The following is a 57671-nucleotide window of genomic DNA, read 5'->3' on the forward strand; positions in this document are numbered from 1 at the left end:
GCCGGAACGCATCCGCTGGTCATCCGCAATGAGACGTCGGGCTCGGCATGGGGCTTCAACGGCGACGCGTCGTCCGCGTTCATTCGCGTCAGGTATGCTCCCGGATCATCGACGCCGACGCTCTCTGCCGACGTCTCCGGCCGATACTCGCCGATGGACGCGGCCCGGTGCGAACCTCCGCTTGGTAAGTTCGTCGCTGCGATCAGCGGTGAATCCGTTCGCGAGCTGGCGTGTCGATCCGTGCTGACGTCCCCGACGTGGGAAGCGTTGGTACTCAAGAACGGATCGCAATACCTGATCCGCAACGGCTCGACGGATGGTGCCGTTCAGACGCTCCCGTCCAGCGGAACCGTGGGCTGGGTGACGCTCGCGAGCGGGCTGACGGGAACCAACACGCTCGAATTCCGAACGCCAGTCGCCGCGCCGCCGAAGGTGTACGCGTTCCGCACGGCGACTGCGGGACAAGCGGCGGCTCCGACCACGTCCCGCGTCAAGATCCTGTTCGTGGGCGACTCCATCACGCAGGCGATCTATGCCGGTGCGACCTACCCTGACTCGACGAAGGGGTGGGCGTACAAGCTCGAAAACGCTCTGCCGGCGAACGCAGCCAACATCGCCGTTCCCGGCTATCGGTCGGACCAAATCCTGACGGTGTTCAACGGCTACTGCACGGCCTACGGTGCGGGAACGATGAGGGCTCCTGAACTCATCGCCTTGTACATCGGGATGAACGACGTGTCGCAGGACAGTGAGGCGAACTATCCCGGCAGCGCGACGGTGACGCCGGCCGCTTACGCGGACTACATCGCCGATACCATCAGCCTGGCGCAGACGACTTTCCCCGGCGTTCCGCTCTTGTTTCTCACGATCGCTCGCGTGTCGTCCGCGACCGTGGCTGGCTACAACACGGCGTTGTCAGGTGCCGTTTCCGCAGCCGGTGGCGAAGAGGCCGGGATCTACCTGCTGGATATCGCTCCGCTGGCCGAGAACACGAGTTTGTTCGTCGACGGCATCCATCCGAACGATGCAGGGTGGACCGCGATTGCCGACATGGTGGAACCCGAGATCGAGTCGATTCTAGGGCCGGCTCCCGATCCGCTGTCCGTGGCTCTCGCGTCGTCGGCAATCACGTCGTCGTCGGCGACCGTGACCGCGACGCCGAGCGGCGGCAGCGGCGGCGAGACTTACGCCTGGACTCGCAACGGCTCGGCGGTCTCGGGAGTCACCGGGCCTGTCTTGAACCTGACGGGGTTGACGGCGTCGACGACGTACACGATCGACGTCACCGTCACTGACTCGGCTTCGGCGACGGCGTCTGACACGCTCAACGTCACAACGTCTGCGGCCGAAGGCTCTCCGCTCTCCGTGACGCTGGCGACGTCCGCGATTACGGCGACGTCCGCGACCGTCACCGCGACGCCGAGCGGCGGTGCCTCCGGCTCGAAAACCTACGCGTGGACGCGGAACGGTTCCGCTGTCTCTGGCGTCACTGGTGCCGTGCTGAACCTCACCGGGCTCACGGGGTCAACGTCTTACACGATCGCTGTGACCGTCACCGACTCGGCTTCGGCGACGGCGAATGCGTCGACGACGGTAACGACGTCGGCGGCTGGCGGCTCACCGCTGGCCGTGTCCCTGGAGAAGACCAGCGGCACAACCACGACGCTGGTGATTCAGGCGACGGCGACGGGGGGAACCGGCTCCAAGTCGTACGCGTGGACCGTCAACGGCGACGCGGTTTCGGGCACGGCGTCGAGCCTGTCACTGACCGGCCTAACGCCGTCGACGACGTACACGATCGCCGTCACTGTGACCGATGGCGCGTCGTCGACGGCGACCGACAGCATCGCGGCGACGACTTCCGACGTCGCGGGGCCGACGTACTACCGCGTTAACAACGGGATCTCTCGCATCACGGCCATGAAGTCGCTGGGGGAAACCGACATCACCGTGGCCAACCCCGCTAGGTTCGGGACACAGTTTCCCATCAAGCTGACGGTCTTCCGGCGATCCACCCTCGATCCTCTCGTGCCGTACGTGCCGCTGGCTATCTACGCGGTGACGGGGCGGCTTGGGAACGTCTTGCAGACGTCCGGAACCCTGGAGGGCACCAGCGACGTCAAGCTCATCGTCGGCGACGTCGCCGCTAACGTGCCTACGGCTGCCGGAGACGACTGAGATGCCGCAGAACCCATTCGGATCGCTATCCCCAGACGGTTCGCTAGTCGGGCCTCTGGGACCGGAAACGCTCGATGAACTCAGCATGCCCGGGTTCATCGGCATCGGTATAAACCCATACGGATCCCTGAAACCGTACGGGAGTTTCAGCGTGGCTTTCGGGCCTCGCGCGCTTCGGTCTGCGTTGCTCAATCTGCTGCTGTCGGTTCCCGATCTCGCCGAGTACGTCAATTCACGGATTGCGTACGCGGGCAGCCGGCAGACGGACCAGGAACCTCGCATCACCTACATCGTCGCGTCGAACTCCGGCGGCAGCGACCTGGACGGACCAGACGGAGTCAACACGGCTCGCGTCCGCGTTTCGGTGTGGTCCCGCGATTCCGTTGAAGCGGAAACGCTCGTGGATCTCATTCGATCATACGTCAATGGGTGGAACGGCTGGATAGGCAGCGTCTACGTCCGGTCATGTGATTGGGACGGCGACAACGATCTACCCGAAGACCTTCCCAACGGCGACGGAACCACGGTGTTTCAAATCGTCAGCGATTACTTAGTCGAATACGAAGGGGGAGGCGTCTGACATGGCGAACCGTTACAGATGCAAGGGCATGTCCGTCAGCGTCGACAAGCTCGGCACCGGCGTCACCTACACCAAGATTCCGCAGGTGCTTTCCATCGGCAAGCCTCCGAAGACGGTGGACGCCGTCGAAGACACCGATCTGGATTCGCTGGCGAAAGAGTTCTCTCCGGGGCTGACGGACAACGGCGAACTCACCATCGAAATGCGGTTCGATCCGCAGGACGTCACGCATCAGTACCTGGAGGATCTGGCCGACGACCCCGTCATCACCGGGTTCCAGATCCGGATTCCGACGCTCCCGGACGCGACCCTGTACACGTTCCAGGGGTTCCCAACCAACTTCGACAACCCGGCCGGCGGCAACAGCGATCCGCTCACGGCCAACCTCAACATGAAGGTTACGGGAGTCGTCACCAGGACGACGGAAGAAAGCTAAGACGTCACGGCGACGTCGACCGTTTCCCCGATGATTCATTTTTGAATCATCGGGGAAACGGCTGTCAGCACGAGTATTTGGCTGAATGAAGGGGCAAGCTATGGGCGTTTTGACTCGGGACGACTTCCTGAACTTCAGGCCGGAAGGGCCGAGCCGTGAACTCGTGTCGGTTCCGGCTCTCGGCGGCGACGTCTACGTGCGTCGCATCACCGCAGGCGAACGCGACGACTTCGAGCGCAGCATGCGGGGCTCAACGCGTCGCGTTCGCGCGTTCATCACGGCGCTCGTGTGCGTGGACGCGGACGGGAAGCCGCTGTTCACCGGCAAGGATATCGAGTGGCTGGCCGAGAAGCCGGCGTATGCTCTGGAGCCGATCATCGAGGCTCACGGCCGGCTCAACTCGATGACTCAGGACGATATCGAGTCGCTGGAAAAAAACTGAGAAAGCGGCCGGCGACCCGGTTCCCGTTTGAACTCGCCGAGACTCTGGGGATGTCGCTTGCCCAAGTGCGAGCGATGACGCCGCAAGAGTGGGACGCGTGGCGAACGTACTGGTGTTTCCGGCCGCGCTTCGATCCATGGTTCGCCATGTGTCGGATCTGCGGCGTCATCGTCGCCGTCATCACCGGAGCCGATACGACGACGGACAATTTCATGCCGCCAGCGCCGAAGCGAGTGCGAAGGCGACGGCGGAAGAATGAGGCCGAGATCGCCGATCGAGGCATCCGCCGCATGTTCGGCTTGTGATAGGGGGGCACGCTGATGGCCGTTTCCAAACGCAAGGCTGGTGGCGGCGTCAGCGTCCGTATCGACATATCCGGCGTTGAAGAGATCCGGGCCGCGCTTAAACGCGTGGGCGAAGGCACGCGGAAACGGGTGATACGTGAAGGCATGGCTGTAGGTATGGATCTGGTCACGAAGGCGGCTCGCGATCTCGCGCCGATCCGGTCCGGCCGATTGTTTAAAGCGATAAAGACATCGGTTCGTAAGCCAAAGTCGAAATGGAAATTCATCGTCCAGACCCGAGTGGGGAAACTCGGGCTTTACAAGGGAAAGACGTTTTATGGGGCGTTCCAGGAATTCGGCACCAAGTTCATGAGACCGCATCCGTTCCTTGGTCCGGCGAAGGATCGTGAGCAATTGCGGGCGGCGGCTACCGCCCGTGAGGCGATTCTACAGGGCGTCGAGAATGAAGTGATCGCTGCCGCATTCAAGAAAACGTCCCTTGGTAAGCTTCAGACGCGATGGAACCGGGTATCCCGAGCGTCGTCGAAGATCGCCAAGCGGTCGCAACGCGTGGTCCGAAAGACATCCAGGGTGACGAAGCGAGCGACGAAGACCGTCCGCAAGCGGTATCGCTCCGGCTCACGGGCTGTAACACGCCAGACGAAGTCAGTCCGACGATCGGCCTTGCGAACTGTCAAGACCGTGCGCAAGGCGACGGTCAAGCGAGTGAAGGCCGTCCGCAAGGCTACGGTGAAACAGGTGAAGGTCATCCGCAAGGCAACGACGAAACGAATCCGATCGACGACGAAGGCCGCAACCAAGCGCCAGCGGACGACAACGAAGGCAGTGCGTCGTCTGTACAAGGCCACGGCCAAGGCTAAGACGACTCTCCAGAAACGCGTTCGCAAGATCCTGAACCCTGGGCGTAAACGCCGGAGACGATGACGATGGCGACGATCGGCAATATCAACGTCGGAATGGTGCTAGACGCGTCCGGGTTCGCCCGTGGGCTGGGCGACGCAGGCGCTGAGGTCAAGGCGTTTCAGGGCAACGTCGTCAACCTGGGTTCGACGCTCAGGGGACTCGCCGTTGGATTTGGCGCGCTGAAGGTCGGAACGTTCCTGTTCGACGCATCGAAGCAAGCGGCTCACGCGCAAGAGGCGATCAACTCGCTCAGCATCGTGTTCGGCGACGAGGCCGGCAAGATGCAGATGTTCGCCAGCGACATGGCTAAGAGCTTCAACGTCGGAGTGAACTCGATGCTGGACGCTCAGAACCAGATCGGGAGCATATTTCAGGGGGCCGGGTTCAAGGGTGGCGACGTCAAGGATATGACCGAGGGCCTGACGAAGATCGCCATGGACATGGCGCGACTCAAGGATACGTCGTTCGAACTGAGCAAGGATAAATTCTTGTCTGGGCTGTCTGGAGAACAGGAGCCGTTGAAGGCGTTCGGCATCGTCTTTGACGAGGCCACGGTGAAGGCCAAGGGCCTTGAAATGGGGCTTGGTGGCCTCGGTCGCGAGATGACGGCTCAGGAGAAGGTTCTAGCGCGATACGCCATCTTCGTCGACAAGACCAAGTTCGCGATGGGGACGGCGGCTCGTGAGGCGACGGGGGCTGCGGCCCAATTCGAGTCATTGAACGGTGCTTGGGAGAATTTGTCCGTCACTATTGGCGAGACGTTCGCTCCGGCTCTGGGTAGGTTCCTGGGAGACCTGTCCACGGGCTTGATGACTGTCGACAAGTTGTGGAAGGACAACGAAGCTTCAGCGACGACGTGGCTGACCGGGCTGACGGCGAATCTGGGGGTGGCGACGACGGGTATGGGGGCGTTCGCCGAATCCATCGGCCTTGTCGGCGACTCGATCGAGGGTCTGGGCTCTGTGTTCAAGAGCCTGCAATCGAACGTAACGCGTGGGGTGGGAAAGGGTGCCGGCCTCCTTGGTGGGATCATAGGCGAGAACAGCGGCAAGCTTGGCGTCGGCGACTTCTTCAAGGTCTTCGGTGTGAACGGCGGGGTGGCGGCTGGCGGCAATCTTGTTCTCAACAAACTTGGAGTCGGCGACTTCTTCAAGGTCTTCGGTGAGGATCTCGATCGACTCTCCGACGAACAAGCCGGCAAGCTTGGAGAGGCTCTGATCGGGCCGAGCTTCTCAGAGAGGATCAAGAAGTCGTTCGACGAGATTCGGGCTGAAGCCGAGCGGACACGCCTGGCACTGGCTAACAAGCCGATCAAGATACCAACCGTCAAGCAGGCGGCTGGTCCTGGCACCCAGATGCAAACCAAGCGGGACATTCAGAACGTCGCCGCGATTCTCGGTAGCGGTGCGATGTTTGGGAATCCGCTGGGCGGTCTCACGGCTATCGTCGGAGCCGAGGCGCAGCGGGATGCACTGAAGCGAGGGCCGACAGCGACTGCATTCTCTGGAATCGCTCGCGGCGGTTCTCAGGACGCGGCATCGACGATCCTACGGGCTCGTTACGGCGGCTCGAAAGATCCTGTTGCGGCAAATACCAAGAAGGCGGCGGATGAGATCGCCGGACTCCGGAAAGACTTCAAGCAAGGATTCAAAATCAAGGAAGGTATGGCGGCTGGCGTCGAACTCTTTGAAATCAAGTAAAGGCAGGCACACATGGCAATCACTGGAATCCGGGACGTCCTCGACGGAGCATCTGGCGGCTGGTCTCTCGATGGCGGACGGAGGTTCGTCGCGCGCGTGTACGTTGACAGCGACGATCGCCGTGACGGGCCGCAGGCGGCAATCACGTCGCTGGGCTTGAACGTCGGCGACACCTACCGATATCCGTTAACGGGAACGCCTACGGAGACGAACGCACGCCTCTTCCTGAACTCGATCGACGTCGAAGAACAGGCCGCTGTTAGCAATGGCAAGAAGCGGTTTACGCTCGCCGTTGTGTTCTCGCCGATCGATCCGAACAAAGATCCCGGCGGACCTATGGGCGAGGACGGATACCGCGATCCGTTCGCCGCACCTCCGACGCTCCGCGCCTACGGCGACCCTGAAGAGGAAGCCGTGATGCACGACAAGGACGGAACGCCGATCCTAAACACGGCCGGCGACCCCTACGACCCAGGTCTCTCGCGGCCGAAATCGCTGCTCATCTTCGAGATTGGACGCGTGGAGCGTGAGTTCGATTACTCGCGAATCACGGATATCAAGGATCATCTGAACGACGCGGCGTGGATGGGGTTCCCGGCTCGATCGGTCATGTGCCTGGACATCCAACCCGAACGCGTCTGGAGTTCCGACGCCAACGGCTGGACCTGGCCAACGGTCTACAAGTTCGCGTATCGCGAGGATCTCACTGTCGATGACGGCGGTGACGACGTCGTCTTGTATCCGGGGTGGACGGCAAAGGTTCTCAACCAAGGTCTCCGTCAAAAGGTGTCTGGCGAACGCAAGCAAATCTTCATCGACAACGCGCCCGTGTCCGCACCCGTGTTGTTGAAGGACGACGGCACGGTGGCGGCTCCGACTGATGATCCTGTGTACAAATATTACGACTATCTGCCGGAGGCGGATTTCTCGGTTCTCGACTTTCCGAGCGATCTGTTTTCGGCAGGAACTCCGGAGATTCCGTAATGGCGACTCTGTTTGCATGCCTTGTCCTGCTCTGGCTGTCGGCGTTGAGCATGGCAAAAGACGATAGTCTTGTCGCTTTTCGACGGCGTGACGCACGCCGAATCAATCGAGCGGTTCTAGCATTCGAGGGCTCTGCCGATGGCCTAGCGTCTGGAGCCGGTGGGCGTCCATGGACGTTCGGCATCCAACGCGCCGTAGTGACGACGGCGATACCAACGGGATCCGTTGCGTCGCCGTCGTCGTCCGGTCGCGTGACGATCAAATTCAAGGACGCCTCTGGAGCGTGGGTGGACGGGCTCACGGGTCAGACGGTTTACAACGACAACGTGCTGGCGGCGTCATTGCCCGTGAATCGAGCGTGTAAGGTCGCGTGGATCGCTGGCGAATGGTGGTTGATCTCCGCAAGCTGTTCGTAAGGGGCTGGCCATGCTGTTCGATCCAGGGGCTTGCTGCGACTGTGGCTCGACGTCGACGATCTGCGTCGTCATGACCTGGCGATACTGCGACGGCACGCTCTCGACGCGGAATCTGCCGGCCGGGTACACGATTCGTGCCGTGCGAACGAGCGACGGCTTTGAACTCGCGAGCGGAGTCACGAACGCATCAGGGCAAGTGACGATCTGCGTTCCGACCGGCCAGACGTTCCAATTCATCTTGGACGGCGGCGCGTGGTTCGGAACGCAGACGCTCACGGGCGGGTACGTTACGCCGAGGACGGTCACGGTTCAGCCGCTACCGACGTTCGTCTGTGCGTACCCATCGATCCAGGCTGTGTGTCCGTCCGGGCCTTACTTCCACTACCGCTATCTCACGCTCACAGACGCCAACGGCTCCTACAGCGTGGACATCCTCAGCGGCGACCCGATTTTCAGCAGCAAGGCGCTCGGCACGATGACCGTCACCGATGGCTCTGGCCATTGCGTCGTCAGCGGCGGCACGCTGCGTTACTGGTACTACGTGCTGCGGACATCGGGCGGCTGGCGTGTGACACGGCATTGGGACGTCCGCACGTTGACAGGGCAACCAGCGAGCGGCTTATGCGCCGACACCTTCGGTACGGCGATAGCCGACATGACCAACGGCGCGTGCCCCGACGTCTACGTGAGCGGTACTCCGACGTCCCTGGACTATCCAGACCCCATCGGCGGAGGCGTGGTGGTGTCATCATGACCGACGCATTCCGGAGGATGCTCGAAAGCAAGCTCGACGACCCCGATCCCGTGGTTCGGGCTCACGCGAGGTTCCGGCTCTCCGTCGTGGATCCGGAGCCGGCCTATCCCCCGTTCGCTGTGCAGGCCGTGAGCGCGGTCAAGGCAGCGGCTCGGTTCGTCGCCAGCGGCTGCGAAACCGTGGATCAATCCGAGTTCGACCGTCGTAAGGCGATCTGCGAGGCATGCCCGAACTACCAGGCTGCGGACGATCGCTGCCTCTTGTGCGGCTGCATGTTGAGCATCAAGCCGTGGTCGGCCGTCGAGTCGTGTCCTGACGCCAGGTGGTGACGCGTAGGGCCTGGGGATTAAGGCGTAATCTATCGCCGTATCTACGGTACACACGTCCCCAAACTACGGTTTTTGGACGGTTTTTCAATATTAGGCAGTGACGCAAGACGTTCTGCTATTGTGTGTTACGACGAACTAGTGTACAGACAAACACGCCTTACAAGCAGGACGTCGGGGGTTCGAATCCCTCATCGCCCACTCAATCCGTGAAAGGACTTAGGTCGAAGGCGTCCCCGAGCGAACTGACCAGTCCCCCAAGCCGTTCCTCCACTCGGCTTGCAACGCTTGATGCGTCCAGTTCCGTGATAAGCGGATCAAGTTGCACGCCGACCGCGACGAGGCTCTCCGCCTCGATCGGATCGTCTTGAATCGCGGGTTTTGAGCCCCCCCCGAGGTTGACGCCTGAGGCCAGGGTTTATAAACGGTCGAGGCGTCGTAAGTCTTCATTTTACAGACTCTTAGGATCGCCGAGATTTCGGCGATTGGCCGTGTAAAGCGTCTGGTCTCGATCGGTCTGTCTGGGACGATGCCGTCCCCATGCTTGCCCGTGGCGGGGCGTCCCTGGACTTGCGGTCGGAATTTCCGTCGCCCCCTCGACGTCTCCCTTTGTCTTCGATTTCCCACCGGGCATTCAAAACACTCATCCTGCCTGTTGCTTTGATCGAACTTTGACTTGACGCGCCTCGGTTAATTCATAAAGATTGTTAATCTGCGGCGGCGATAGCCGCGGCTTCGGCGATTCAGCTCGATGAGCTTCCCGCCCCGAGATCTTTCATGCGGCGATCGACGGTTACAACCAGGATTCTGGTCGGGCTGCTGGTGCTTCGTGCGCTCGCCTGTCCCATCGCCGCGGGGCATGGCTCGCCCCTGGAAGGTCGCTTCATCGTTCGGGTCTGCGTTTGGCCGGCTCCCCGACCTGAGCGGAGTACGCTCGTCGTCGGAACGACGTCGTCGAACTCCTCTCCGAGCCATTCCCACGGCCGCCGTTCGATCCTTTCTCCGAGAGACGAGACTCTAGCGCTCAGCCCCTTTCAGAGCGGTGGCGGTGAGGGCGGTGAACTCGACTCGTGCCCGCGACAGCGCCCTCTGCGCTGTTGAACGCCGTTCGATTGCTCCAGATCGATTGAAACCGTCGACCGGTCCGCGGCCGCTCCTTTGAAGCGGAGTGTGACACCGTGCGGCGGCCGTCTCGGGATCCGACGGAGAGCTTTCGATGAACGGCTTGATACGAGCCTCGCTGCGCAACCCACACGCGGTCGTGGTCTTCTGTCTAACGCTGGTGATGCTGGGGACGGTGTCGCTCAACCTGATCCCGATCGACATCCTACCGGTCTTTCGAAGTCCGGCGGTGCAGGTGTTGACGTTCTACTCGGGCATGCCGGCGGCCGGAATCGAGAAGGACATCACCAACCGGATGGAACGCTGGGTCGGCCAGGCCAACGGCACGCGACGGCAGGATTCGCGATCGATCGTCGGCGCCAGCGTGGTACGCGACTATTTCCGGAGCGGCGTCGATCCTAACGGGGCCCTCACGCAGGTGAACTCGCTGGCAACTGCGGCCATCCCCGCCTTGCCCCCCGGGACTCTTCCGCCGGTCGTCCTGCCATTCGATCCCACAGGGACGACCCCGGTGGCGATCCTCGCCGTCGACAGCCCCGACGGCTCGCAGAACGAATCGATCCTCTACGACGTGGGTCGGTACGAAGTCCGAAACATGGTTATGAGCGTCAACGGCGCGATCGCCCCGGTCGTCTACGGGGGGAAGATCCGGGCCGTGATGGCGTACCTCGACCGTCAGAAGATGGAGGCCCGCCGCCTCTCGCCGCTCGACGTCATGAACGCGATGGACGACTACAACGTCTTCCTCCCGACCGGAGACGCCAAGCTCGGCGACACCGACTACGCCCTCGACTCGAACTCGATGTTCGATTACCCGTCGGACATGGGAGACATCCCACTGCATTCGGAGATCGGCAACGTCTCTTACCTGAGGGACGTCGCGACCCCCAAGGACGCCTCGTACATCCAGACGAACGTGGTGCGGATCGACGGCCGTCGCGAGGTCTACATCCCCATCTTCCGCCAACTCGGCTCCAGCACGCTGGCCGTCGTCAACGGGGTTCGCGACCGGCTCGACGAGTTTACCGCCCGCCTGACGCGCGGCGGCATTCAACTCAAGCTGGTCATGGATCAATCCGTCTTCGTCCGTCAGGCCATTTCCAGCCTGGTGCAGGAAGGCGTGCTGGGGGCCATCCTCTGCTCGATGACGATCCTGCTGTTCCTGGGCCAGTGGCGGATGACGGCGATCGCCGTCATGACGCTGCCGATCTCGGTCCTGTCGGCCTGCATCCTGCTGTATTACACGGGCCAGACGATCAACGTGATGACTCTCGCCGGCCTCACGCTGGCGATCGGGCCGATGATCGACAGCGCGATCATCTGCCTGGAGAACACCCACCGGCATCTCGGGCTGGGAGCGGGTTCGAAGGAGGCGGCGTATCTCGGCGCCAGCGAGGTCGCCCTGCCGGAACTTGTCTCAACCATCTGCACCTTTCTGGTCCTCGCCCCCCTCGCCCTGATGCCCGGCATGGGCGAGTTCCTCTTCATGCCGATGACGTTGGCCGTGGCATTCGCCATGTGCTCCTCTTACATCCTGTCGCGCACCCTCGTTCCCATGTGCAGCTCGGTCTGGCTGTCCGGCCACGGCCATGAACACGCAGCTCAACACGGCCCCGGCGAAACGGGTGAAGGCCCACGTCCTGGGTTGATCGCCCGCGGCTTCGCTCGCTGGGAGCGGGGCGTCGACGGCTTCTTCGAGGCGTATGCTCGACTGCTGCGCACCGTGCTGCAGTATCGAGGGACGGTGATCGTCGGGGCCTTCGGCCTCCTGGCCGCGACTCTCGTCCTGATGTGGCCGATCATGCGCCGGGAGTTCTACCCGGACGTCGACGGCGGCGCCTTCGAGATGTACATGCGGGCCCCCAGCGGGCTGAGGATCGAGCGGACCGAGGAGAAGGTCGCCCAGCTTGAGGAGTTGCTCAAGGAAACGATCCCGCACCACGACCTGGAGCAGATCGTGTCCGAAATCGGCGTGAACGCGGACTGGTCGGCGGCCTACACTCCCAACGCCGGCCCCATGGACGCCGTGCTCAAGGTGCAGTTGGCGGAGCATCGCTCGAAATCGGCCCAGGAGTACGTCCACCTCGTCCGGAAGGCCGCATCCCGGGACGTGCGGTTCCAGGGCTGCGACTTCGGCTTCGACGCCGGCGGCCTGGTCCGGGGGGCGATGAACGAGGGGAAGTCCACCCCCATCAACATCCGGGTGACCGGCAAGAATCAGAAGACCGCCCGCGCGATCGCCGAGCAGATCCGGGCCCGCTGCGTGAAGATCGACGGCGTCGTGGACGCTCGCATCATCCAGCGGCTCGACTACCCCGAGTACGTCATTGACGTCGACCGCGCCAAGGCGGCCGACCTGGGGCTGACGCAGTCCGACGTGATGAAGAACGTGGTGGCGGCGTTCAACTCGTCGATCCAGTTCAACAAGCGGAACTTCTGGATCGACCCCGTCGGCGGCAACCAGTACTTCGTCGGCGTGCAGTATCCCGAAGGGGACATCAAGTCGATCGAGACCCTTCTGCACATCCCGATCACCAGCAAGGACCAGAAGAAGGCGATCCCCCTGAGCAACCTGATCTCGCTGCGCCGGACGACGGTCCCGACCGAGGTCACCCACGACAACATCCAGCCGACGATCGACCTGGCGATGGGCGTGTACGGCCGGGACCTCGGACACGTCTCCGACGACGTCACGGCGGTCCTCGAAGATTTCGGCGTCCCGCAGCCGGACGGTTCGTGGGCGCCCTTCGACCCGGACGGGAAATCCAGGTCTCCGTTGAAGGGGTCGAAGATCGTCCTGAGCGGGGAATACTCGCGAATGCAGGAGACCTTCAAGAACCTCGGCTTCGGACTGATCGGGGCCTCGATCCTGATCTACTTCCTGATGGTCGGCCTCGACAAGTCGTGGGTCGTGCCGCTGACCGTCATGCTGATCGTGCCGCTCTGTCTCATCGGCATCCTGCCGGCGCTCTACCTGTCGGGGACCGCGGTCAACGTGCAGTCGCTGTTGGGGTTCATCTTCGTGGTCGGGATCAAGGTGGCCAACACGGTCTTGATGACGGACTTCGCGCAGGAACTTCGGCACGCGGAGGGGCTCACGCCGACGGAGGCCATCCTCAAATCGGCGTCGATCCGCGTGAAGCCCGTCACCATGACCGCCGTCGCGGCCTTCTTCGCCCTGATCCCCGGCGCCCTCGCCCTGGAACGGGGGAGTGAAGCCAACGCCCCCCTGGCGCGGGCGATCCTCGGCGGCCTGGCGGCCGGCGAGCCGGCAACGCTCTTCGTGCTCCCCTGTCTGTATTCGCTGATGGTGCGCGACCGCCCGGGTGATCACCATGGGGAGAACGACGAGGATTTCGGCGAGGGGCCGTCGGGCGGCTTCGTCGAGACGGACGAGCGAGTCGAGGATTCGACCAACCATCCCGACAGAGAGGAGGTTTGACGCCGTGTCGAACGCTGTGAGATCCGTCGAGACGAAAGAAAAGCCGCCGATATCGACCCGGTCGGGCGGATGGTTCAGACGCATCACGGCCCTCGTCGCGATCGGCCTCGTGGGCCTCGCTGTCGCGTGGTGGGGGCTGGTGGGACGGCGGGCCGAGGCGCGCAAGACCATCGCGGACTCGAACGCCGAAACGAAGTCGGCCGAGCCGATCACCGTCCGAGTGGTCCGGCCTTCCCCCGGCGGGATCCGCCGAACCAGCGCGCAGATCGGCTCGGTGCAGCCGTTCCAGGAGGCCGACCTCTTCGCCAAGGTGTCCGGCTACCTGTCGAAACTGTACGTCGACTACGGCGACCACGTGAAGGCCGGCCAGATCCTTGCCGAGATCGACGACCCCGAGGACGTCGAGGAGGCGAACCGAACCGCCGCCGACGTCGCCCAGGCGGAGGCGGTCGTCGTACAGGCTCAGGCCCTGGTCGACTCGGCGCAAGCGGATCGATCGGCTTTCGCCACGGCCGTCGAACAGGCGGAGGCCGAGGTCGAGCGGTACGCCTCGATGCGCAATTACCACGAGAAGAAATACGCGCGTTACCGCGACCTTGTAGCCCGGCAGGCGATCCCCCAGCAGATCGCCGATGAGGAGGAGGAAGGATACGAGTCGGCGATGGCCTCAGAGACGGCTTCACGGAAGGCCGTGCTCAACGCCAAGGCTCAGCTTGAGGCCGCGGTCGCCCGCGTGAAGAAGGCCGAGGCCGACGTCGTCGTGGCCAGGGCCGCCGTCCAGGTCGCCAGGGCGAAGCACGCCCGGGCCCAGACGTTCGTCGCTTACATGAAGATCTCTTCCCCTTACGACGGCGTCGTTACCCGCCGCAACTATTTCCCCGGCGCCTTTATACGCTCGGCGGCCGAGGGAGGGACGATCCCCCTGCTCACGGTTGCGCGAATCGACAAGGTCCGCGTGGTCACCCAGATCCCCGATCGCGACGTCCCTTACGCCGACGTCGGCGACGAGGCCGACGTGACGCTCGACGCGATCCCCGGGCGCGTCTTCAAGGGGGCGGTCTCCCGCTTCGCCAACTCCGAGGATCCAACCAGCCGCACCATGTACACGGAGATCGACCTGCCCAACCCCGACCTCGAGCTGCGTCCCGGCATGTACGGCGTGGCCACTGTCATCCTCGATCAGTCGACCAAAACGTTCACGATCCCGGCGTCGGCCCTCGTCGGCGAGTCGCATGGGGGAAAGGGCGACGTCTTCGCGATCAAGGACGGCGTGGCGAAGAAGACCCGCGTCGAGATCGGCGCCGACGACGGCTTACGGATCGAAATCCTCTCGGGGATCACGTCCGACGATCAGGTCATCCTCGACGTCGGCTCGGTCGCGGATGGAACACCCGTCCAACCAGCCCCTGAACAGTCTCGTCCCGCGAAGGAGACGCCGAAACCGGTCCATCATGAATAAGCCCGGCGAGCGTCGAGGGCATTTGATGGACGCGGACGACGTCATCGGCCGATCGAATCCACGTGGGGGCGCGTCTACTCGCCGCCCTGCCGATCAGGGTTCGTGACGTGGGAGAAGCCATGCGCCTTGAGAATCGCCGCTTCGCGCCTGGCGTTGAGAGCCTGGAGGGGAAACAACTGCTCAGCGCTGGACTGAGGATGTCGCGGTCGACCGCCACGACATCCTCGGTCGACGCCTCCGCGTTCAGCGGAGAAAGCACCCTTGAAGCCCTTCAGGGGTTCGTCGCCGCCTATCCCAGCATCTCCGGCGGCCCCCGCTACAACCCGGTGTACGACCTGAATCACAACGGCCAGATCGGCCAGGACGATGGCCGTATCCTACTTCGGCTCCTGCCGCCCGTCGGCCCCAGGATTCCGCTGAACGTCCAGCTCAAGATCGCGCCCGAGGATCAAGCCCGGGGAGCACTCCCGCAAAACAGCGGCGGCGTCACGATCAGCCGTCAGCCGACCGTGATCGGCCGCACCCAGCCTGGAGCCCTGATCTTCTCGGGGACCGGTACGACCGACCTGAAACTCCGCGGTCCCGCCGCCGTCGCCGACGAAAACGGGTACTTCGAGTTCACGCCGACCATGACCGACGGCATCAACCAGTTCGACATTCAGGTCGTCGACCGCTATGGCCGTCAGGTGCTTCGAGCTTTCCCCATCTTCTGGACGAACTTCGCCCAGTACGAGGCCGCCCACCCGCGGATGACCTGAACCGCCGGCGCCTCGACGAACGACCCGGGCCCGTCATTGGACGGGCCCGGGTCGTTCGTCTTTCGTCCCCAGTCGTGAGTCGTCTAATGTCCGTGCCCGAGGCCTAGGCCGGGTCCGGTCAACTCGGCGAGCGGCGGGAGGGGCGGAGATGCGATCGGCGGGGCCGTGGAAGGCTCCGCCGAGCCCGCGATCAGCGGCGGGGGCGAGCCCAACGAGACGAACAGCCGGAACTCAGCCTGGTTGTAGTCCGCCACCGCGCGGATGCGGGCGATCTGAGCCCCGTTGAGCAGTTGGAGGCTGTTCACGACCTCAAGCGGCCGGCCCACCGTGCTTCGGATGCGGTCCACGTCCTCGCGAAAACCCGCGCGGGCGCTCTCCAGCTCGAGGGCGGTGACGTCGAGCCTACGCCGCGAGGCGTTCACGGATGCGTAGGCCGATGCGACCTCGGCCCGGACCTGGGCAATCGCCCTCTGTCGTTCGCCCTCGGCCTGGCCCAATTCGCCCGCCCGTCTCCGGATTAAAGCGAGGTTGCCGCCGCCGAGGTTGCTGAGCGTCCAGAAGAGGCCGACGTCCAGATCGGTGCGGCTGCCGACGTTCGCGACCTGCGTGCCGAACAGGTTGCTGCCGCCGCCGAAGGCTCCGCCGCTGAAGCCGACCAGGATTGTCGGCAGCGCAGGGCGGAACTTCTCCTGATCCACACGATAGCCCGCCGCATCGACGGCGGCAGATCGAGCGCGGACCTCGGGGCGATAGGTCAGACCCGTCCGCAGGAGTTCAGGCAGCGGAATCGCCGGGTCGACGATCGTCGTCGTCTCGTCGGTAGGAGCGATCAGCCGAAGCTGGACGGCCTGATCGAGGTGAAGCCGACGCGCGAGCCGAACCCCGGCGACGGCGACCTCCTCCTCGGCCTTGCGCACCTCGACGCCAATCAGCCTGAGCTCGGTCGCGGCCCGCATTGCGTCGGCCTCGCGTCCTTCTCCGGCGTCGGCGTAGGCGCGAGTCAGGCGGGCGACTTCCCCACCCTTCTCAGCCATCTCCCGACGGGCGCCCAGGAAGCCCTCGGTGGCCATCAGTTCGAAGTAGAGTTGCGAGACGTCCATGAGGACGCTGTTGGCCGTGGCCGTGGCGTCGAACTTGGCCCGGTCGACCTCCTGACGCGCGGCGAGCGGCTCGAAGATCGCATCGGTCAAGGGGCTGATGATGCACACGGCCGGGATCTCGACCGTCCCCGCCGCGACGACGTCCGCACCGCCGCCGAAGTAAAGCGAGCGTTCTCTCAGGGCCAGGATTCGACCGGACGAACGCTGGAGATTCCCCAGATGGTCGTGGTAGTTGGCGCCCAGGTTGAGCGAGGGGAGTAGAAGAACCCGCGCTCCCTGGAGAACGGCGACCGCCTCTCCCACGCGCTGGCGGGCCTCGGCGATCTGCGGGTTCTCGACCTCAGCCAGGCGCAGGGCCGACGACAGATCGACGGCGTACTCCTGGGGTTTCGCCGGGATCGACGCCCCCTCGAACTCCGAGACCTCAGCCGCCGCGTCCGCCGATGCGGCGACGACCGACTCGTCCCGTCCCTTCGACTTCCAGGTCAGCGTCATGCACCCGGGAAGCAGCGGAGCCGCCAGGACCGAGGCCAACGCCAACCGGCGGCTGCGCGACCACGCCCCACGTCGGCGTCGCGATCGCTTCGTCTGTCCCGGCTCCGCCGGACTCGATAGCTCCATCGTTCCCCCAGTCGCAACGAGACCGCGATTCATCGTCCAGCCGGAGCGGCTTCGGCTGGAGGCTGTGCCGCAGCGCCGAGGTTTCCGCGATTGGTCGGTCCGACGCCGTCCACCGGGGCGGGACGGGCCAGGGTATCGGCCGGAGGCTGACCCAGGGCGACGTACAGTTCGAACTGCGCCCGGTCGTAATCGATGATTGCGTCCAGATAGGCGTTACGAGCCCGGGCCAGCAGCCGCAGGCTGTCGACGGTCTCGATGGCCGGAGCCACCGTGTTCTCGATCCGCAGCAGGTCCTCGGCGAATCCTTTGATTCCGCTCTCGACGGCTCGCTCGGACGTCTCGATGCGGGCGTAACGCGCGTGAGTTTTGGCGTAGGCCTCGGCCACCTCGGCGCGGACCTGGTCGAGGACGAAGATTTCCCGATACTTCGCGACCCCCAGCCTGGCCTTGGCCACGTTGATCAAGGACGCGTTTCCAACCCCTAGATTCTGAAGAGTCCAGAAGCCGACGACGTCCAGGTCCTGACGACCTCCGAATCCGCCGACGACCGGACGCACGAGATTGCTGCCACCGCCGAAACCGCCCGCGCTATAGCCGATCAAGACGGTCGGCGAGAACGGCAACGCCCGAGCACCGTCCAGAACCATCAGGGCCTCCTGGATCGACGCCCGCCACTCTTTCAATTCCGGCCGCTGGAGCAGCCCCAGAGCGATCAGCTCAGCGACAGGCGTTGGGTCGGGGACGATCGGGTGCGGAACGACGAAGGCGTCGGTCGGGTGGAGGCGCACCGAAGGGTCGATGTTCAGCACGAAGCAGAGCTGCGCCGAGGCCACGAGCACCGCCTCCTCGGCCTGCTGGATATCGTACTCGCGGGCCTGCAATTCGGTCAGGGCCCGGTGAGCGTCTGCGGCGCGGCCCTGGCCGGCGTTCGCGTAGGATGCGGTCAACTCAGCGACGCGCTTCGCCTCGTCGCGGACCTGCAGCGCGATGGACCGACGGCCCTCCGCTCGCAACAGTTCCGAATAGGCCAGCGTCGTCTGCAGAAACGCCTGATTGCGAACCGCCCAGGCCTCGAACCCCCGGGCGGCCTGGAACTGACGCGCCGCCAGATACCCGTAAACGGCGACCGCGGCGTTCCCCTCCAGAACGAGTCCCGGGATGCTCACGGTCCCCGCCGCCACCGCCCCGCTTCCCGCCCCCACGTACATCGCTGACCGGTTCACCGACAGGATGTTGCCGTTGGACTGCTGCAAATTGCCTGTGTGTAAGTCGTAGTTGCCGCCGAGGTTGAGCGAGGGAAGGAACTGGGCCGCGGCAAGTTGCCTTAGAGCCGTCGCCTCCACGACCCGTTGCCGCGCGATCAGAAGCTGGGGATTCTGGGCCCCTGCCAGACGCAGCGCCGTGTTCAGGTCGATCGGACGGACGTCGGGAGCCAGGAGAGTCGCTGGCGAGGACGGCGTCGTGATCGCGTCGACGACGCCTGGGGCCCGTCCGACCCCCATCCCGTCGCGAGGGAAGACCTCTGGAACTCGGTCGACTTCATCGACGGTCGAAGGTCTAGGAATAGGGATGGGCGTCTGCGCCCCGGCCCGTGGAGGCCGTCCGGCGTGGCAGAGCAACGCCGCGATCAAGACGATCGCGGTCCGTGCGTGAGCGACCATTTGCAGCCTCCATGCGACGATTGCGCCGGCTCTCCCTACCAGGGTCGGTACAGCTTTCCCCGTCGCCCAGCTTGGAACGCCGTTCGACCTTGAGGAAAGCTACGTTGATCCAGACCCGTTTGGGGTGCAGGTGATGCTCGCGAGTCGTCGAACCGGAGAAATTGCAACAACCAACGAGCAACAGCCGACGACGCTCCGTCGCCGATTCCGCCAGGAAGCCCAACCGTGGGGAAGGCTCTCCTTCGCCGCCCGTTCCGAGCGGATCATCACCGGATCAACCGGCGCGATCCAGTCTTACTCATCGACCACCGTCGCTGTTGAATTAACCCGCTTTTACGAAACCCTCGTCTCAGACCGGCCAACCCCCACTGAATGATCGGCGGATTCGAGCGAGGAGACGCGATCGACGGACGTGGAAGTTGATCAAGCCGGCGGCCGTCGAACGGCCGCCGGCTTGATGAAAGTGCCGTCTCAGCAAGACTTGTGGATAGACTCCGGCTCGGGCAGGTCAGGAACTCCGCGAAATCCAGGTCTCGGCGATCCGCCGGAGGTCCGGGTCCGGCTCGCCGTTCTGGTCGGAGAAGTAATGGCGTTCGAGCTGACTGATCGACCGGCCCAGTTCGCTGAACTGCGGCGCGGGTAGCCCGTTGTGGCGCTGGATCTCGTGGAGAAGGCCCAGGACCGAAAAGGGTGTGATCGGATCGGGCAGGGTGAAACGCGCCTCCTTGACGCTCCTGGGACGATTACGGAGGTAGGCGAGGAGTCCGCCGAGGGCCGCAAGCCCTGCGACGAGACCGCCGACAACCCACCAGAGCCAGCCGCGGGCGGCTTCGCCGTATCGCGATTCGAGAGCGACGACGGGCTCGACCTTGGCTAGATCGGCGTCGACGTACCGCTGGTAGACGAGGTTCGCGCCGTCAACCTTGGACGTGGGGAAGTGGAACGAGGACGCACGCTCGCCCTGGTCGGCGGAGCCCTGATACTTCACCAGCCACGTGCGCTCGGAATCGACGACGTTCTCCGGGCTGTCGGGATCGAATCGGGAGACGGCGAGCCCCTGGTCCTCGACGTCGGCGAGCTTGAAGCCTTCGGCCTTCAGGTCGAGCAGATTGTCGATCTCGGGGACCAGGCCGTGGGCCGTCGCCTTGACCTCGACGATCAACTTACCGTCGTCCGCCTGGCGCTCGTCCAGCGTCTGGGTGAGTTCGACATGCGTGAAGGGGCGAGCCGACGGAGCGTCAGTCGAAGCGTCGAGCGGCAGCGGCGGGGACTCCACGGGGAGGATGACATAGCCCGAGGTATCCATGAAGTCGAGGTCCAGCCGCAAGGGAGCGAGCTTGTCCACCTTGGGCCCTCGCGCCTTGAGCAACAGATAGGCGTATGGGGTGACGCGCCAGCCGTAGTCGTTCGTCGCCCGCGAGTTGACCTTCTCATCCTGGAACGTCACGGAGACGATTTCGAACTGGTCGTTGAGGGCCTGTTTGACGACCTCCTGGAACTTGTCCCGATAGTTCACCAGCGGTCGGCCGTAGTTGTAGTACATGAGGCCGCCGGAATTCTGGTTCTGGAGGTAGCGGCCGAAGCCGCCGGACTCGCGCTCGATCTCCTTCGTGTGGAGTAGGTTCACGAACACGCCGAACGGCTTGCCGTGGCCGACCGTATCCGGGCCGTCGATCTGGGAGACGAGTTTGATCTCCGTGACCAGGTCGCGGTAATACTCGTAGACCTTCTTGGCCTCATGCGCCTGGGGATGATCGCCGACGATCTCCAGCCCGTACTTGAGGTAGCGGACCTTCACCGACGGCTTCACGTTGTTGAGCTGGGTGAAGAGCGTGTTGGCGAACTTGCTCAGGTGGCGTTCCCCCTCCTCACCCTTCAGGCTCGCGAGCGACTGCTTGATGAGCGGCGGCTGCTTGGGGTCGGGGAGCGACTCGTCGGTGATCGCGCCGACGTCGCAGGCTCCGAGCGCGGCGAGGAACCAAACGTCGAACGGCTGGGTCGATTGCTCATCCTGCGGCAGTCCCGGCGCAGCGGCCAGATAGAGGTCGGCGGCCTTCTTGAAACCGGCCATCGCTTCTTGCCGTCGAGGCGCGTATTCGGGGCTGTGCTCCAACTCCTGGCGATAGTTGTTTTCGTCGTGGAGGAGGGCTGCCTTGGCTAGCACGAGAGCCCAGTGGTCGGCGTGTTTCGCGAGTCCCTGGTCGACGACGCTCCGCGCGACCTCGTAGCCGCGGAGGACCTCCGCGCGGATGTCTTTCTCCTTCCGCTTGGTCTTCTGTTGCTGCTGTTGCTCGGGCTGGCGCCAGACGCTGACGAGATTCGCCCGCATCTGCTGAATCAAGCTGGCGAGGGTCGTCGGCTTGAGGGCGTCGAACGAGCCGAAGACTCGATTGATGGCGTCGAGCCGGTAAACCTCGGCCGGGCTGTGGCAGGCGGTGAACGCCTTGGTCAGCAAGCTCTCATCAAGGTCGCCGATGGGGAGTTGCCGGAGCCGCTTGATCCAGTCCGACAGCTCAACGAGGTTTCGCTCCTGCTTGGAACGGGTCAGCGGGATGCCCTCGGCGCGGGACTCGAAGCCGTAGACGTAGAAGAATCGGCTGCGTTGGAGTTGCTGAGAGTTCGGGTCGTGGTTCTTGGTCCAGGTTCGGACGAACTCCTCGGCTAGCTCCTTGGCCTGGCGGGGGTTCGTGGTCGCAAGCCTCTCAATGAAAGGGAACGCCGTCTCCTCCTCGTCCACTTTCAGATAGAGTTGGGCGAGGACGGTCGCGAACTTGGGCTTGATCCCGTCGTCGAGCGATTCCAGCCAGGCGTCGCCAGGGCGATTCTTGAGGACGTCGCCGGTGGTCAGGGCCTTGGGCATGTTCCCCTGGCGCTGCATCATCATCTCGGGCGACATCTCGCTCATCATGTTGCTGTAGTAGACGTTGCCGAAGGAGTCGTACTGCATCCGCGGCCCCAGGCTCCTCGTGAGGTCGAAGCGCCGGGAGAAGTCGGCCTCCTTCAGCCAGGCCTCGGCCAGCAGGGCGAGGCTGTTCCGCCAGGCCTTGGCCCGCTCCGGAGCTTTGGCCAGCAGGGTGTCGACGGCCAGCTTTTGCAGCTCCAGCGACTTGAGACGGTAGTCCGTATCGAACCCGTGGGTTTGCAGCCCCTGCGAGGACGCCGCTCCGATGGCCGCGATGATCTCCATCCCGCGCTCGGGGCGTTCGCCGAAGCTCGTCTCCAGCCAAGTCCTGCCCAGTTCGTCGCGGATCTTGGGGGTCAGTTCGACGGCCCGGCGTACGGCCTCTTCCTTCTGCTCGCGGTCGACGGTTCCGGCCGCCAGGGCGGCCTGGGTGGCGTTCCAGGCCTGCTCCAACTGCTGGGCTTTCTTGTCGCGAGCGTTCAGAGCCAGGTAGTGGCGGGCCAACAGATTGAGAGCCTCGCGATCGTTGGAGGCGACGGCCTTGTCGAACGGCGGCAGGAACGCCCCGGCTTCCAACGGATTCCCCGCGGCGAACAGGACGAGGGCGGCCTGACGCTCGGTCAAGGCGGCGTCCTTCTCGGGCTTCTTCACTTCCTCGCGAACCCTGGCGACGAAGTCCTCTACCACGTTCCCCTGCTCGATCGCCTGACGGAGGATCTGGCCGAGTGGGGCGATCCGCTCCTTCTCCAGGCGAGTCGGCGAGACTCGCGCGAGGGCCAGGACGTCCTCGTTCGAGAAGACGTTCTTCTCCATAGTGAATTGCTGGGGAGGGGGCATGGCGACCTGCACCCCGTTCATGTACTGGATCTGCCCCTGCATCATCGAGGAGTTGTTCGGGCCCGAGGAGAGCGACTGAAGCAACTGGCCGTAAGCAGCCTTGCCGATCTCGGCGTCGAGCTTCTGGAGGTCCGCCTTGACGGCCGGCCAGTCGCCGAGCGTCACGTCGAGTTGGAGGGCCTTCAGGTCGCGATCGAACGTATCGGTCGTCCCAGCGGCGGCCGTCGGCGAGGGCGTCGGCGTCTCAGTTACGGGCGTTGCGATGGGGGCGCCGGCCGCCTGGAGCCTCCGGATCGTGGCAGCGGAAACTCCGGGAGGGATCGAGGAGTTGGACGACGTCGCGCTCGTCCCCTCCTTCAACGCAACCTCGCGGGGGGTAGACCACGCCTTGAGCATCGCCGAAGGTCGACGGTCGAAGGTGAGCTGCTGAACCTTCTGGAGTTGCTGCTGCTTCTTGGCCTCGGCGGCGGCCTTCGCGGCGGCGGCCTCGGGGGAAAGAGGCGCGAAAACGTCGGAAGGGAGTTCGCCCTCGCGAACGCGTTCCGCAACCCGGGCCGGAGTCGCGCCGGCGACCACGCCCGCAGGCGTTTGGCCCGGCGTCGTGACGACGGCGGCCGGGCTCGTCGGGGCGACGCTTCCGGAGATGACGGCCGAGCCCACCGACACCGCCCCTTTCCCAATGATGACCGTCGTGGTGGGCGGAGGCGGAGCCGTGGGGGTCTGGGCGGAGGCCGAGACCAGTGCGACGATCAGGGAGGTCGCGACCCCAAGCAGGGCCGTCGTCCGGCGGAAGCGACTCATGGCGATGAACCTCGGATGATGGCGACGGCGACAGCGTCCCCGATCGCGCCCCCGAACAGGGGGGCGAAGCATCGTAAACAGGATCGATCTGCAAGGCTCCGGCAAGGCCGACGCGGGGCTAGTTCAGCCCCGCGTCGAACGAACCGGCGGATCAGGAGCCGGAGTTGTCCGGCGGGGGGCCGGAGCTGGCCCCGCGAGCATCCTTGGGAGGCTTCTGGCCGTTGGGCTTCTTCCCCGGCTTCTTCCCCGGCTTGTTGCACTGGCCGCTCTTGCAATTCTTGCACTGAGAGGGGAGGTCCAGGCCCTGGAGTTCATCCAGATCGAGCCGGGCCAGGCGGATCGTGCTCTCCAGATCCTCACGAAGTTCCTTGGCCCTGGCCTGGTCGCCGCAAGCCTCGGCCTGCTCGGCGAGCAGGCGGTAGGTCTGGCGGGCGCCGTCGATCTCGGGCTCCCATTCGGCGTTCGGAAGCCCTTCCAGCCGCATCAGCCAGGTCATGTAGTACTGGGAGTTCGCCAAAGCCTCGCGAGCGTCGTCGACCAGCTCGGGGTCGGCCGACTTGTCGTCCTCGAGCTGGTCCACCAACTCCGTGAGGTCAGCGTAGGCCTCGGGGAGTTTGCGGTCCTGCATCCGGACCTTGGCCCGCTGGAGCTTGATCCGGCGGGCGTCGTCGAGCCGGCCTTCGGGAAGCTGCGACAGTGCGGAATCGTACTTGGCGATCGCCGCCGCCCAATCTTCCTCGGCGGCCAGTCGGTCCGCCGCCTGGAGGGTCTTTCCAACATCGTCGAGCCGGAGCTTCTCCTGCCCCGGACCGTAGTGGTAGGCCCCGAAGGCCACCGGCACCATCAACCAGCCGAGAAGTACCAGGATTCGCATCTCATCCCCTTTGCAATAAGAACGGATCCGGCCCGTCGCATTCGGCGTTCGCCGAGCTCACTTCTTGAATGTAGCGATTTCTTCCAATTCTCGGTATTTCGAAATCGGCCTTCGGGGCTCGGCCAGCCGCTCGCGGATCCTGGCGAGCGGCACGCCTGGCCGCCAGCGAGTCCCGTAATAGTGCAACAGCATCGGCAAGAAGGCCAACGCCAGGCCACCGATCGTGCAGGCGATCAGGGCGTACTCGCGGCGCGTGAGCTGCTCAAACGCCGACTTCCGAGGAATCACGGTCAGCGTCGAGAGGAGCGTCGAACCGACATGCTTCTGATTGCCGTCGTGGTACGTCCCCCCCAGGCGAGTCGCGATCTGCCGGAGCGTGCCGGAATCCTGACGCGACATCCGGCCGTCGATGAACGATCCCGTGCGCGGGTCGCCCACGCCGATGATCAGGACGTCGGCGATTGACGCCGGCAGCTTGGGCATCCCCGTGGCGGGAACGGTGTCGCCGTCGGAGAACATGACCAGCAGGGTGCTCCTGGGCTGCCACGGCTGGGCGATCTTGACGGCCTCCTCGAGTCCGGAGAAGAGGTCGGTCTGGCCGGCCGGGAACGCGTACTGGAGCGGAAGGTCGCCGAAAATGTTGCGCACGACCTCCAGGTCTTTCGTGTCGACCACCACGGGCTTCGACCCGTTGTAGCAGGCCACGACCGAAAGGAGGTACATCTCGACGGGGATCCGCTGGAGCATGGACTCCATCACCCCCGCCGCCCGCTGCATTCGACTCTGGTCGGCGTTGGGGCCGGCGTCCCGCAGCCGCATGCTGGGGGAAACGTCCAGCACCACGACGACGTGCCGGCGCTGGGAGTCGGGAAGAGCTTCGGCCGCATGCATCTTCGGCGGCAGGACCAACAGCGTTCCCAGCCCCCACGTCAGCGCTGAGACGGCGGCGATCCGGATCAGCGGGGCGAACCGCGCCCAGGGGGACGGGCGACCAGTCGGGCCGAAGGCGAGCGTGGCGATCCGACGAACCCGGCGCGCGTGGAGGATCTCGGCCATCGCAACGAGCATCGCCGCGCCCAGCATCGCCGTTTCGACCAGGCCGAAGGTCACCATGGGTTGTACCTCAGCCCGAAAAGCGTGAGGCCCGTGAGTCCCAGAAGCGAAAGCCCGGCCAGGCAGACGGGCCGGAAATCGTCCAGCACCTCCGGAGCCGTCTTCTCCAGCCGGGTCGCCTGCATCGAGTCGATCCGCTTGAAGACGGACTCGAGCGAGCCGGGGTCGCCGACCGGGAAAACCTCACCGCCGGTGATACTCGTGATGTTGATGATCTCGGCGGGCGGATCGCCCTCGGAGATGTGGATCTCGAAGACGGCGATGTTGTTCCGCTTGAGGTCCTGGGCGATCGTCTCGTCGTTGCCGTTGGAGAGGTCGAAGCTGTCGCCGTCGGTGACCAGGATGATCATTCGGTCCCCCTCAGGCCGCTCGACTAGGACGTTTTTGCAGGCCATCAGGGCCTGACCGATCATCGTCCCCCCCATCCAGGGTGGGACGTTTTCCGGCTTCATGAACGGCGGAGCGCACCGAATGGCCGAGGCGTCGCTGGTCAGGGGCGTCCAGTGGAGAACGTTGTTGCCGAAGAAGGTCAGGCCGAAGGCGTCGCCCTTGCGGATGTCCAGGAATTCGTCGATCGCCTTCATCGAGGCGTCGTAACGACTTCCCTCGCCGAACGGGGCGGTCATGCTGCCGGAAACGTCGACGCAGAACTCGATGTTCGTCAGCGCCCGGCGGCTCCGAGGCGCGCTGAGTTGCTGCGGCCCCGCCAGGATGACGATCACCGCGGCCAGGACGAGCGCCGGCAGCGATTCCGCCAGGCCGATCAGGAACGCCCATCCCCGTGCGGCGTTGGGCCGACCGTGGTCGAACGGCAGGGCCACTCGTCCGTCCGATCGCTTCCAGGTCCACACCAGGAGAGCCAACGGCACGACCAGCAGCAGCAGGACGAACGGGTAGGCGAAGCTCACGACGTTCCCCCCGCAACAACCTGCGCTGGCTCACCCTCATGAGCGGGGATCGTTTCATCGGCGTTGAGGTAGGGACGCAGGAGCGCGGCCAGTTCCTCGCCGCGCGCCTTGGGATCGAAGTCGGGCCGATGCAGCCAGTCTTCCAGGCCGCGAAGGAGCGGGCCGGCCTCGGGGTTCGCTCGCATCGCGGCGAGCGCGACGGCCGGCCGTTCCCCCTGCAGACCCAGTCGATCACGCCAGTAGCCGATGAGAAGTCTTTCCAACTCCGCCCTGCCGGAATCGTCGAGTGTGCCGTCGATGGCCGCGCCCACGAGAGGCTTCAGACGCTCGCCGAGGGTGATCGGCCGTGCGGCCTCGACCCGACGCGAGGCGGCGGTGCGTCGGCCCCGCATCAGGATGTACGTCAGCCCGGCAAGCCAGAGCGACGCCCCCACGGCGATCAGGAAGCGATACCCTCCCATCGGGGGCGACGGTTCGAGTTGAAGCGAGTGCGGCTGGATCTGCCCCGCCGCAAGCGTGGGCGTGACCCGAACCGCAATCGCTGGAACCTCGCCCAGTTCCGAGCCGTCCTTGCGCCGGAGATACTTCCGCAGGTCGTACTCGCCCGGTTCGAGGGCGTAATAGACGAGGTTGTATCGAAACGCCGAGCCGTGCGGGAAAGCGTCGACGATCCGCAGGATGAGCGGCTCGCGGCGGTCCTCGATCGGCTTCACCTCCAACTCCGTCCCCGGAATCACGAGCTGGTCGATCCGAGCGGGCATGCCCACGGTGGAGTTGGTCGAGGCCGCGGGCGACTCGGCTCGCGACGAGCCGAACGCTGCGAACAGGGCGACGGCGATCGTTGTCGAGCGGTGAATCATGATCATCGGGCCCCCCGTCCCAGGAGGTCCCGCATCCGGAAGAACTGGCGGAGCCGGGAGACGTAGGGCTTGTCGACGTCGATCAGCAGGTGATCGATCCCCCGCTTCTTGAATCCCTCCTCAACAGCCTGCTGGTCGAGCCACCGGGCCCTGCGTCGAACGAGCACGGGAGCCCCGGTCTCAGCCTCGCGGCCTCGGACGAAGCCGACGCCTCGCAGGCTCTCCTCGGCCGGGTCTCGCAACTGCAGGACGGCGAGGTCGTGCTGCTGAGCGAGCCGGCGGAGCGAGGGGACGGCCTTGGGGTCGTGAAGGTCGCTGAGGACGATCACGAGCACCCGGTGCGTCAGGCTGGGCGTCAGTTCGGCCAGCCGAGAACCCAGCGAAGTGGGCTCGTCGCGGCGGTAGCTCCGCAGCTTGTGCAGCCACTGCATGACCTGGTCCTTCGACATTGTCGGCGTGACGTGCAAATTGCGCCCGCCGACTCCGAGGACACCGACCGGGCTGATACGCTCCAGGCAGGCGAGAGCCAGGCCCCCCGCGATGAAGAGGGCCGTCTCATACTTGGTCGGATGGTGCGAGCCCACGGTCATCGAAGCTGAGGTGTCGATCAGGAGGTAGGCGGGCATCCGCTTGGGAGCCTCGTACTCCTTGACATGGACCCTCCGCGTCCGGGCGGTGACCCGCCAGTCGATCAGTTTGATCGGGTCGCCGTACTGGTAGGGCCGCGACTGGACGTAGTCGACCCCCGATCCCAGAAAGGGGGAACGATCCGCGCCGTAGCTCAGGCTGTCGGCGAGCCGTTTCACGGCGATCAGGAATTGCCGCGAGTCCAGGACGTCGTGGCTTTCGATCCGGCTTTCCACGCGAGGTCGCCCCTTTCCAACGGTCGTTAGTGCGCGTGGCCGTTAGCGAGAGCCGCCTCGGGGGCCGCCGCCCGTCCCCCGAGGGGGCCCAGGATTTCGCGGAGGACGTCGGGCCCGGTCAGCCCTTCGGCAAGGGCCTCGTAACTCAGCCGGATGCGGTGCAGGAGAACGTCCTCCGCCAGGGCGAAAAGGTCCTCGGGGATCACATAGTGGCGGCCGTGGATCAGGGCCCGCGCACGGGCTCCCTTCACCAGGGCGATGCCGGCTCGGGGGCTGGCGCCGAGTTCCAGGGCCGGGTGCGTCCGCGTCCGCTTGACCACCTCAACAACGTGATCCGTGAACGTGTCGCTGACGTAGACCTTGTGGACGGCCTCCATCACCCGGACCAGGGCCTCTGTCGTCGCGACCGGCCCCCCATCCAGCACGTCGAACTCGGTGCGAGCCACGGCCCCGCGATCCTCCCGGCGCACGCCCAGAGCGATGTTTCGCTTGAGGACTTCCTTCTCCTCCTCGGGCGTCGGATAGTCCAGGCGGTGGCAGAGCATGAAGCGGTCGAGCTGCGCCTCGGGGAGTTCGAACGTCCCGCTCTGCTCGATTGGGTTCTGAGTCGCGATAACCAGGAAGGGCGTCGGCAGGCGGAAGGTCTCATTGCCGATGGTCACCTTCCGCTCCTGCATGGCCTCCAGCAAGGCGCTCTGGACCTTCGGCGCGGCGCGGTTGATCTCGTCCGCGAGGAGAAGGTTGGTGAAGATCGGCCCCTTGTGGATGCGGAAATCGTTGGTCCGCTGGTCGAGGATCTCGGAGCCGACGATGTCGGAGGGGAGCAGGTCGACGGTGAACTGGATTCGGGCGAAGTGGAGGTCGATCGTCCGGGAAAGGGTTGAGACCAGCAGCGTCTTCGCGAGCCCCGGCACGCCCTGCAGCAGCAGATGGCCGCCAGTGAAGAGCGAGATCAACAGCCGCTCGACCACGACGTCCTGCCCGACGACGACCGTCCCCACGCGCTGGCGCACGTCCCTGATGAAATTCAGGCATTCAGAATCGATCGAGGCATCATCGCCCTGTTCAGACGGCGCGGGAGCTTCTGGATTCATGATTCAGTCCGCAAGACACAGCGAATCCTCCAACGACGCCGAAAAACGGGCCGGCGACGCCGAGGTTGAATCGACGCTTTCAAGACTTCAAGGAACGCGACTTCAGTTGTTGCAAGACGATCTCGTCCACCCTCAACGGCGACCTCCTTGAGATCGCTCGAACCGCAGAACAAGGACTGACTCCCGACGGACCGTCATGCCTTCTTGATGTCTTTTCGATCGCTCCCAGGTTGCAAACGCTCCGACGCTCTCAGGGCGTCCGGAGGGTCCCCACCCCGAACTCCGACAATCATCGGAGCGGCCCGTCGCCGCCGCAAGTGAAAAAATCCGAAACATTGCGGACTTGGAGACTGGACCCACGCCTTGAATCTTCCTCACAGACGAGTTTCTCGATCTCCTCCGATCCAGGCGACTCGAGGCGAGCGATATTACGCCGGACTTTTCCAGTCGGCTGTCGATTTCGGACTCGTCGGGGCGGACGAGCGTCCCCTGGTGCGATCAGCACCTCGACCGCAGGGCGGTTCATGGCTTGCTGGATGTTCGCCAGCATCCGGATCATGACCCGGCCGCCGTGTTGGAACTTGCCGAAGATCGGAAGCTTCTCTTCTTGAGCATCCCTCGGACCGGAACCCGCTTCAGGCGTTCATCGTCGACCGATTCGGTTTTCTCTCGAAGGCGTCGGGATGACCCTTATGTTCTGCGTCGGGCGGCCTCATCTCGCGAATGGTTGGGAAGCTCTTGGCGTCGTTGAAGAGATCCAGGATGTTCACGATGAAGCAGAGGTTCGTTGATCTGATCTTGGCGGCGGTCAAGGTCGTCCGAGACCCCTGAGGCTATCAATCGGAACGCCTACCCCCTGTCACTCTGGAATCCATCTTGAGCCCCGTCTTCCTCATCGACGAAGTCGAACCCATACCGCTGGTTCGGGAAGACGTTCTCCTGGGTGATAACCGAGGTGTTCGACTGCGAAGATCATCGCGAGCCCAGATCAGGCTGACGTTTCGTGAATCACAGCGCGCTTTCGAGTAAACGAGTCGAGACAAAAGACTAAGGCCTCTCAGGGTGTTCGATGTGCTTAGTATTGTTATGCGTGGCGTTTATTTGCGTGTTGCGGAACAGTACGGATTTTTTCTTGACAGATCGTTGTGGTGCACGCGATCATGTCCATTCGTGATCGAACATCCTCACATGAAATCGTACGCACATTCATTCGGTAGTTTGTATTGCCTGACTCAGAGTACCCATGAGCCCTAAGCGATACTCCGATTTTCGACTCGCATGCCACGTGAACACCGTCTCACGCCTTAGTGGCTCGAACGGCTTGCCGCATCGATGCTTCTCTCCCCACAATCGGCAAGAGTGAGTCGACGCGCAGCATCTAGAAACCCAACGGCGTCTCGACAGCCGTTTCAACAAGCTGACCCTCCCCGACGACCTCGAACGGTCGACGCCCCTCCTCTCCCTGCCGTCGCCTACAGCTGCCTCTCTTTGGATTACTGAGACCTTGACTGCGCTGATGCGGTCGAGGCCCGCCTCATCACTCGATCGAGGATCCAGATGTATACATGTGAGCAACAAAGCGATTTTGCAGTTGCTTCGGAGGCTTCTAGAGACGAGCTTCGGCAAGTCCGGATTTACGACGGGTCAAAGCGGGTTATGGACGTTGCCGTGGCCGCGACGGCCCTCTTCGCCTTGTGGCCCTTGCTGATCGCTCTAGCCGGTCTCGTCAGGTTGACCAGCCCCGGACCGATCCTATTCCGTCAGCGAAGGTTGGGACTTGGGGGCGAGGTTTTTTGGTGCTACAAGTTTCGGACGATGTCGGCCGACGCCGAGCACCGACTGCGATCCGACGCAGAACTTCGGTCTCGATTCCAGGGCTCCTTCAAGCTGGAGCGTGATCCGCGGCTGACCCGATTCGGACGATTCCTCCGGAAGACGAGCCTCGACGAACTTCCTCAACTCTTCCAGGTGTTGACGGGGCACATGAGTCTGATCGGCCCGAGGCCGATCGTGCCTGAGGAACTCGCGAAGTACGGCGAGCATGGAGAGAAGCTGCTGACCGTCAAGCCCGGCTTGGGAGGGTACTGGCAGGCCAATCGCACGGGCGCAACCACCTACGAGGAGCGGGTTCGGATGGATCTTCGATACATCGACGAACGCTCGCTGCTGCTTGACGTTTGGCTCATCCTTCAGACCTTCGGAAACGCCGTTGCGCGTCGCGGAGCCTGTTGATCCTGTCAACTTCGAGTCCCCGAAACTGCGAGGCTCCAGACATGACGTGCGCATACAACGGTAAAGACATAAAGATTTTAGTAATCACGCATTTGCTACTGCCTGATTCGTGCGGCGGGGCGCCGATTTTCACGGACCTTTGCCACGGCCTGGCCGAGCGTCGGATGGAGGTGACGGTTCGTTGCGCCTACCCTTACTACCCCGAGTGGACCGACAAAAGCGGTTCCAACGGCCTTCGGATTGAGCGGGAGAGCGTGGGCGCTCTCCAAGTCGAGCGGCACGGCATGTTCATCCCAAGCCGGCCGCAATCGATCGTCCAGCGAATAATGTATGAATTGTCCTTCGCGGCCTCGCTGAGCCGTTCATTGTTCCGCGGCGGCAAGTACGACGCCGTCGTCGTCTTCTGCCCGCTGGCGGGCAGCGTCGCTTATGCCGCGTTGCACAAACTGGTCCATGGAACGCCCGTCCTCCTGAACGTCCAGGATTTGCCGGCGGATGCCGCAGCTGCCGGAGGGGTCGCGAAAAGCCGAGTCGTTCGCGGTCTACTCCGGTTCGCCCAGCGAATCCTGTTCAACCGCGCCGACGCCTGGCGCACGATCTCGCCGGTGATGCTGGAGCAGCTCAGTGGTCTGAGCCGACGTCGACAGCCGCTTTACCTGATCCCAGACTGGCTCCATCCGACGATGGCCGAAACGATCCGCTGCCTCCCGCCCAAGTCCGCGGGGTCCACCGGGCGACCGCTTAGGCTCTTCTATTCAGGGAATATCGGAGGCAAGCAGGGGCTCTTGGATTTCTGCAAGATCCTCCAGCAGTGTGACGCCGACTTCGAATTTCGGATCAACGGGTGCGGCGGCGCTGCCGCCCAGGTCCACGAGTGGGTCGCCTCGACGCAGGATCCCCGCTTCGAGTTCGGGCCGCTCGTGGACGAGCCGGGCTTCGTCCGCAATCTCCACGAGGCCGACCTGTTCGTGATCACCGAGAAGCCCGACAAGCGCGCCTCCTTCTTCCCGAGCAAATCGATCCCGGCCATGTCGTCTGGGACGCCGATCCTCGCCGTCTGCAGCCCAGACAGCCCATTGGGAATCGAGATGCATCGCCACGACGTCGGCCCCTGGTTCTCCTGGGACGACTGCGACCGGGTCGGCGGATTTCTGACTTCGCTCTCAGCCTCGCCGGAGCGGCTCGACCATTGGCGCTTCAACGCTCTGAAGCGTTCGGAGAACTACCAGCGCGAAGCCTGTCTCGATCGTTTCGAGGGGGCGATCCGCGAACTCGTCCGAGCCCAGGCCGCACACCCGGTCGCCGCCGGTCTCCCCCGTCCGACCGCGGTCGAAAACGTATGAGCCCTAGCGCGGCCAGGGCATGATCGGACCCGACGCGTTCGGCCGGCTGACCATCTTCATATATCACGACCTGCCGAGTGGCAGGGCATAACAGCAAAGGATTTTGATCATGCGAGTTCTCGTCACAGGCGGGGCCGGCTACGTCGGCTCAGCCCTTGTTCCCATGCTTCTCCAACGCGGCCACAAGGTCCGGGTCTATGACCTGCTCAAGTTCGGCGGGAACGGCCTCCTACCTTGCTGCCAGGACTCTCGATTCGAACTGATCAAGGGTGACGTCACCGACGCGGTCGGCGTCAAGAAGGCCCTTGAAGGCGTCGATGCGGTCGTCCATCTCGCTGCGATCGTCGGCTATCCCGCCTGCAAGAAGGAGCCCCAACTCGCCGTCTCCACGAACGTCGACGGGACGAGGAACGTGCTCGAACAGCGCAAGCCCGACCAGAAGGTCGTCTTCGCTTCGACCGGCAGCATTTACGGATCAGTCCCGGACTACGTCTGCAACGAATACACTCCCCGCGCTCCAATCACGCTGTACGGCGAGACCAAGGCTAAGGCCGAGCAAATGGTCCTGGAGGCCGGCAATAGCGTGGCGTACCGTTATGCAACGGCCTTCGGGGTGAGCAACCGGATGCGGCTCGACCTTATGCCGAACGACTTCACCTACCAGGCTGTCAAGAACCGCAATCTCATCGTCTACCAGGGCGGATTCAAGCGGACCTTCGTCCACGTCCGTGACATGGCTCGATCGATCCTCTTCGCGCTCGACAACTGGGACGCGATGAAGGACGACGTATACAACGTTGGGCACGAATCCATGAACTTCACCAAGGAGGACGTCGCTCGCCAGATCCTCAAGCACGTCGACTATTACCTCCACTTCGCCGAGGTGGGGAGCGACGCCGATCAACGCAACTACGAGGTGAGCTACGAAAAAATCCGCGGCAAAGGTTTCGAGACGACGATCGACCTGGGCCACGGGATCGCCGAACTCGTCCAGGCGGCCCGCCTGATCGACTTCCAAAACCCATTCGCGAACGTCTGAGCGGGGGAAGCCCTATCGTACGGCGGCCATGCGCGTCGCCGGCCTCACTCGGAATCGGAGTCGGAAGCGGAGGTGGTGATGCAGAGTTTCTGGTCCAACAAGAGAGTGACCGTTACGGGAGGGGCGGGCTTTCTGGGGCGACACCTGGTGAGTCGGCTCGAGGGCTATGGCGCTCAAGTTTACGTACCACGTCGTCGCGACTACGACCTGACGACCCTCGACGCGTCGCTCCGGTGCCTGTTGGAACACCCCTGCGACGTGCTCTTCCATGCGGCCGCATACTACGGCGGGATCGGCATCAACCAGACCCAGCCTGCAACGCTCTACTACACCAACCTCGTCATGGGCGCGAACCTCATGGAGGCCGCGCGCCTGGCGAAGGTTGGAAAGTTCATCGCGATCGGGACGGCATGCAGCTACCCGGGGTATCTTGAAGGCCTCCTGAATGAGGAGGACCTTTGGGCTGGCCCCTGTCATGCGAGCGTCGTTAATTACGGCCTGACGAAGAAGATGATGGCCGTGCAGGGGTTGGCCTATAAGAGGCAATACGGGCTCGATTCCATCCACCTCATCCTGACGAACCTCTACGGCCCGGGAGACAGCTACAACCCTGACAGATCCCACGTCGTCGCGGCCTTGGTCCGTAAGTTCGTCGAAGCGGAGCAGGCGGGCGCGCCAAGCGTCGAGATTTGGGGCACGGGCAAGCCGGTCCGAGAGTTCATCTACGTCGAGGATTGCGCGGAGGCGATCCTCCTGGCGGCGGAGCACTACTCGGACGTCGCGACGCCCTTGAACATCGGCACCGGCGTCGGGACCTCGATCAAGGAGCTTGCCGAGGCCGTCCACGCGGCCTCCGGCTTCCGCGGCAAGCTCACCTGGAGCGTCGACAAGCCAGATGGAGCGGCATTCAAGGTTCTGGACATCTCCCGGATGAAATCGGCTCTGGAAGGTTGGTCGGCGCCGACGGGGCTCGCGGACGGACTTGGGAAGACGATCGCCTGGTACAGGGCTAATAAGGCCCAGGCGGATGAAAAATGGTGAACGCCGGCGTTTCGCATCCGGAGATTGCAAACGGGGTCCATCAGACCGAAGCTACCGCGGCGCGCCCCCCGATCCGGTTGAGCAAGCTGCCGAAGAATCTATCCCCGCGCACCAAGCCCGTCTGGTTTGAGGCCGTCTGGATGCTTACCGAGGCTTTGCTCGTTAGCAATCCCCTGCAGATCTCCTCAGGACTGAGGGTGGCCGTACTCCGCCTCTTCGGAGCGAAAATCGGCGTCGAGACGCTGATCAGAGACGTCCGAGTCAAATATCCGTGGAAGTTGGAGGTCGGCGATCGTTGCTGGATCGGCGAGCGAGTTTGGTTTCACAACCAGGACCATTTGACCATAGGCTGCGATTCGGTTGTCTCCCAAGAGACGTTCATCACGACGGGATCGCACGACATCGCGGAGACGATGCATCTCGTCACGAAGCCGGTTCGCATTGGCGACGGAGTCTGGATCACGTCGCGTTGCATCGTGCAGATGGGCGTGACCATCGGCGACAACGCGATCGTGACGCCAGGCAGCGTCGTCCATCGATCCTTGGCGTCAGGTGGAATCTACGGCGGAAACCCGGCGACCTTCAAACGGAATCGCTGGGTCGAAAACCCCGAACGAGACCTCGTCAGTCAAATGGGAAATCCCGAGGCCGCCCCCTTATGAAGTCAGTTCCCTCGAGCCGACGTAACGCAACCGATCTCGACGCCTCGCTTACGGTGTACGCCGATCTTAAGCGAGTGTGCCGGATCGCGGGATTCCACTGGCCGCTGATCGCGACCGCGTGCGCCGTCGGGATTGCTCTGGCTCTCGCCTACCTGGCGACGACACCGAAGACCTTCCGCGCCACGGCTCGGCTGCTGCTCACCCCGGAAGGGGGCAGGCCATTGATTATCGCCCAGAACGTTGAACGGGCAGGTAGCCCGACTCCGGATCGCGAGGACTTCCTGCCGACTCAGATGGCCTTGATCTCCAGCCCCCTCATCGTGAATCGAGCGATTGCGGCGCTCGGTCCGACGGCGCTGCCGACGATCCGCGCCTCGGCAGAGGATCGCGAAGGTGAATTGGCGGCGCAGGTGATCGAGAGGATTCGGGTTTCCCGGCCAGATCGAATGGCGAACATCGTCGGCGTCAGTTGCGATGCAGGATCGGCCGAAGAGGCCACTCGACTCGTCGAGGCGGTGGTCGAGGCCTATCGCGAATCCCTCCTGCGAGACATGCATCAGCAGGGGAACTCCCGTCTGATCGAACACATCCTGAAAGCCCAGGCCGCGCTGAAGGGCGAGATCGACGCTTCGGAGCACAAGTACCTGGACTTCCGAAAGTCCCACCCCGATCTAGCCGCGACGAAGGAAGGACGCCCCCTGGGGGAATTGCGTCTCGAGAGTTGGGGACGCGCCGCCAACGACGCAATGGTCAAGGCGGTCCGGCTGCGTTCGCAGTTGGACATCGCTCGGAAGCTCGCAGGCGAGGGCATGGCTTTATGGGCCATCCTTCACGCGATGGGCGAGTTAGGGGGGGAATCGGGAGAGCTTTTGAAGCTTCTCGGACCGGGAGCGGCTCAAGGCGTCGGAAACGACTATCTCCACCAACTCGCCCTCGAACGGGAGAAGTTGGTCGAGAATTATGGGCCGAAATACTCGAAGGTCGTCGACCTCGACCAGCGGATTGCACAACTTCGTCAGCGAATCGAAGGGCCGGAGACGCGGGGAAGCCGAAACGAGACGGCGGACCTTATTCGCGCGATGGAGAGATCGCTGGCATCCGTGGAGGCGTTGCAAACCGAGTGCGAGAAGCGCCTCTCCGCTGACCAGGCCGAAGCCGATTCTCGTGAGATCAACCTGCTTACGGAACAGAGCCTTCGGGAGACGTTGACTCATCAACGGTCGCTCCTGAACAATCTGACGGATCAACTCGAGCAGGCCCAACTCACGAACGACTACGACGGCGCGAGCCTGCAGGTCATCGAGCCTGCCCGAAGCTTGGCGGTCCCGGTCCATCCGAAGTCTGGGTTGACCCTGGCGATCGGTCTGGCTGCTGGTTCTTGCCTCGGACTGGCGATCGCCCTGTCCATCGAGCTCTTCGACGACCGCACCAGAACGCTCGCCGAGATCGAGGATATTCTGAAGTACGAGATTCTCGGCCGGATTCCCTGCTTCAAGCGTGACGGTCCCGAATCCCTCCTCGGACTTAGGCATGAAGGGGATGTCACTGGGGCGTTCCGTGGGCTCAGGGCGAACCTGGAGTTATTCCGCCGCGACTCCGGGGCGACCGTCTTTCTCGTAACGAGCCTTGATCCAGGTGAATCGAGCTGCTTGGTTGCAGCCGAGCTCGCCGCCGGTCTGACCCGGTCTCGCCGCAAAATCCTCGTGGTCGACGCCGACTCGAGACGGCCTAAGATCGAGATGGATCACGACGTCGAATCGGACCGGTGTCTGGTCGGCGCGCTTCGGAACGCACTTCCACTGTCGCAGGTCGTCAGGCGGTCGTCCCCTGCCTCCTTCGACGTCGTCCTCACCGGGAAGGTCGACGAGGATTTCGTCGACCTGGTCGTCGGCGGGGAGATGAATCGAATCATCCAGGAAGCTCGACATGAATATGATGTCGTCATGATCGTGGCCTCTTGTTTGACGTCGATCGAGTCCACCATCGTCCTGGAACACGCCGACGCAACGGTTTTCGTCCTGGAGGGCCAAAGGCCCCGTCGCGACGACCTCCGTCGCTGTCGCGACGTCCTTCAGGGATCGGGACGGCCGGTGTTCGGCGTCGTCCTCGAATCGAAGCCCTTCAAGGCCGCCACAGCCTCGGCGCAAGCATTGCCGGCCAGGCAGAAGGAGGAGTCCGGAAAGGAGTCGGACGAGTTTGAGAGAGACGATTCACATCGCATGGGCGGATTGCGACGGAAGTCGGCCGAGCCGCCTTTCGGAGGCTCGGCTCCTTCACTCACCGCTTGATTCGTAAGGTCGATGAGGATTCCGAAATGTCGAGAGCATGGCACTACGTCATCCTGAGCTTAGCGGTTTCGCCCCTCGTTGCGCTCTCCAACTCCGGACAGGCGGGCGAGCTGGGCGACGTCCCCGACGTGGTCGTCCCCTATTGCAAGATTGATTTCGTCCAAAAGACGCTGGTCGGCTCCAATGAGTCGGGCCTTTTGCAGCGGGTGACGGTGCGGCGAGGAGACCGGGTCGAAGCCGGGCAGGTCCTCGCCAATTTGGCCGACGGCGAACTCCGCGCCGAACTTGAACTCCGTACCGCCGAGGCGAAGAGCGACGTCGAGGTCCGCCTGAGTTCGATCGAACAGAAGCGAGCGGCCTACAGGCTCAGTACGTCGTCGATGCTCCAGCGTCGCAACGCTTCCTCCGTCGAACAACTTGAACTGGATCGAATGGATGCCGAGATCGCTGGTTTGGCCGTCGAGCAGGCCGAGACTCGACGGCATTTGGCCAGGCTTCAGCAGGCCAAGGTCGAGGCGATGGTGCGTGCCAGACAGATCGTCAGTCCCCACGCCGGGACTGTCGCCGAAGTCTTGAAGCGTGAGGGGGAGTCGCTTCAGGTTGGTGAGCCCGTACTTCGGATCGTGAATACAGAATTGCTGGAGGTCGTTGGTCGACTCGACGTCGGCGAACGCTGGAAGGTCAAGACCGGGATGGCCGTCCGCATCCATGTCGTCGTCAAGGGGGCTTCTCTTCCGCTGGAGGACGACGAATTCCACGGCAAGGTTTCTCACCTCGGGGCTGAGATTGAGGCGTCGACCCAAACCTGCGAGGTGATCGCCGAGGTCGCAGACCCCAATCATTCGCTACTCGCAGGCCTGGAAGCCACCATGGAGATCTCTACAAACCCCAGGATGGCATCCACGCCCGATCCACGCTCCTCGGCACCATGAAGTCTTTGGCGCATCGAGGACTTTGTTAGGACGGATCGAATCAGCAGGCTCCCCTTACCTCCGCATCGCCAGCCGCAGCCGGTCCGACTCGCCTTACAAGCCAGGCTCGAAGTCAGGAAGCACCAATGAAGCCACGTGTCGTGTCGCTCGCTCCAATGTGTCTCGACCCAGCTCACGACGGAGCCAGCCTGCGCGTCATTGAAGTTGCACGGGCGTTCCGAGATTTGGGGCATCCCGCGACCGTCATCGGTCGGGATTTTCTTTTGGAACTGGCTCCGGATGGAGGCGCGAAGTCGTCGCGCATCGAAGCACGCTGGCCCGGGCGGTCCGAAGCGGTCGTCCGGGGGTTGCTGACGTCCGGACACTACAACGAAATCAAGCACACGAGCCCGACGTGGCGTCAGGCCGTACGAGCCTACCTCCGCGACCACGATCACGACATTGTCATCATCCACATGCTTTGGATGATCGATCTGTTGTCCGACCTCTCAGCCGCCAAGGTGATCGCCCTCGAGACGCACAACTCCGAATGGAGACTCTACGACCGCTATCTCGACCAGTCACGCAACCCTTTGGTGCGGCGTTTGACGAATACCTCGCGACGACGCCTCGACGAAGTCATGGTGGGCCTCCCGAAGGACGTGATCCTGGTTCACATTTCCGAGGCCGACCTCCTCGATCATCGCGAACGTCGCCCCGACCTGCGACACCTTCTCGTCCCGAGCGGTTGCGAGAGCCTTCCGAGAAAAAACGCTCCTGACTATTCCGTTTCCCGGAAGCGGATGATCTTTTTTGGGAACCTCGCCAACAAAATGAATAACGATGCGCTGGGGGGATTCGCTGAAGAGTTCTGGCCTATCCTTCGCGATGTCGCCGACTTCACCGTCGCGGGCTCGAACCCCTCCGCGACGGTCGTTGAGCTGTGTCGCTGTCACGGTTGGGAACTCGTGCCCGACTTCACGGATGAGGCAAAGGTCGATCTCTACGAGCGATCTCACTTCGCGATCCTGCCGTTCCGTTACGGGGTCGGTAGCAAGCTCAAGATGCTCGACGCCTGCGGCCACGGGATTCCTGTTCTCACGACCCGGGCGGGCAACTGCGGCGGCCTCAACCTTCCACCGTTCGTCACCGTGGCCGATTCTCCGGAGGTCTGGAGACGGGTCATCGTCGACACCCGATCGTTCGACCCCTCCTGGAGTCGAGCGGCTGATGACTTCGCCTCGGCTCACAGCCAGACGGAAGCCCTCGCGCCACTGATCCAGGAGATCGAGGACCGGATCGCGACGAGGGCTCCTGTATCATGAGTGCTGCGACTGAGACCACCGGTGTGATGGATCGAAGCCCGTCCACGACGACATTCAGCCGTACCGGGGCGATGTTGTTGGCATCGTCCCTCGGCCTCCTGGGTCGCGTTGGCGGTTCGGCGGCCACGCTCGTGTCCACCGTCCTCCTGTCAAGGATGTTGACGACGGCCGAATTCGGCGAGTACGTGCTCGTCCTGACGGTCGTCCTGATCGGCAGCATCCTCGGGGCGCTGAGCATGGGCGAGGCGATCCTTCGATTCGTCGGGGTCCGTCTGGGCATGGCCGATTCCGATGAGGCGTGGAGCGCGTGCCGCAAAGGACTTCTGATAGCGACAATTGGGCTGGTTGCAGTCGGCGTGGGCTATATGGCCGGTTATGAGACGATCCGTCGTCTCATCCCGGGCCTGCCCTTGGGACGGACCAACGCTGCCTGGGCGGCCCTCTGGATGATCTCGTCCGGGATTGGTCTGGTCCTAAGCTGCGCCCTCCGAGCGTTCGATCGGATCATGCTGGGCACTCTGGTCGAGATCACCCTGTACCGGGTCGGGCTGGTCGTCATCCTCGCTGCCATGTGGGCGGTCGGTGCAACGTCCCTGACGAGCGCGATTGCGGCGTCGGCGCTCGTGGCCTCGATCGTCACCCTCGGGGCGGCCGTCGCGCTCGTGCGGATGGCCCCGCCTCGCGGTCGGATAGCTCACATCGGCCCCAACTCCTGGGAGTTGGTCCATTTCGCCCTCCCATTGCTAGGCTCAGGGCTTCTCTTTCGCTTCATGAGCGACGCTAGCCTGTGGATGATCTCGGTCTATTGTTCGGCAGACGAGATCGCGCTCTACGGCGCCGCTTACCGCCTCTGGGTGGTCTTTTCCATTCCACAGGTGGCGGTGAACGCTGCGATCCAGGGACCAATCGCCCGCCTGCAGGCGCAGGGCGACGGCCAGATGCTGGAGCGCCTGATGCGTGGCGCCACGATGACCGCCCTCTGGCCGACGTTCGGGATCACAGTTGTGGTCCTCGGGGCCGGGAGCTCGATCTTGGGATTCCTCTATGGACCCTACTACGCCGAGGGCGGCACGGTTCTCGTGATCCTCTGCATCGCACAACTCATGTGTACTGCAGTCGGGTCGAGCGAACAACTCGCGGCGATGAGTGGGCGGCAGTTCGCTGTCCTGATGGCCTCCGTTCCCGCGACGATTGTAAGCCTTGTTCTCTCCGTAGCCTTGATCCCTCGCTTCGGTCTATCGGGCGGGGCCGTCGCTGCGGGTTGCTCTTCGTTATTGTTCAAAATGATCCTCGCCGCCTATTGCGCTTCGCGACTGGGCGTCCGGACCTGGTTGCCGCTGGGCCGCGACACGATCGACTCCTTCACCTCGGCTCCGCTTGCGTTGGTCCAGCCCGATCTTCCTCAAAGCTGCTCTGACGAGGTTCCATGAAGACACGAGAATTCGGTCCCGAGTCGGCAGTCGATCGTGGTAGGGTCGCCGTCGTTACTGGTGCCGACTCCAACTACTTCTGGCTCCTGGAAGGCGCGGTCGAGTCGCTCCGTTCGGCGAAGGAACGCTACGGATTTGAATTGGTCGTCCTCGACTTCGGCCTCACCGACGAGGAGAAGGCCGTCCTCCACGACGTCCACGATGCAAAAGTCGTCACAGCTCCCTGGATTGTCGACGTCCCCGAGCACCACAAAACTCGAAGGAACTTGGCCTTCGGAGCAAGGTGCACTCTTCCCGACCTCTTGCCGGGGATCGACGTATTTCTCTGGTTCGACAGCGACGGCTGGGTGCAGGACGACGTCTTCTACGAGCGTTACATCGAAGCGGCCTGGGAAGGTCGCCTTGCGATTGTTCGCGAGGAGGAGGAGGCCTACCCTTTCGACTGGCCGTTGATGAGGTGGAACCTGGGGAACCAAATACTAGGATTCGGACTGTTCCTGGGGACTCGGGTCTATCTATCGCCGGCCATCAACAATGGTTTTTTCGCGGCCAAGGCCGATCACCCAGTCTGGAAATGCTGGCGTCGTCGGTTCGAGTCGGCAGTGCGACGGTCGGGCAAGATCATCATGGATCAGCATTCCCTGAAGGCGGCCATCGCACTCGACCGGATCCCCACAACATATCTCGGCGGCGAATTGAACTGGATCTGCAGCCGAGGCCGGCCCGTCTATGATCCGGTTCGTAAATGCTTCTGCTTACCCTATCCGCCATACACCAAGATCGCCGTCATGCACCTCGCGGGACACGACAAGGATTGTCGACGCCAGTTGATTTGCGTTGACGGCGGTAACTATGAAACGGCGCTGACCTACCGCCAGCGCACCGCTCCTCCTACCCGAAGCGTGGCGGAGCCGCTTCCCGTTCCTTCCACCTCTCACCCCCTCAACTAGCCTCTGGTGGACGTCGAAGCACTCAACACCGCGTCGAGGACACCTACATGATCGATACCCGCTCCCAGACTTACCGGAGATTCCTGGAAGCCCGAGGCCAGACGATCTACGCGACAGTCTCCGAAACCAGGGAGTTATCCCGAGAACTCGCCGACGAGGTCGGCCGCATGGATCCCCCAGCCGAGATAATCGTCGGCCTGGCCAACGGCGCCTTACTCATAACGAAAGAGATCTCGGAAACACTCGGTGTCCCGGGACATATGGTCAAGATCCGACGCAAGGGAAGTCGCTATAAGCAGAAACTAGCAGTCCTGGCGAAACGGTTTAGGATTCCAAAACGGCTCGTCTTGTGGGGGCCCTTCAAGCCGCTTTGGGTCTTCTTTCAGAATCGTACGAACACACTCGAAACGGCAGGTGAGTCTCTCGGCTTCGATCCGGCCGGCAAACACGTCTTGATGGTCGACGACTGCGTTGAGACCGGCGCCTCATTCCGGTGCGTTGCAGAGCTTCTGACAGCGGCCGGCGCACTGAGCGTCAGGACCGCTGTCTTCTGCTGGTCAAAGATGCCGAAGGTTCCGGAGGCTCAATCTCGACCCGACGTCTACCTCCACCGAGAGATCCAATACTACCCCTGGTCGTGCAATTCGATCCACACAGATGAGTACCAACGATGGTTGGCGGCCAATCAACTCGAGCTTTGGCAATGATCAACCTGCAGTTACTCCTTCTCGACCTTGACGGCGTCGTCGTGTACGAAGGCGGACCACCACTGCTCGACGGTGTGGAAATCCTCCGCCTCCACGAGCGGATCGCCGATCGGTTGGCCTCACTCAGCATCCCAGTCGTCGTACTGACGCATCGGTCGAGGACCGAGGCTGCAAGAATTCTTCAGGCCGTCGGCCTTCCAACCGGCTCTCTTGCGGGCGTGATGACGGCTGAGGATCTTGCGAAGGCGGCCGTCCGCCACGGCCGCTTCCGCACCCTGCTGACCCAGGGGCTTCGAAAAAGCCTCATCCTCCCGGTCGTCGAGAAGCGCTTCGGGGTGCGTCGCGAGGCGATGGCTCTGATAGACGACCGAGTTGAGAACTTGGAGGACCTGATCGCCGCTGGAATCGCCCTCGCGATCCACGCCCCTTCCCACGAATCGGCCGAAGGGAGGCTCGTTTCTTTCAACCTCGATGAGGCGATCGAGGTCATCCGCCTATGGAAGTCAGACTTAGTCGCCAAGCGATACGTCTGCTTGTCGCCTCAAGAACTCCCACTCGACGCCTCGCGCCGGACTGGCCTCTGCACCACGCGCCAGGGGCGGCATGCATTCAACGTGCTTCGGACGACCGTACGTCGGTTACGACAATCAATCCAAAGAAGAGTGAGCGGAGCCGATGCGAATTAATTCCCTGCCGCTGCGACAATACGTAATCCACATTTTCATCCCGGTGGTCATTGCCAGTGCAGGATTCCCTGCGGTTGGGAGCGCTGAAGACCGTCTTGATCGCTCGAAGTTGGGCAAGTTGACCTTCTCGGATGAATTCGACGGAGCGAAATTGAGCCTCTACGAGCCGCGTACGAAGCGAGGCACGTGGAAGACAAGCTTCTTCTACGGAGATCAGAATGGTTCGAGCAGCCGAAGAGCGCAGGAGACGATCTTCGTTGAGCCCGCTTATTCGGGAGTGAACCCATTTTTTCTCGAAGAGGGGAAGGTGAGTCTGGAACTTCGCTCGGTGACGCGTCCCAATGACCCAAAACTCGATGGCGCGAAGTTCACGGCCGGTTTGCTTTCGACCGAACGGACGTTCTCGCAGACCTACGGATATTGGGAGGCCCGAATCGCTATGCCAGACGTCCCAGGAACGTGGCCGGCATTCTGGCTGTGGTCGTCGCCCGTCAAAGATCTGACCGGAACTCAATGGAACGGAGAATGGACAGGAGGATTAGACGACGAAATCGACATCGTCGAAGGGCAGGGAGTCCGACCTGGCAAGACCCTGCATACCGCTCACAAGCGATTCAAATGGAAGGATCGAACGGGTGGTGAACGCGTCGAGTTTAAGAAAGTGGAAAGTCTGCAGGTGGACATTAAACAGACGGCCGTCCCACGAACTTATGGCCTGTTATGGACTCGTGAAGAATTGGTATGGTACGTCGATGACGAGCGAGTCTATCGATGCTCTAATCACGGATGGCGTTCACCAATGTATATAATCCTGTCAATGGGGGCTGGAGGGTGGGATGGCAACGACATTCGTGCAGGATTCGATTCTGCTCGATTGGGTATCGATTATGTCCGCGTCTATACCCTTGAAAAAGCCTCTCAAACCATCCCCAACTGAACGACTGCCAGCTGGAAGCCGGTGGGTTCGACTGTCGGCCGCAAACCCGATTGAAGGAAGTTTCGACGAAAACGGAATGGCTCCCGATGCTTCTTGAGATCGCCTTGCTTGCCTAACTCTCACCCAGTGACGAACGGTCCAACATCCTAGAAGCTTTCGCCCGGACGGCGTGGGTCAGAGATCCCAGACCTCAAACAATTAGGCCGTGTGGGCCCAAGTTGGCCTGGGTGGAGTGTTGACGCCCGACTGTTGGGGTCTCTCGCCAGATCGTGGACATGTCGCCTCTCCTCTTTCTCAGCCCTCGTAGCGCTCAAACGGACAGGACATGGCAGTGAAGTCAATGATTTCCACACGGCACACGGGAGACACTCAGCCAGAGTCGGACAAGTCGGTGGCAATGGCAAGAGCAGCAACCTCGGCCAGTGGGAGAGACTCGAATCGATCTGGGTTGGAAGGCGATCGAATCGAGCAGCGATCTGGGATTCGCGCGGTGGGCGGCTTCACCCCACCTTACGCTTCGATAAACGAGACGGAACGCGTGGTCTCGTTTTGCCGACTCCAGTTCTTCTCGTTGATTTATCTGCAAAAGTTTGCGATCCCGGCTGGATCGATGTCGATCAGCATTCCCATGCTCATCATGATGGCCGGCTTAGGACGCCTCGTGATTCAAGGCGGCGCTTGCATCGAGATGCGTCGCGGTATCGCCTTCGCTGCATTCGTTTCCGCCTGTCTGACGTCTCAGATGTTCGTCACAGATTCATCGTGGTTGAGTATGATTTTCGTGGTGGTGCTTAATGCGTGGCTTCTGCTTGTGCGTGATATAGATTCGCGAGCTCTAGAAAGAATCGCGACTTGCTTTGTTCGATTCATGTATTTGCCCGGAGGCATCGTCTTTCTGCAGCATCTTTGTTATGTGACGCCGCTCGGCGATATCTTCAGCATGGATAGGATCGTTCCATCGCAGTTCTTGCTAAAAGGGTTTGTCTATACGGCTGAATACGGTTGGAAGTCTGGAATAATGCGGCCGAACGGGTTCTTTTTTCTAGAACCTTCATTCGTGTCAATGTATCTCGCGGCCGCTGCGATCACAGCGCTCCGGGTCCATGGAGATCGCCTCCGGGCGGCCTTCTTCGCAGCGGCTTGCATTGGGTCCACAGGAGCCACAGGAATGCTCATGCTCGCCGTCGGTTTTCTTGCCGTTCTGGTCAGGCGGCGTTTGAAGACAATCGCCGCGATATCCGCCGCCGCGACGATCGCTGTAGTCGTCGCCTTTGCCTCTGGCCTTGGCAGCCAAATGTCACATCGGTTCGAGGAGCTTTCCACTGAGAAGTCGAGCGGACATGGCCGTCTGATGATGCCTGTTACGACTTTGATTGAAATATTGATATCGGGAAAAAACGTTTGCCATGGGCTTGGGGCGGGCACGATTACCGATGACACGGGAGGGTCTGCATGGCCAATATTAAAGGTCGTCTACGAGTATGGTGTTTTGGCGGGTATTGGTTATGCAGCTTTGATCGCGTTGAGTTTATACCGCAGCCCAATTCCAGAGCTGACGCTCGCTCTGTTCGTCGTTTTTCAATTCACCGGTGGATACCTGGTTCAGCCTATGCTCATCGGACTCTTAGTGTTGCTGTGCACGGGATTTCGTTGCACCGCCGCCCCTCAGGGCGATCGCGGCATGACGTTCAGGGCCGCCGCACTATAGGTGTGGGATGGAGTGCCGCCAGACGCAGTTGGCCGAACGGACACATCGTTTCCAATAGGGCTCAGTATCCTGAGGCGGTCGTGGAACTGCCTGGAGCGGAGTCGAAGAAGAGTCCCTGGACGACGGCGTTGGCGGCGCCGAGGCGGACGACGCGGAACAGGACGTGGCCGCTGACGTTCCACTGGAGGTAGAGGCCGTCGTGGAACGACGAGACGGTCCGGCTGTCGAGGAGGGCGCCGGTGGCGGCGTCCAGGACGTCGATTCGCTGCGAGCGTATGGAGCTGTCCCAGTCGGCCATGTAGAGGCTGACGCGGTGGGTCTGTCCGTCGGTCAGGTCGACGTCGATCGTGAAGTCGGAGCCGGAGTACCAGGCGGCGGCGACGCCGTCTGAGCCGTCGGCCTTCTGCAGGGCCCGCGGGTCGGAGGTGCTGGAGGCCCAGGTGTAGTCCGACTGGCCGGACATGGAGACGGCGGCGTATGAGGGGAGGGACGGCGAGGTGCCGGCGACGTCGTAGCCGTCGGCCCCGTAGGCCCCGATCCAGCCGCCTTGCGTGATCGCGTCGCTCCCTGCGTAAGTCGCCGACGCAGGAGCGGAGTCGAAGAAGAGTCCCTGGACGACGGCGTTGGCGGCGCCGAGGCGGACGACGCGGAACAGGACGTGGCCGCTGACGTTCCACTGGAGGTAGAGGCCGTCGTGGAACGACGAGACGGTCCGGCTGTCGAGGAGGGCGCCGGTGGCGGCGTCCAGGACGTCGATTCGCTGCGAGCGTATGGAGCTGTCCCAGTCGGCCATGTAGAGGCTGACGCGGTGGGTCTGTCCGTCGGTCAGGTCGACGTCGATCGTGAAGTCGGAGCCGGAGTACCAGGCGGCGGCGACGCCGTCTGAGCCGTCGGCCTTCTGCAGGGCCCGCGGGTCGGAGGTGCTGGAGGCCCAGGTGTAGTTCGACTGGCCGGACATGGAGACGGCGGCGTACGAGGGGAGGGACGGCGAGGTGCCGGCGACGTCGTAGCCGTCGGCCCCGTAGGCCCCGATCCAGCCGCCTTGCGTGATCGCGTCGCCCCCAGCGTAAGTCGCAGCCGGACTCCCGACCGCTGTGGGCGGGGCGACGACGGAGAAGGACGTCGACGCGGTGAGCGATCCCACCGAGGCGGTGACGATGACAGGGCCGACGACGGTCGCCGTGAATAAGCCGGAGGCGTCGACCGCACCCACGGAGGCCGTCCAGTCGAAGGCCGGCTGGGAGGTCATCCCAACGTCGAACTGGTCGAACGCAGTCGCCGTCAGTTGGGCGGTCTGCCCCTGGACCACCGGCCCGGGGATTGTGGCTACCACCACCTTCGTCAGCACCTGCCCGACCGTCACGTCCAGCGCTTTGACGACGGTGCGGCCGCTCACGTCTTGGATGGTGAGAAGGAAGCGATAGTTTCCCGTCTGGTAGAAGGTGACGACGGAGTTCTTGGCTGCGTTAGTCCCGTTCGCGGAGAATGTCGGCTTCGGCGTCTCCTGGGCCGGGAGGGCCGTGATCGACCAGGTGTAGGTCAGGCTCGGTTCACCGTACGCGGAGCCCCCGAGAGTCGAGAGACTCGCGGTCTTCCCCGTGGCGGCCACGATCGCCGTGGGTGGAATCGCGATCGACGGGCCGGTCGTTTCGATCGCGCCGAGGGTAGGCGCTGCGTTGATTGGATTGCCCCGGATGTCTTGGCCGCCGTTGTTCGCGATGGGCACGCCCGCCCCGACGGCCGGAGACCCCGTCCCGGGTTGATAGAAGGAGCCGACGATGTCCAATCCGTCCCAACTCTGGCCCGGGAGAGCCAGGATCGGGTCAGCGAGAATCGAATTGCTCGCTCCGGGAGGGGCCGCCGTCCCAGTGAAGAGGTTGTGGTCGAAAAAGAAGGGGTTGGATTGTGCCCCTTGCGTGTTGATCTGACTTATCGTGCCGAATGGGCTAAGAAAAATGTTGTTGTAGAACTTGACGTTAAGGTCGACGGGCGAGCCCCACCACCACCACATCTGTATATTGAGCGCCTCGAATTCGTTGTAGAATGTATTGTTGTAAACAAGGAGATTCTTGCCCATGATGCGGAAGAGCCCTGCCCCTTCCGATGGACTCATGCCAATGCCGTCGTTCCGGCTGATGTTGTATCGTACCACGCAGAGGTCGCCCGGCGCGCCCAGGAGAGAAGTGTAGGTCGTCTCCATGAAGCCGCCGGCGTTGTCGTGGGAATAGTTGTACTGGAAATAAAACGTGCCGGAGCAGCCGTTGTCGAGATCGAACGCCTGCGAATCGCCGTTCTTCGAAGCCGCGGTGTAGGCCACCTCGTTGTATTCGATGGTTCCGCCGTTGCACATGAGGAGGAATAGGCCTATGTAGATAACCTCGGGAGCTTCTCCCTCGGGGCCATTCGCTCCGACGTTGTAAATCGTGTTGCGGCCGATGTAGGGGTTGACCGAGTAATCGACCTCGATGGCGCCGAAGGCGGACCGGTCGATGTAGTTTCCCGTGACCGAAACGCCCGTGCTGAGCGGACTCGTGGAATTGTTCGCGCCCTGAACCCAGATGCCTTCGCCTCCGACGTCCGTGATCGTATTATCTGCAATCGTCACGTCGCTTATCGGTCCGGCCCAACCAAACACCCAGATGGCGCCGTTGGTTTGATTGGTGAAGCCCATCGTCCCCATCTGCGAGATGTCCAATCGCTCGAGGCGCACGCCACGCATCTCGGTCGCGCTTCCGTTGAGGATCTCCACGGCGCAGCCGCCCCCCCGAAACGCCAGATCCTGAAACGACCAGTACTGCATCATGCCGTTCCACTGATCGCTGCTGTAGAAGAGCGTGGCCTGGCGGTCGACTCCTAGAAACAGAGGTTTCGCGCCATCGCCGTACATGCCGACCGTGATCCAGGCGTCGCTGGTTCCCGTACCTCGGGGCTTCAACTGGCCGGACCAGGCCTCTCCCGCCTTGAAGAGGACCGTATCGCCCGCGTGGAATGTCGTCGCGTTGAACTTGTCGAGAGACTTCCAGGGGGCCGTCGTCCCGTTATTTCGATCGTTCCCCGCCACCGAATCGAAGTAGTAAGTCGTGAGCAATCGGCGTTCCTCAAGAGCCTCGACCAAACCGACGCCCGGCGAGACCCGACGAGTTCGCGAGATTCGAGGTCGCAGCAAGCGGATGCGATGCCCAAACAGCATGGTGACGCCCTCGTGGATTGTTGGAGTCTCTGTCGATGCGGCGAGCGCGTGCAGCGATACAAGCATCCGAAATCGGGTGCGTCCACTGATGCCACTGACGGCTTTGATTTGGTGTGGCGTCGAGATTAAGCGGTAGCAGGGTGATTACTCAAGGATATCCTGATTTTTCACAACTTGGATATGTGCGCAAGGCCGCGCGGCTAGCAATTGCTGCATCACAGCAGTCTTGGCGAGGTCCTAAGGGGTCGAAATTAATGAGTAATTGAATAGCGCCGAGCAGTGCTCAGTGAAGCAATCGTCGGTGTCAGGCAGGCATGCGTGTGGGGTGGTTCAAGAGCTGGCTATGCTCTGGCGCAAGCCTTGTCCCTCTGCGGCAAAGCCGTTTGGTGCGTATTAATATGGACTCGGCGCTCGATCTGATCCCAAGTGGTTTTGTGTGTAGTGATTGGTTTGTGTTGCCGGTATTCAGTTGCCATTGAAGCCGAATTGAGTCATCTGGCCTTGGAAACTTAGGACGTGATTTGCGAGTTGGCCAGGCTGTCGTCAAAGGTTGTGTGCGTGAGTTGTGTGCGGGATTTGATTCAGGCGGCGTTCTGGACCTCGACATCGTCGAAGAACTCGACGCCCGTGGTAGGGCGATTCCACGGTTAGGGTTCAGCAAAACAACATGTTGTGACACGTTCTGGTCTTTCGTGAGCATCAAGCGGCGAGCCGCCGCAGCCTGTCGGCGGCGGCTCGATTTTCTACTCCGGATGGGCCGGTCCGCATAAAGGCGGGGATTTCCCCGGACAGGATTTCGGGGCGCCAGGCCCGGCGTTTGTCGGTGTGGCGCCGCAGGTCGGCTTGTCCCGCGGCGACTTGGTGCGGTTCGCGATCGGTCAACGATCCTGGCTTTGGAACCTCGCGTGGACCGACCTGATTGGGGAGATCATCGCGAATCCGTCGAAGTCGGGGTAAACTAGCGTCGTTGGGACATCCGCACTGGATTCCCTGAAGGCCGTCGGATTCACTGGAGTCGTGAAGCGGAATCCGGCGCTCGGCGACCAAGGATTTGGGCCTACTTCCCTCCAGGGGCCGTCCCGGGGTTCTTGGCCTGTCTCCTTGGCTCGTGTGTGCATGGTTTCCCGAGTCCGATACCTCTCTCCTCAATCCCACCAGGAACCAGGCCTCGATGCTCAGCGCTGCCCTGATCCTGCTCGCCGCGTCCAACCTCGCGACGGTGGATGAGCCTGTTGATTTCGCCCACGAGGTCCTCCCCCTGCTGCGTGAGCGTTGCGCCTCGTGCCATGCCAATGGCAAGGCCAAGGGCGACCTCTCGATGGATACGCGGGAGACCCTGATCAAGTCGAAGGTCGTCGTGCCGGGCAAGAGCGGCGAGAGCGAACTCATGAGCCGGGTTCTGGAGAAGGACCCCGAGTTGAGGATGCCTCCCAAGGGGCCGCCCCTCTCGGAAAAGCAAACGGCGACCCTGCGTCGCTGGATCGACGGCGGCCTGGTCTGGCAGGAGGGCTTCTCGTTCGCCAAGTCCGGCGCTGGCCTGCCGATCAAGCCTCGGAAGCCGGAACTGCCGCCGGCGGTCAACGGCCGGACCAATCCGATCGACCGTATCGTCGACGCTTACTTCGCTGGTCGCAAGGTCTCCCCGCCCACCGCGCTGGACGATGCGGCCTTCGCCCGTCGGGTGTGGCTCGACCTCGTCGGCCTGACGCCGACTCCGGCGGAACTCGACGCCTTCCTCGTGGGAGCGTCGCCCAACGCTCGCGAGCGGCTCGTCCGGGATCTCCTCGACGACGGCCAGAAGTACGCCGAGCACTGGCTGACCTTCTGGAACGACCTGCTCCGCAACGACTACGAGGGGACCGGCTACATCGACGGCGGTCGCAAGGCGATCACCGCCTGGCTCTATCGCTCGCTCCGAGAGAACAAGCCCTACGACAAATTCGTCCACGAACTCATCAGCCCCACTCCCGACTCCGAGGGGTTCATCAAGGGGATCAAGTGGCGCGGGGTTGTGAATGCCAGCCAGGTGCCGGAACTCCAGTTCGCCCAGAACGTCGGCCAGGTTTTCCTCGGCCTGAACCTCAAGTGCGCCTCTTGCCACGACAGCTTCATCGACTCCTGGAAGCTGGAAGACACCTACGGGCTGGCGGCCGTCATCGCGGATTCGCCGCTGGACGTCTATCGCTGCGACAAGCCGACGGGGGTCAAATCCCAGGTCAAGTTCCTGTTCCCCGACCTGGGCTCGATCGATCCCGCGCAACCTCGGAACGAGCGTTTACGGCGGCTCGCCGACCTGCTGATCACTCCCGAAGACGGCCTGTTCGCGAGGACGATCGTCAACCGCCTGTGGCACCGGCTGATGGGGAGGGGGATCGTCCACCCGGTCGACGTGATGGGGAACAAACCCTGGAGCGCCGACCTGATCGACTTCCTCGCCTCCGACCTCGTCGAGCACGACTACGACCTGAAGCGGACCCTCGAACTGATCGCGACATCGCACATCTACGCCTCGAAGTGCGTAGAAGAGGTTGCGGAGGAATCGGGGTCTTCCTACGTCTTCCGGGGGCCGACGGCTCGCCGGATGACCGCGGAGCAATTCATCGACGCGATCTGGCGGATCACCGACACCGCCCCGCCGAAGATGACCGCCAAGGTGGAGCGAGGCTTCGAGCCCATCCGCGCCGCGCTGGTGGTCTCGGACCCGCTGATGCGGTCGCTGGGCCGCCCCAACCGCGAACAGGTGGTCTCCACCCGTCCCGAGGATCTCAGCACCTTGCAGGCGCTCGACCTGACCAACGGCCAGACGTTCGCCGACCTGCTGACCCGGGGGGCACGGTCGATCCGAGCGACCGGGGCGTTCCCCGACGCCGACTCACTCGTTGACTGGCTCTACCGCGCTGCGCTGAGCCGACGACCGACCGACATCGAACGCACCGAGGCGCGGGCGATCCTCGGGACGGAAATGACGGACGAGGGGCTCGCCGACCTGCTGTGGACCCTCTTCATGCTGCCCGAGTTTCAGTTGATCCGGTGAGCCGACGAGCCAGGAGTTCTCTCATGACCCGACGCGACGACTCTCTCCGCGCGATCCACTCGGATCTCGACCGCCGCAGCTTCATGGCGAGCATGGCCGCCGCCTCGCTCGCCGCGATGGCCGCCGGCGAGCCCCGGCTGGTCCGGGCCGACGAAGCCGGCGAGCCGATCAAGCATCCCGAGCCGACCGCCGACTGCTGCATCCTCCTCTGGATGGGGGGCGGGATGGCGGCTCCCGAGACCTTCGACCCCAAGCGGTACGCCCCCTTCGAGGTTGGGCTGGCGTCCGACAAGATCCTCAGCACCTTCCCGGCGATCGACACGAGCCTTGACGGCGTCCAGATCTCGCAAGGGCTGGAGCATGTCGCCCAGGTGATGGACCGCGCGACCCTGATCCGGTCGCACGTTCAGCCCGACCTCGGCAACATCCTCCACTCCCGTCACCAATATCACTGGCACACGGGATACGTCCCGCCGCAGACGGTGGCCGCGCCTCACATCGGGGCGTGGATGGCCAGGGTGCTCGGTCCTCGCAATCCAGCGATCCCGGCGTTCATCGACGTCGGCCAGCGTCTGGAGGGGAATGGGGAGAAGGAAGAGCTAAAGGCCTTCCACACCGCCGGTTTCCTTGGCACGGAGTACGGCCCGTTCTTGCTCCCCCATCCTGACCAGGCCGTCGAGTCCGTCCGTCCCCCCAAGGGGATGGACGCCGAGCGGTTCTCGTCCCGCTACCGCCGCTTTCGCGAACTGGTCAAGCAGAGCCCGATGGGGAGCGCCGGATCGGAGTATCAGCAGGAATCGATGCTCCGCGCCATCGAGAACGCTGACCGCCTGCTCAACTCGCCCGACCGCCGGGCCTTCGACCTGGCGCTCGAGCCCAAGGACTCGTACGATCGGTACAACACGGGGCGGTTCGGCCTGGGCTGCCTGCTGGCCCGTCGGCTCGCCGAGGCTGGCGCCCGGTTCATCGAGGTGACAACCGAGTACGTCCCGTTCCTGCACTGGGACACTCATGAGAACGGCCACGCGACCTATGCTCGGCTGAAGTCGGAGATCGACCGGCCGATCGCCCAACTCGTCCTGGACCTGGAGGCGCGCGGCCTGCTTGACCGCACGCTGATCGTCCTCGCCAGCGAGTTCAGCCGCGACATGATGATCGAGGGCGTCCCCGGCAGCACGGCCAGGGACCAGTCGCGGGCCAAGGCCGAGGTGATGGAGAAGCCGATCCACTACGGCCTCCACCGGCATTTCACCGGCGGAAGCTCCGTGGTCCTCTTCGGCGGCGGCATGAAGCGAGGGTACGTCCACGGGGCCACCGCCCCTGAGCGTCCCTGCTTCGCGTTCAAGGATCCCGTGACGGTCACCGACCTCCACGCCACGATCCTGACCGCCATGGGGATCTCCCCCAAGACGGCCTTCGACATCGAGAAGCGGCCCTTCTACGCCACCGAGGACGGCAAGGGCAAGGCGGTCCGCGACCTCTTCGCCTGACCGCCCCGCGTCGTTACGCCTGTTCGCCCAGGGGTGTCGGAAAGACCAGCGACTCGGCCTCTTCGGGCTGCTCGTCCTCCTCCATTTCTCCCGTCGTGACCAGGCCGACCGACGCAAGGATGACGATCATGGCCGTCCAGGCGGCGGCCGTGATCGGCTCGTGCTCCACCAGGCTGCCCAGGAGAACGGCGACCACCGGGTTGACGTAGGCGTAGGTTCCCAGCCGCGCCGGGGACGTTGCCGTGATGAGCCAGCCGTAGGCCGTGTAGCCGAGCAGCGAGCCGAAGACGATCAGATAAACCCAGGCCGCCGCCGAGGCTGCCGAGACGTTGGCCGCGTGAAAGGTCTGGGCCTCGCCGCGAAGCAGGCCGAGCGTGACCAGGGTCGCGCCGCCGGCCAGCATCTGCATGCCCGTCGAGAGCGCCGTCGAGTCCGGCAAGGCCGCCTCGCGGAGGTAAAGCGAACCGACGGCCCAGGAGAAGGCGGCCAGGATGATCGCCAGCGAGCCGATCAGCATCATCCCGCCGGCGTCGCCCTCGCCGCCCCCCGGCAAGACCAACGCGCCGACGCCCGCAAGCCCGATGGCCAATCCCGCCGTGATCCTCGCCCCGGGACGTTGGCCCCCGAAGAAGGCCCAGGAGGTCAGCACGAGCCACAACGGCTCGGACGCGATCAGCAGCGCCGTGATGCTCGACGGGACGAACTGCTCCGCCCAGGTGACGCAGCCGTTGCCGACGGCCAGCATCAGGACGCCGCCCACCGCGGCCCGTCGCCACTGCCCCGCCGACGGGAAAGCCGAGCCTCGGGCCAGCGACAGGCCGCAGAGGATCGAGCCGGCGACCAGGAAACGCGACCCCGCCATGAGCAGAGGCGGGAGCGTCTTCAGGCCGATCCGGATCGCCAGGTAGGTCGATCCCCAGACCATGTACACGATCGCAAAGGCCGCGATGAGCAGCCACGTCCGACGTTCAAATCGCATCACCCTGTCCCTCGGACGTTCCCGGGATCGGGACCGTCGCCGTTTCCTTCAGCGTCTCCATGACGATGGTCGTTCGCGTCGACCGGATCGAGGGAATGACGCCGATCTTCTCCCGCAGCAGCTTGCCCAACGCCTCAACGTCCGACGTCCGGATCTTGATGAGGTAGCAGTCCTCCCCCGCGATGTGGTGGACCTCCTGCACCTCGGGGATCGCCGCCAGCACCTGGGCCGACGCCACCCCCCCCACCGGGTCGTCCGACTTCACGAACGTGAACGCCACGAGCCCATACCCGAGCTTCCGCGCATCGACCCGCGCCTCATACCCGCGCAGGAGCCCGCGCTCCTCCAGCTTCTTCACCCGCTCCAGTACCCCGGAGGGCACCATTCCCACTCTTCGGGCGAGTTCTGCATTGGTGATCCGGGCTTCGGTCTGAAGATAATTCAGAATTTGGCGGTCGATGTCGTCGATCATTCGGCTAGGTCCTCGGATCTGAGAATTCTGACCGACGGAAGCATTTCTGTCAACGCCGAGGTTCTTGATTTGCACGATTCCGCCGAACATCATTCGCCGAATCTTTGTTCCGTGGGATGATCGTTCGCGTTTGCTAGACTAATCGGAGTGATTTCAGGTTCGCGGAAGCCCCGAAAGGCGGGCGAACCGAACGTGGCGCTGAGATGTCCGGTTACTCCGAGCGAGCCCGCCCCGGGACGTGAATCCTTATTTCAAGGCCCTGTCCGATGTACGTACCAGCCACGTTTCGCGAGTCCGACCCGACGAAGCTCCGCGCATTCATGCGGGAGAACAGCTTCGCCACGCTGGTCACGCAGGGGGAGGAGGGGCTGACGGCCTCGCACCTGCCGCTGCTCCTCGACGCCGAGGTCGGGCCGCACGGCCGGCTGTTCGGGCACATGGCCAGGGCCAACCGCCAGTGGCGGGGCGTCTCGGGCGAGGCCATGGCCGTGTTCGCCGGGCCGCACGTCTACGTCTCGCCCTCCTGGTACGAGGCGGAAGGAACCGTCCCGACCTGGAACTACGTCGCCGTTCACGCCTACGGGACGTTCGAGATCGTCGAGGACCGCGAGGGCCTGCTGGACATCCTCCGACGCTCGGTCCTCGCCTACGAATCGCCCCGGCCTAAACCCTGGACGTTCGACGAGTCGCACCCCGCGATCGAGGGCATGCTCAAGGCGATCGTCGGCTTCCGAATCGAGATCAGCCGCATCGAGGGGAAGTGGAAGCTCAACCAGAACCATCCCGAGGAGCGCCGGCGCAAGGTCGTCGGAGCCCTGGAGGTTCGGGCCGACAAGGACTCGCAGGAGATCGCCCGGCTGATGCGGGAATCATTGGAAGGTTGAAAGCCCAACGCCTCACGAGAAGCGAGTGCGTCTCCAAAGCACCATCCCGCCGACCGCGAGGAAGACCAGCGAGAACGCCGAGAGCACGGCCATCCAGTGATAATCCATGGCGATCGCCGGGCTCGAGGCATTCAGTCCGAGCCATACGAAAATCGCCAGCGCCCCGGCCACGATCAGGAACTCCCACCAGGGACGACGCCCCGATGCGGTTTCAGTCGCTTCTTCCCCACCCACCGCGGCGGCGACCTCAACGGGGTCCAGACCGTAGCGGCGGCATTCGCGTTCCATCGCGAGCCGCCATGAGGCCTGCTCGGAAGCCGGCGCTTCGGCCAGGCCGATCGCGACGGCCCCGGCGATCATGACCAGCGAGCCGCCGACGACCAGCATGCGAGCCTCGGTGCTCAACGCGGCCAACTCGCCGAAGACGAGGGCACCCCACGCCAGGCCCCAAAGCTGGTTCGTGTTCGAGAGCGGGATCCCCCGGCCAATGCCGATGTACTTCGCCGCGTACTGCTGGAAGAGGTCGCCCAGAACCCAGCAGAACCCGCCCAGAAACAGCCAGAAAAGCGACGGCATCGCGCGGCTCAACTCGGTTTGAAGGCCGCCCACGCCTCCCTGGTAGATCAGGGCGAGAGGCAGGGTCGTCCCCAATTCGCCGACCGTGAACACGGTGACGAACGAGAGCGGGTTCATGCCGCTGATGTAGGCCTTACGATAGGGGATATACATCGTCCCCCAGAGAACGCCCGCCCCCAACGCCGCGAGGATCCCGCGCGTCCGGGCACCCTCGGCGATGGTGGCGCTGGAATGCTGCGTCGCGTAGGCCAGCAGGCATGCGCCGATGACGATCGCGCCGGCGCCGCCGAGAACCTTGGCCCAGTCCTTCGTCTCCGACCCGCGAAGCTCGTTGAACAGCAGCCAGCC

General features: G+C 63.3%; 43 protein-coding genes (2 of these 43 running past the window's edge). 29 read left to right on the forward strand and 14 right to left on the reverse strand.

Annotation, left to right across the window (positions count from 1 at the left end):
• The 13 genes from G5C50_RS23050 to G5C50_RS23110 all read left to right on the forward strand — a co-directional run.
• Positions 1-2178, forward strand: the 3' portion of a protein-coding gene (locus tag G5C50_RS23050) for a GDSL-type esterase/lipase family protein (RefSeq protein WP_165073316.1). It extends 612 nt beyond the left edge of the window; the window shows 2178 of its 2790 coding nt (coding positions 613-2790); its start codon lies beyond the left edge, outside the window; it ends in the stop codon at positions 2176-2178.
• A gap of 151 nt (positions 2179-2329) precedes the next feature.
• On the forward strand, positions 2330-2758 hold the full coding sequence (gene gp17, locus G5C50_RS23055; RefSeq protein WP_165073317.1) for a tail completion protein gp17: 429 nt from the start codon (positions 2330-2332) through the stop codon (positions 2756-2758).
• A 1-nt stretch (position 2759) separates the two neighbouring features.
• Complete coding sequence (locus G5C50_RS23060) at positions 2760-3194, forward strand: phage tail tube protein (RefSeq protein WP_165073318.1); 435 nt, start codon at positions 2760-2762, stop codon at positions 3192-3194.
• 85 nt (positions 3195-3279) lie between these two features.
• Entirely contained in the window at positions 3280-3636 is a 357-nt protein-coding gene (locus G5C50_RS23065) for a hypothetical protein (RefSeq protein ID WP_165073319.1), read from the forward strand.
• A 50-nt stretch (positions 3637-3686) separates the two neighbouring features.
• Positions 3687-3941, forward strand: coding sequence for a hypothetical protein (locus G5C50_RS23070; RefSeq protein WP_165073320.1), 255 nt, complete (start codon positions 3687-3689; stop codon positions 3939-3941).
• 15 nt (positions 3942-3956) lie between these two features.
• On the forward strand, positions 3957-4865 hold the full coding sequence (locus G5C50_RS23075) for an HK97-gp10 family putative phage morphogenesis protein (protein ID WP_165073321.1): 909 nt from the start codon (positions 3957-3959) through the stop codon (positions 4863-4865).
• Between the two features lie 2 nt (positions 4866-4867).
• Positions 4868-6544, forward strand: coding sequence for a phage tail tape measure protein (locus tag G5C50_RS23080; protein WP_165073322.1), 1677 nt, complete (start codon positions 4868-4870; stop codon positions 6542-6544).
• A 96-nt stretch (positions 6545-6640) separates the two neighbouring features.
• Positions 6641-7528 (forward strand): hypothetical protein, encoded by an 888-nt coding sequence (locus G5C50_RS23085; protein ID WP_165073323.1) that lies wholly within the window; start codon positions 6641-6643, stop codon positions 7526-7528.
• 426 nt (positions 7529-7954) lie between these two features.
• Positions 7955-8698: a hypothetical protein gene (locus tag G5C50_RS23090; RefSeq protein ID WP_165073324.1), complete on the forward strand. Its 744-nt coding sequence runs from the start codon at positions 7955-7957 to the stop codon at positions 8696-8698.
• A complete protein-coding gene (locus tag G5C50_RS23095; protein WP_165073325.1) occupies positions 8695-9027 on the forward strand; it encodes a hypothetical protein in 333 nt (110 codons plus the stop codon). The genes G5C50_RS23090 and G5C50_RS23095 overlap by 4 nt, the downstream gene beginning before the upstream one ends.
• 1213 nt (positions 9028-10240) lie before the next feature.
• Positions 10241-13588, forward strand: a complete 3348-nt coding sequence (locus G5C50_RS23100) for an efflux RND transporter permease subunit (protein ID WP_165073326.1) — start codon at positions 10241-10243, stop codon at positions 13586-13588.
• A 4-nt stretch (positions 13589-13592) separates the two neighbouring features.
• Positions 13593-15047 carry an efflux RND transporter periplasmic adaptor subunit gene (locus G5C50_RS23105; protein ID WP_206107816.1) on the forward strand — a complete coding sequence of 485 codons (1455 nt, stop codon included), beginning with the start codon at positions 13593-13595 and terminating at the stop codon, positions 15045-15047.
• 119 nt (positions 15048-15166) lie between these two features.
• The gene (locus G5C50_RS23110) at positions 15167-15805 is read left to right on the forward strand and encodes a hypothetical protein (protein ID WP_165073328.1); all 639 of its coding nucleotides are present in this window, start codon (positions 15167-15169) and stop codon (positions 15803-15805) included.
• An 83-nt stretch (positions 15806-15888) separates the two neighbouring features.
• Here G5C50_RS23110 and G5C50_RS23115 read toward each other — a convergent pair whose 3' ends face one another.
• The 9 genes from G5C50_RS23115 to G5C50_RS23155 form a co-directional block, all read right to left on the reverse strand.
• Positions 15889-17526: a TolC family protein gene (locus G5C50_RS23115; protein WP_165073329.1), complete on the reverse strand. Its 1638-nt coding sequence runs from the start codon at positions 17524-17526 to the stop codon at positions 15889-15891.
• 29 nt (positions 17527-17555) lie between these two features.
• Positions 17556-19187, reverse strand: coding sequence for a TolC family protein (locus G5C50_RS23120; RefSeq protein WP_165073330.1), 1632 nt, complete (start codon positions 19185-19187; stop codon positions 17556-17558).
• 508 nt (positions 19188-19695) lie between these two features.
• A complete protein-coding gene (locus G5C50_RS23125) occupies positions 19696-23727 on the reverse strand; it encodes a hypothetical protein (RefSeq protein ID WP_165073331.1) in 4032 nt (1343 codons plus the stop codon).
• Between the two features lie 151 nt (positions 23728-23878).
• The gene (locus tag G5C50_RS23130) at positions 23879-24601 is read right to left on the reverse strand and encodes a hypothetical protein (RefSeq protein WP_206107817.1); all 723 of its coding nucleotides are present in this window, start codon (positions 24599-24601) and stop codon (positions 23879-23881) included.
• 57 nt (positions 24602-24658) lie between these two features.
• Positions 24659-25714, reverse strand: coding sequence for a vWA domain-containing protein (locus G5C50_RS23135; RefSeq protein ID WP_206107818.1), 1056 nt, complete (start codon positions 25712-25714; stop codon positions 24659-24661).
• On the reverse strand, positions 25708-26622 hold the full coding sequence (locus tag G5C50_RS23140; protein ID WP_165073332.1) for a vWA domain-containing protein: 915 nt from the start codon (positions 26620-26622) through the stop codon (positions 25708-25710). The genes G5C50_RS23135 and G5C50_RS23140 overlap by 7 nt, the downstream gene beginning before the upstream one ends.
• Positions 26619-27488 carry a hypothetical protein gene (locus G5C50_RS23145; protein ID WP_206107819.1) on the reverse strand — a complete coding sequence of 290 codons (870 nt, stop codon included), beginning with the start codon at positions 27486-27488 and terminating at the stop codon, positions 26619-26621. The genes G5C50_RS23140 and G5C50_RS23145 overlap by 4 nt, the downstream gene beginning before the upstream one ends.
• A complete protein-coding gene (locus G5C50_RS23150) occupies positions 27485-28345 on the reverse strand; it encodes a DUF58 domain-containing protein (protein WP_165073334.1) in 861 nt (286 codons plus the stop codon). Before G5C50_RS23150 ends, G5C50_RS23145 begins: the two co-directional genes overlap by 4 nt.
• Before the next feature lie 26 nt (positions 28346-28371).
• On the reverse strand, positions 28372-29439 hold the full coding sequence (locus G5C50_RS23155; protein ID WP_165073335.1) for an AAA family ATPase: 1068 nt from the start codon (positions 29437-29439) through the stop codon (positions 28372-28374).
• 1656 nt (positions 29440-31095) lie between these two features.
• Between G5C50_RS23155 and G5C50_RS23160 the strand changes: the two genes are divergently transcribed.
• The 11 genes from G5C50_RS23160 (at position 31096) to G5C50_RS23210 (ending at position 43367) form a co-directional block, all read left to right on the forward strand.
• Positions 31096-31671: a sugar transferase gene (locus G5C50_RS23160; RefSeq protein ID WP_255487511.1), complete on the forward strand. Its 576-nt coding sequence runs from the start codon at positions 31096-31098 to the stop codon at positions 31669-31671.
• Between the two features lie 41 nt (positions 31672-31712).
• Entirely contained in the window at positions 31713-33014 is a 1302-nt protein-coding gene (locus tag G5C50_RS23165) for a glycosyltransferase family 4 protein (protein WP_206107820.1), read from the forward strand.
• Positions 33015-33123: 109 nt separating this feature from the next.
• Positions 33124-34053: an NAD-dependent epimerase/dehydratase family protein gene (locus tag G5C50_RS23170; RefSeq protein ID WP_165073338.1), complete on the forward strand. Its 930-nt coding sequence runs from the start codon at positions 33124-33126 to the stop codon at positions 34051-34053.
• Positions 34054-34131: 78 nt separating this feature from the next.
• Entirely contained in the window at positions 34132-35094 is a 963-nt protein-coding gene (locus G5C50_RS23175) for an NAD-dependent epimerase/dehydratase family protein (RefSeq protein ID WP_165073339.1), read from the forward strand.
• Positions 35088-35756: a DapH/DapD/GlmU-related protein gene (locus tag G5C50_RS23180; RefSeq protein WP_165073340.1), complete on the forward strand. Its 669-nt coding sequence runs from the start codon at positions 35088-35090 to the stop codon at positions 35754-35756. Before G5C50_RS23175 ends, G5C50_RS23180 begins: the two co-directional genes overlap by 7 nt.
• Positions 35753-38044: a GumC family protein gene (locus G5C50_RS23185; protein WP_165073341.1), complete on the forward strand. Its 2292-nt coding sequence runs from the start codon at positions 35753-35755 to the stop codon at positions 38042-38044. The genes G5C50_RS23180 and G5C50_RS23185 overlap by 4 nt, the downstream gene beginning before the upstream one ends.
• Before the next feature lie 26 nt (positions 38045-38070).
• On the forward strand, positions 38071-38976 hold the full coding sequence (locus tag G5C50_RS23190) for an efflux RND transporter periplasmic adaptor subunit (RefSeq protein ID WP_165073342.1): 906 nt from the start codon (positions 38071-38073) through the stop codon (positions 38974-38976).
• 125 nt (positions 38977-39101) lie between these two features.
• Entirely contained in the window at positions 39102-40280 is a 1179-nt protein-coding gene (locus G5C50_RS23195; protein WP_165073343.1) for a glycosyltransferase, read from the forward strand.
• Complete coding sequence (locus G5C50_RS23200; protein ID WP_206107821.1) at positions 40277-41710, forward strand: lipopolysaccharide biosynthesis protein; 1434 nt, start codon at positions 40277-40279, stop codon at positions 41708-41710. Before G5C50_RS23195 ends, G5C50_RS23200 begins: the two co-directional genes overlap by 4 nt.
• Complete coding sequence (locus tag G5C50_RS23205) at positions 41707-42660, forward strand: glycosyltransferase family A protein (protein ID WP_165073345.1); 954 nt, start codon at positions 41707-41709, stop codon at positions 42658-42660. Before G5C50_RS23200 ends, G5C50_RS23205 begins: the two co-directional genes overlap by 4 nt.
• 47 nt (positions 42661-42707) lie before the next feature.
• Entirely contained in the window at positions 42708-43367 is a 660-nt protein-coding gene (locus G5C50_RS23210) for a phosphoribosyltransferase (protein ID WP_165073346.1), read from the forward strand.
• Positions 43368-43486: 119 nt separating this feature from the next.
• Here G5C50_RS23210 and G5C50_RS23215 read toward each other — a convergent pair whose 3' ends face one another.
• Positions 43487-43789 carry a hypothetical protein gene (locus tag G5C50_RS23215; protein WP_165073347.1) on the reverse strand — a complete coding sequence of 101 codons (303 nt, stop codon included), beginning with the start codon at positions 43787-43789 and terminating at the stop codon, positions 43487-43489.
• A 253-nt stretch (positions 43790-44042) separates the two neighbouring features.
• Between G5C50_RS23215 and G5C50_RS23220 the strand changes: the two genes are divergently transcribed.
• A complete protein-coding gene (locus G5C50_RS23220; protein WP_165073348.1) occupies positions 44043-44990 on the forward strand; it encodes a glycoside hydrolase family 16 protein in 948 nt (315 codons plus the stop codon).
• Positions 44991-45315: 325 nt separating this feature from the next.
• The gene (locus tag G5C50_RS23225; protein WP_165073349.1) at positions 45316-46698 is read left to right on the forward strand and encodes a hypothetical protein; all 1383 of its coding nucleotides are present in this window, start codon (positions 45316-45318) and stop codon (positions 46696-46698) included.
• A 61-nt stretch (positions 46699-46759) separates the two neighbouring features.
• Here the strand turns inward: G5C50_RS23225 and G5C50_RS23230 are convergent, their stop codons facing one another.
• On the reverse strand, positions 46760-49888 hold the full coding sequence (locus G5C50_RS23230; protein WP_165073350.1) for a right-handed parallel beta-helix repeat-containing protein: 3129 nt from the start codon (positions 49886-49888) through the stop codon (positions 46760-46762).
• A 1171-nt stretch (positions 49889-51059) separates the two neighbouring features.
• Here G5C50_RS23230 and G5C50_RS23235 point away from each other — a divergent pair.
• Complete coding sequence (locus G5C50_RS23235) at positions 51060-52922, forward strand: PSD1 and planctomycete cytochrome C domain-containing protein (RefSeq protein WP_165073351.1); 1863 nt, start codon at positions 51060-51062, stop codon at positions 52920-52922.
• A 23-nt stretch (positions 52923-52945) separates the two neighbouring features.
• Positions 52946-54412, forward strand: a complete 1467-nt coding sequence (locus G5C50_RS23240) for a DUF1501 domain-containing protein (RefSeq protein WP_165073352.1) — start codon at positions 52946-52948, stop codon at positions 54410-54412.
• A 13-nt stretch (positions 54413-54425) separates the two neighbouring features.
• Here G5C50_RS23240 and G5C50_RS23245 read toward each other — a convergent pair whose 3' ends face one another.
• Positions 54426-55391 (reverse strand): EamA family transporter, encoded by a 966-nt coding sequence (locus G5C50_RS23245; protein WP_165073353.1) that lies wholly within the window; start codon positions 55389-55391, stop codon positions 54426-54428.
• Complete coding sequence (locus G5C50_RS23250; RefSeq protein ID WP_165073354.1) at positions 55381-55863, reverse strand: Lrp/AsnC family transcriptional regulator; 483 nt, start codon at positions 55861-55863, stop codon at positions 55381-55383. The genes G5C50_RS23245 and G5C50_RS23250 overlap by 11 nt, the downstream gene beginning before the upstream one ends.
• Positions 55864-56129: 266 nt before the next feature.
• On the opposite strand from G5C50_RS23250, the gene G5C50_RS23255 reads away from it, so the two are divergent.
• Positions 56130-56747 (forward strand): FMN-binding negative transcriptional regulator, encoded by a 618-nt coding sequence (locus G5C50_RS23255; RefSeq protein ID WP_165073355.1) that lies wholly within the window; start codon positions 56130-56132, stop codon positions 56745-56747.
• Positions 56748-56759: 12 nt separating this feature from the next.
• Here G5C50_RS23255 and G5C50_RS23260 read toward each other — a convergent pair whose 3' ends face one another.
• On the reverse strand, positions 56760-57671 hold the 3' portion of the coding sequence (locus tag G5C50_RS23260) for an EamA family transporter (protein ID WP_165073356.1). The gene runs 387 nt beyond the window's last position; the window shows 912 of its 1299 coding nt (coding positions 388-1299); its start codon lies off the right edge, out of view; the stop codon is at positions 56760-56762.

The organism is Paludisphaera rhizosphaerae (genome assembly GCF_011065895.1).
Taxonomy (GTDB): domain Bacteria; phylum Planctomycetota; class Planctomycetia; order Isosphaerales; family Isosphaeraceae; genus Paludisphaera; species Paludisphaera rhizosphaerae.

Excerpts from the sequence above, each read along its gene's own strand:
- G5C50_RS23060 (WP_165073318.1), top strand. The coding sequence starts at position 2,760 with ATGGCGAACCGTTACAGATGCAAGGGCATGTCCGTCAGCGTCGACAAG.
- G5C50_RS23065 (WP_165073319.1), top strand. The coding sequence starts at position 3,280 with ATGAAGGGGCAAGCTATGGGCGTTTTGACTCGGGACGACTTCCTGAAC.
- G5C50_RS23070 (WP_165073320.1), top strand. The coding sequence starts at position 3,687 with ATGTCGCTTGCCCAAGTGCGAGCGATGACGCCGCAAGAGTGGGACGCG.
- G5C50_RS23075 (WP_165073321.1), top strand. The coding sequence starts at position 3,957 with ATGGCCGTTTCCAAACGCAAGGCTGGTGGCGGCGTCAGCGTCCGTATC.
- G5C50_RS23080 (WP_165073322.1), top strand. The coding sequence starts at position 4,868 with ATGGCGACGATCGGCAATATCAACGTCGGAATGGTGCTAGACGCGTCC.
- G5C50_RS23090 (WP_165073324.1), top strand. The coding sequence starts at position 7,955 with ATGCTGTTCGATCCAGGGGCTTGCTGCGACTGTGGCTCGACGTCGACG.
- G5C50_RS23095 (WP_165073325.1), top strand. The coding sequence starts at position 8,695 with ATGACCGACGCATTCCGGAGGATGCTCGAAAGCAAGCTCGACGACCCC.
- G5C50_RS23100 (WP_165073326.1), top strand. The coding sequence starts at position 10,241 with ATGAACGGCTTGATACGAGCCTCGCTGCGCAACCCACACGCGGTCGTG.
- G5C50_RS23110 (WP_165073328.1), top strand. The coding sequence starts at position 15,167 with ATGCGCCTTGAGAATCGCCGCTTCGCGCCTGGCGTTGAGAGCCTGGAG.
- G5C50_RS23115 (WP_165073329.1), bottom strand. The coding sequence starts at position 17,526 with ATGGAGCTATCGAGTCCGGCGGAGCCGGGACAGACGAAGCGATCGCGA.
- G5C50_RS23120 (WP_165073330.1), bottom strand. The coding sequence starts at position 19,187 with ATGGTCGCTCACGCACGGACCGCGATCGTCTTGATCGCGGCGTTGCTC.
- G5C50_RS23125 (WP_165073331.1), bottom strand. The coding sequence starts at position 23,727 with ATGAGTCGCTTCCGCCGGACGACGGCCCTGCTTGGGGTCGCGACCTCC.
- G5C50_RS23130 (WP_206107817.1), bottom strand. The coding sequence starts at position 24,601 with ATGCGAATCCTGGTACTTCTCGGCTGGTTGATGGTGCCGGTGGCCTTC.
- G5C50_RS23135 (WP_206107818.1), bottom strand. The coding sequence starts at position 25,714 with ATGGTGACCTTCGGCCTGGTCGAAACGGCGATGCTGGGCGCGGCGATG.
- G5C50_RS23145 (WP_206107819.1), bottom strand. The coding sequence starts at position 27,488 with ATGATCATGATTCACCGCTCGACAACGATCGCCGTCGCCCTGTTCGCA.
- G5C50_RS23155 (WP_165073335.1), bottom strand. The coding sequence starts at position 29,439 with ATGAATCCAGAAGCTCCCGCGCCGTCTGAACAGGGCGATGATGCCTCG.
- G5C50_RS23160 (WP_255487511.1), top strand. The coding sequence starts at position 31,096 with ATGGACGTTGCCGTGGCCGCGACGGCCCTCTTCGCCTTGTGGCCCTTG.
- G5C50_RS23165 (WP_206107820.1), top strand. The coding sequence starts at position 31,713 with ATGACGTGCGCATACAACGGTAAAGACATAAAGATTTTAGTAATCACG.
- G5C50_RS23170 (WP_165073338.1), top strand. The coding sequence starts at position 33,124 with ATGCGAGTTCTCGTCACAGGCGGGGCCGGCTACGTCGGCTCAGCCCTT.
- G5C50_RS23175 (WP_165073339.1), top strand. The coding sequence starts at position 34,132 with ATGCAGAGTTTCTGGTCCAACAAGAGAGTGACCGTTACGGGAGGGGCG.
- G5C50_RS23180 (WP_165073340.1), top strand. The coding sequence starts at position 35,088 with ATGGTGAACGCCGGCGTTTCGCATCCGGAGATTGCAAACGGGGTCCAT.
- G5C50_RS23185 (WP_165073341.1), top strand. The coding sequence starts at position 35,753 with ATGAAGTCAGTTCCCTCGAGCCGACGTAACGCAACCGATCTCGACGCC.
- G5C50_RS23190 (WP_165073342.1), top strand. The coding sequence starts at position 38,071 with ATGTCGAGAGCATGGCACTACGTCATCCTGAGCTTAGCGGTTTCGCCC.
- G5C50_RS23195 (WP_165073343.1), top strand. The coding sequence starts at position 39,102 with ATGAAGCCACGTGTCGTGTCGCTCGCTCCAATGTGTCTCGACCCAGCT.
- G5C50_RS23200 (WP_206107821.1), top strand. The coding sequence starts at position 40,277 with ATGAGTGCTGCGACTGAGACCACCGGTGTGATGGATCGAAGCCCGTCC.
- G5C50_RS23205 (WP_165073345.1), top strand. The coding sequence starts at position 41,707 with ATGAAGACACGAGAATTCGGTCCCGAGTCGGCAGTCGATCGTGGTAGG.
- G5C50_RS23210 (WP_165073346.1), top strand. The coding sequence starts at position 42,708 with ATGATCGATACCCGCTCCCAGACTTACCGGAGATTCCTGGAAGCCCGA.
- G5C50_RS23220 (WP_165073348.1), top strand. The coding sequence starts at position 44,043 with ATGCGAATTAATTCCCTGCCGCTGCGACAATACGTAATCCACATTTTC.
- G5C50_RS23225 (WP_165073349.1), top strand. The coding sequence starts at position 45,316 with ATGGCAGTGAAGTCAATGATTTCCACACGGCACACGGGAGACACTCAG.
- G5C50_RS23230 (WP_165073350.1), bottom strand. The coding sequence starts at position 49,888 with ATGCTGTTTGGGCATCGCATCCGCTTGCTGCGACCTCGAATCTCGCGA.
- G5C50_RS23235 (WP_165073351.1), top strand. The coding sequence starts at position 51,060 with ATGCTCAGCGCTGCCCTGATCCTGCTCGCCGCGTCCAACCTCGCGACG.
- G5C50_RS23240 (WP_165073352.1), top strand. The coding sequence starts at position 52,946 with ATGACCCGACGCGACGACTCTCTCCGCGCGATCCACTCGGATCTCGAC.
- G5C50_RS23245 (WP_165073353.1), bottom strand. The coding sequence starts at position 55,391 with ATGCGATTTGAACGTCGGACGTGGCTGCTCATCGCGGCCTTTGCGATC.
- G5C50_RS23250 (WP_165073354.1), bottom strand. The coding sequence starts at position 55,863 with ATGATCGACGACATCGACCGCCAAATTCTGAATTATCTTCAGACCGAA.
- G5C50_RS23255 (WP_165073355.1), top strand. The coding sequence starts at position 56,130 with ATGTACGTACCAGCCACGTTTCGCGAGTCCGACCCGACGAAGCTCCGC.